The organism is Paenibacillus sp. FSL H8-0259 (assembly GCF_037963255.1).
GTDB lineage: Bacteria > Bacillota > Bacilli > Paenibacillales > Paenibacillaceae > Paenibacillus_AQ > Paenibacillus_AQ phytohabitans.
This window is the reverse complement of record NZ_CP150147.1, coordinates 6,168,712-6,225,222: the sequence shown is the minus strand read 5'-3', so window position 1 is coordinate 6,225,222 and position 56,511 is coordinate 6,168,712. Positions and strand designations below refer to the sequence as shown.

Here is a 56,511-nt window from a genome sequence, read left to right as displayed (position 1 = left end):
CGGCCTGGTGAACTGGCTGCTGTTCTTGAAGGGAATAAACCACTCGGATTGGGAGGTGCTGTTGATGAACGAACCTGCTTTGAGGAAGGCGATGGAAACCCTGGAGTTTCTGAGTCAGGATTCGGAAGCCCGGCGTAAATATGAGGACCGCCAGAAGTTTCTGCTTGACGAAGCCTCGCAGAGAGACGGTGCACAAAGAGAAGGGTTTGCTAAAGGCATAGCAGTAGGCAGAGCAGAAGGTGAGCTCGAGGCAAAACTGGAAATAGCCAGAAATCTCCTGGCTATGGGGCTGGATCTTCCTGCTGTAATGAAGGCAACCGGACTGACTGAAGAAGAATTGAAATCTATCACTTGAATGAATATTCGAACTTGAAGTCAGCCTCAACAGGCTGGCTTTTTCTTTTATCCTCTTAATATCTCTGCTGACCTATAACTCGACAAAAAAAACGTAAGTACGCCCCCCAAGTTTAGACAGACTTTGAATGCGAGAGTTCCTATACTAATCTTATCGTCTAAAAAGAGAGCCTTCACCCTGGCCTCCGGCTAGATATCCGTTACCAGGCAGGTGAAAACACTGGTTGTTTATATTGACTTGATCTTCGCCGCCAATCTGCTGATCGACGGAATTCTATTGTGGCTGACCAGCTGGCTGGTCAAGCTGAAGGTGTCCTGGTGGCGCCTGTCTCTCTCTGCGCTGGTTGGCGCGCTCTATGTCGTGATGATGTTTGTACCGGAGCTGTCCTTCATGTACACCTTCCTCATCAAGTTCGGGTTGTCGGTAGTGATGCTGTGGATCGCGTTCGGATTTAGAAGTCTGCAAAGCTATCTTCGTGCATTAGGGGCATTTTATATCATTAATTTTGCGGCGGCAGGAGGTATAGTAGGGATTCATTATTTGCTGCAAAGCTCAGGCGACATCTGGAACGGCATTATCTTTACTTCTTCAGGCGGCCAAGCTTACCGGTTGAAAATTGGATTCTGGTTCGTGCTTGCGATGCTTCCGCTGGTGCTTCTTCTCTTCAAGCTGATTCAATCCTCGCGCAGGCGCAGGGAGCAGCTGGAGACATATATCGGTGAAGTGACCGTGGAGATTGACGGAGTATCTGTTACCTGTCCAGGGCTGCTGGACACCGGAAACCGGCTCAATGATCCGCTTACGCGAATTCCGGTCATGGTTATGGAATCCTCACTATGGGAAGGCCATCTGCCGGCCTCATGGAAAGGGAGGCTGACACAGACAGGGGCAGATACACTTGTGCTGGAAGCGGACGGGCAGTCGTTTGCCTGGCAGGACAGAATACGGCTGGTGCCGTACAGAGGCGTTAACCGCGGGGCATCCTTCATGCTCGCGTTGAAGCCGGATTCAGTGATGATAAAGCTTGGCGGCGAAACCTTTTACAGCAAGAGGGTTCTCATCGGGCTGGATGGCGGGACACTGTCGGGAGACGGAGCGTACCGGGCGGTCATACATCCTGACCTGACCCACAATGAGAGCGCTGTAGAGGCGCCGGCAGACAAGGCTATGAGTTAAGGAACATATAGGAGGAACAATAAATGGTCAAATTCAAACTTGTGCTGCAACTGCAGTATTACCGCATGCTGTTTCTGCTGGGACTGAAGAGCCAGGAAATTTATTATATCGGGGGCAGTGAAGCGCTGCCTCCTCCGCTTACACGGGAAGAGGAAGAATTCCTGCTGCAGCGGCTCTCAAGCGGTGATGCGGCGGTCCGGGCCATGCTGATTGAACGCAACCTGCGGCTGGTGGTGTATATCGCACGGAAATTCGAGAACACAGGGATCAATATCGAGGATCTTGTTTCCATCGGGGCGATTGGACTGATTAAAGCAGTCAACACCTTCGATCCGGAGAAAAAAATAAAACTGGCCACCTATGCCTCACGCTGTATTGAGAACGAAATTCTGATGTATCTGCGGCGCAACAGCAAAACTAGAAGCGAGGTTTCTTTTGATGAACCGCTGAATATTGACTGGGACGGCAACGAGCTGCTGCTATCGGATGTGCTGGGAACGGAGAATGACACGATTTACCGGAATATCGAAGAACAGGTGGACCGCAAGCTGCTGCAGAAGGCGCTGGAGAAGCTCAGTGAACGGGAAAGATTAATTATGGAGCTGCGGTTCGGACTGCGCGGCGGTGAGGAAAAAACCCAAAAGGATGTTGCTGATTTGCTTGGCATTTCCCAATCCTACATCTCGCGGCTTGAGAAAAGAATTATCAAGCGGCTGCGCAAGGAGTTCAACAAGATGGTGTAAGCTGAAGGAACCGAGGAATAAAATGCCGGACCGGGGAGATAATGTACAGTAATGTTTCTCCTTGGGAGGTAAATCATCATGACCCGAAATAAAGTCGAGATTTGCGGTGTGGACACCGCTAAGCTACCCGTTCTTACGAACGTGGAAATGCGGGCATTGTTCACTTCGCTGCAGCAGCAGGGCGAGCGATCCGCCAGAGAGAAATTGGTAAATGGTAACCTTAGACTTGTTCTTAGCGTAATTCAAAGGTTCAATAATCGTGGGGAGTTCGTGGATGATCTGTTTCAGGTAGGCTGCATCGGACTCATGAAAGCCATCGATAATTTTGACTTATCGCAGAATGTCAAGTTCTCTACCTATGCGGTGCCGATGATCATCGGAGAGATCCGCCGTTACTTGCGTGACAACAACCCGATCCGGGTATCGCGCTCGCTGCGGGATATTGCCTATAAGGCCCTTCAGGTCCGAGACAGCCTGACCAATCAGAATTCGCGGGAACCGACGATCCTCGAGATTTCAGAAGCGCTCGGTGTACCTAAAGAGGATGTCGTCTTTGCCCTTGATGCTATTCAGGACCCGGTATCCCTGTTCGAGCCGATCTATCATGACGGCGGTGATCCGATCTATGTTATGGATCAGATCAGCGACGATAAGAACAAAGATGTATCCTGGATTGAAGAGATTGCTCTTCGTGAAGCCATGCAGCGGCTGGGACAGCGCGAGAAACGTATTTTGTCCATGCGGTTCTTTGAAGGTAAAACCCAGATGGAGGTAGCGGATGAGATTGGGATCTCACAGGCGCAGGTATCGCGGCTTGAGAAGTCGGCTATTCAGCAAATGCAAAAGCATGTGAAGTCTTAAACAGCAGGCTATAGATAAGCGGGGGATATTCCGGAAGGCGCGTGAGCGGCTGCCCGGGGTATCCTTTTGTATGTAACGGCGAAGGCCGGAAATGAATTAAGACATGTTGCCAAGCCTTAAGCACATATACTGGAGCTATAGGTCTGAATGTACAGGGGTGGCAGGATGAATGAAGATTCCGTAGGGTCGGGCAAAAAGATGAAAATCTCTGATTTTCAAACCAAGGATGTTATTAATATTGTGGACGGCAAGCGGCTCGGACAGATTAGTGATCTGGAGCTGGATCTGCGCCGGGGGGTTATTGATGCCATCATCGTACCGGGATATACAAGGTTCATGGGACTGTTCGGAGGCGGTTCGGATCTGATTATCCCGTGGCGGAATATCGTCAAGATCGGTGCCGATGTCGTCCTGGTGAAAATTGAGGAATCCCGGATGCCTCAGGGCCAGGAAGAGCGGGAGATGATGTATCTGGAGCGGCCGGAACGCAGCGAGCGGCGCACTTATTAATCGGGTGCGTCTTTTTTCTGCGTATATGGGTAAAGGCATAGGGTGGGCTCAGGAGTGTGCAGCATAACGTCACTTTGTGGGGATTATTTTGTGTGGCAGGTTTTCGGGGTCCCCGCAAAGTACTTGGATAGGCATCGGAGCATAACATCACTTTGTGGGGTAGAGTTTATGGGGTAGAGTTTATGGGGTAGAGTTTATGGGGTAGAGTTTATGGGGGAGAGTTTGTGGGGCTGAGTTTATGTTACACTTAAGCGGAGGTGAAGATATGGAACCGTTTATGCGGAGTGACGGAACGCCTATGCTGCTTCATCTGGAGCCGTGGCGAGAGAAGTATAATGCAATCACAGCAGGATTCACAGGCAGAGAGGGCGGCAGCGGTACGAAGCCGTATGACAGCTTCAACTGTGCGTTTCATGTCGGTGATGATCCGGCTGTTGTGCTCAGCAACAGAAAGCTGCTGGCCGAAAGTCTTGGTTTCGGGCTCCAGTCCTGGACCTGTGGAGAACAAACCCATGGTAAAGATATAGCGGTAATTACAGAACAGGACCGCGGAAAAGGCAGCCTGGACCGGTCTACAGCTTTTCAGGCTACCGACGGGCTCCTGACTAATGTGCCGGGTGTGCTGCTGACTTCCTTTTATGCGGATTGTGTGCCGCTCTACTTCTATGACCCCGTGCACAGTGTTGTGGGGCTGGCGCATGCAGGCTGGAAGGGGACTGTGGCAGAGATCGCAGCAGCGATGGTGGACAGAATGGAACAGGAGTATGGAAGCCGTCCGGAGGATATCCAGGCTGCCATAGGCCCTTCGATTGGCAAATGCTGCTACGAGGTAGATGATTATGTAATGGACCACGTCCGCCGGCTGGAGGCCGGGCTGAACCCGCTGATGATGGTGGAAGGGGCGCCGGACTTATATAGAAGCTCGGATAAGGACAGCAGCAAAAGTATGCTTAACTTGAAAGAAATGAATCAACGCATTATGATAAAAGCAGGAATATTGCCGACTCATATCGAATGTACAACTTGGTGTACAAGCTGTAACAGTGATCTGTTCTTTTCGTACCGCAAGGAAAATGGGGTTACAGGGAGAATGACGAGCTGGATCGGAATAAAGGAGAGTTGAATTTTGGCCTCATTACAGGAAAGAATCGCCATCACCCTGGAACGTGTCGCACAGGCCTGCGCGGTCAGCGGCCGTGATGTAAGTGACGTCAAGGTTATCGCGGTGACGAAATATGTACCTCTGGATACGGTAGCCGCTGTGCTGGAAGCAGGGCTCACGGAGATTGCGGAGAGCCGCTGGCAGGATGCAGAGCCTAAATGGAATGCGCTTGGACACAAGGGAATCTGGCACTTTATCGGGCATTTGCAGACCAATAAGGTAAAAGACGTTATAGGTAAATTTGAATATATACACTCGCTCGACCGGCTATCGCTGGCACGGGAGCTGCACAAGAAGGCGGACGCCGCCGGACTGGATGTTAAGGTGTTCCTGCAGGTGAATATTTCCGGAGAAGATACGAAGTTCGGTCTGCCGCCCGAAGCGGTGGAGGGTTTCCTGAAGGACATCGCCCCGCTAAGCCGTGTGAAGGTAATCGGACTGATGACCATGGCCCCGCATGAGGAAGATCCGGAGCTTACCCGTCCCGTATTCCGGGGGCTGCGTGAGCTGCGCGATTCGCTTAATCAGCTTGCTTTGACACCTGAGCCTATACAAGAGCTGTCGATGGGAATGTCGAATGATTTTGAAGTGGCGATACAGGAAGGAGCCACCCGGGTGCGCCTGGGTACGGTACTAGTAGGTCATTAGGAGGGAGATTGATGGGCGTGATGAACCGGTTTATGAGTTTCTTGGGTTTGCAGGAGGAAGAGGAAATAGTGGAGCGGGAGCAAATTTCCCGTGATGAGGATGAATACGAACCCGCCCCTGTAGAAACACGCAAAAATCAGCGGGCCAACGTCGTCAGTATCCATTCGCAAAAAAATGTGAAGGTTGTGCTCTACGAGCCGCGTTCGTATGACGAGGCCCAGGAGATTGCCGACCATCTGCGTGCGCACCGCACGGTAGTTATTAATTTGCAGCGGGTGCGTAACGATCAGGCAATGAGGATTATTGATTTTTTAAGCGGAACGGTTTATGCCCTGGGTGGAGGAATATCAAAGATTGGGGGCAATATATTTATGTGCACTCCGGATACAGTGGAAATTCAAGGCTCCATAACAGAAATTCTTGGTGACGATCAAGATTACAACAGAATGAGGTGAGCAGGTTTTGGATCAAATATCTTCAATTATAGACATCCTATTTACAATTTACTATTACATGATTATCGTATACATTCTCATGTCCTGGCTGCCTAATCTGCGTGAGAACTTTATCGGTGAGCTGCTGGGCAAGCTTGTGGAGCCGTATCTTACGCCATTCCGGAAAATCATCCCGCCTCTGTTCGGAACCATCGATATCTCCCCGATTATTGCGATTGTCGTGCTCCGGTTTGCAGTAGGCGGACTTCATTCCATTGTGGCCCTGGTGTTTGGCTAATCACATGAAGAATGAAATTTACGGCCACTTCCACCCGGATGAACGGCAATTTGTGGACAAGGCCTGGGAATGGGTTACGAATGCAGGAGAGTACCATGAGACCAAGCTGACCGAGTTTCTCGATCCCCGTCAGGGATATATACTGCAGAGCCTGGTGAACCGCCACCCCGATGTCATTGTACGCTGGGAGGGCGGTTCTGACGATGCCGAGCGGAAGCGGGCTATGGTTGCGCCGGATTACCGTGATCTCACGGGTGAGGACATGGAGCTGAAGGTGCTGGCCATTACCTCGGGGGAGCAGAAATTTCTTGCGCTGGAGCATGGTGATTATATGGGGGCCATCCTGGGACTGGGCATCAAAAGAGGCAAGATCGGTGATATTCATGTGCTGGAGGACGGCTGTCACGTTGTGGTAGCTGAGGATATCGCCGATTATCTGTCCATGAATCTGACCGGTGTACACCGGATCAACGTTAGTACAGAGATACTGCCGCTATCCGGCTTACGCAGCAGCCAGGTTAAGCTGGAGACGATGGATTTCACCGTGGCTTCCCTGAGACTTGACGGAATTGCAGCGGATGTGACCCGGCTTAGCCGGAGCAAAATTCTGGCTCCCATCAAAGCCGGACGTGTGCGGGTGAACTGGAAGGTGGAGGAGGATCCGTCCTGCAGTCTGAAAGACGGTGATGTAGTTTCTATCCAGGGCTTCGGACGGTTCAAGGTGCTGGAGATCGGCAGCTTGACGAAGAAAGGCCGTTACCGGATTCTGGTAGGCAAATTTGTCTGAGTTCTTTGCAGGATTACAGGCGTGCTTGTCGAAATTGATATTCTCAAGGGAAACACCCCCCTTCACTTTTGGGGATATCCAAGCAAGCAGTCTTTCATCTTTGTCTTCCGGACAGACTATCGTTCAGGGACAATGGATGTCCGAAATTTCTAGGAGGTGCACAGCATGCCATTAACACCGCTCGATATACATAACAAGGAATTCTCTCGGAGAATCCGCGGTTATGACGAAGATGAGGTCAACGAATTTCTGGATCAGGTCATTAAGGATTACGAAAGCGTTATTCGTGAGAACAAAGAGCTGCACAACCAGCTTTTATCCATTCAGGAACGCCTTGATCATTTTGTCAATATTGAAGAAAGCCTGTCCAAGACCATTATCGTGGCTCAGGAGGCTGCAGATGATGTGAAGAACAACTCCAAAAAAGAGTCACAGCTGATCCTTAAGGAAGCGGAAAAAAATGCGGACCGAATCATCAACGAAGCGTTGTCCAAATCCCGCAAGGTAGCGATCGAGACAGAAGAGCTGCGCAAGCAGGCTTCAATCTACCGCACCCGTTTCCGGACCCTGCTGGAGGCCCAGCTGGAGCTGCTGTCGCAGGATGACTGGAATGCGCTTGAGAGCCGCGAGGTTACTGAGAACGCCTTGTGAGCGGGAATCCGGGCCATTCATTTGAATAAAAAACTCCTTAGTAGAAGTTATTGATCTTGTTTGTTTAATAAACAAGACTTCTACAAAGGAGTTTTTTTGTGTTTTATTGCGGCGCGAAAACCTTTGCAGTAATGATAACAGGGCCAGTTACAGTAATGTCTCCCTGAAGATCCTCTTGGTTTGTGGCAAATACCTGAAAAACATGATGTCCTACAGATACATTCCTAAGGATGGTCTGGAACACCTCACTGGTGAAAGATATGTCTGAGAAGGCACTTCAGCTTATGGGAGAGGGCCGGTTCAATGAGGTTATAGACAGGATCATGGGAGGGGACTATGGCAGACATTAATGACTATAAGCTGGAGAACCTGGGTCAAGAACATAAGAGCCTTGTCCTGGAGTGGCGCAACGCCGGCCATATCCGTCCTTTTATGAATCATGCTGAGCCCATTCCCTTAGATGAGCATTACAGATGGCTGAATTCTGCGGAGAAGGATGCAAGCAAGCTTGTGAAATTATGCTTTTATCAAGAACAGCCTATAGGTCTCGTTCAATTCTCACAGATCAACCTCACCAACCAAACCTGTGAATGGGGCATAGAAATCAACAATATACCGATGTGGTATTAATGGCGATCTTTCAGGAGCAATGGGAGAAGCACAGTGAAGTGTTGAAAGAGGAGGCTGCTGGAGCAAATGAAGGAAATCACGATCGGTAACCGGCGTATAGGAAGCGGGGATCCTCCTTTTATCATCGCGGAAATGTCCGGCAATCATAATCAGCCACTTGACCGGGCACTTGAGCTGGTTAAGGCGGTGGCCAAGGCTGGCGCACACGCATTTAAAATTCAAACGTATACACCCGAAACGATGACGCTGAATATCCAGGAGAGAGATTTCATGATTCCTGAATCCAACGGGCTTTGGAAGGGAAAGTCTCTATTTGAGCTCTATAAGGAGGCGTATACCCCCTGGGAATGGCACGGAAGAATATTTGATGCCTGCAGGGAACTAGGGATGATTCCCCTCAGTACACCGTTTGATGAAACCTCAAAGTCGCCTCCAAGGGAAAGCCGATGATTATTTCTACAGGAATGGCTTCTCTCGGCGAAATTGAACATGCGGTAAACACAATAACCGGTGCAGGCTGCAGTGAGTATATTCTATTAAAATGCACAAGCAGTTATCCGGCTTCGCCCGAAAACTCAAATCTGAACACCATTCCGTATTTGAGCGAAGTGTTTCATTGCCAGGTAGACTTATCAGATCATACCCTGGGCGTGGGGGCCGCCGTTGCAAGTGTAGCGCTGGGCAGCACTGTCATTGAAAAGCATTTCACCCTTAACCCTGAGGATGGCGGGGTTGATGCGGCTTTTTCTCTGGAGCCCGGGGAATTTGCTTCCCTCGTGAGAGAGACGGATACGGCCTGGAGGGCACTCGGCAGGGTTTCCATCGGTCCCACGAAGGACGAGGAGAAATCACTTCAATTCAGGCGGTCGATATATGTATCTAAGGATATAAAGGCTGGTGAAGTGCTGACGGGGGATAATATTAAAGTAATTCGTCCAGGATATGGTCTAGATCCGAAATACTACGACCTGCTGTTAGGAAAACAAATGAAAAAGGATCTTCCCCTCGGCACTCCGGTAAGCTGGGAGCTGTTATTATAACCCTGCCTTCCCGGTTCCGGGCCTATGGATCTTGACAATTGGTTCTAAACAGACTATAACTAGAACATATCTGTAATCCATTGAATCGAAATTCGATGACGGGACAAGTACGATAAGGTAACGTTCTCCAGAGAGTCGGTGTTTGCTGCGAGCCGATCGTTCACGCCTTGCCGGAAGATCCTCCCCTAGAAGCTAAGCTGAAGCGTATATGCATACGTGTGTAAGCTATGCCGTCTGCCGGACGTTATCCCGGACCCGTGTGGCATTTCTGCATGCGGAACTGAGATTGTACTGAATACACTCCCCTAAGGATGTGCATGAGGTGCAAATTAGGGTGGTATCGCGAGCGCTGTCTCGCCCCTTTGGGGGCTGGATGACGCTTTTTTTGTGTGGGTCCATCCCCCTAAATCCCCCTTTCCAAGGGGGACCCCAAGGGCTGGCCGCCCTCTGGACACCTGCAACAAGTGCTCCGAGTGGTGAGTGACGATGGCGGAAGGGGAAGGATTACTGCGGCGAATGGCGCGGCCCTTCTTAGGCTGCCCTGACGGGTACGCCTGCGGGGCCTTAACTGCGGAAGACCTAGGGCGAAGATCAAGAGCGAGGCCCCGGCCCAGCGCTGCCCTAACGGGTTCGCGGGCCGGATGCCCGGCAAGAGCGAGGCCCCGGCCCAGCGCTGCCCTTCGGGTTCGCGGGCCGGGTGCCCGGCAAGAGCGAGGCTCCGGCCCAGCGCTGCCCTTCGGGTTCGCGGACCGGGTGCCAGGGCAAGAGCAAGGCCCCGGCCCAGCGCTGCCCTAACGGGTTCGCGGGCCGGGTACCCGGCAAGAGCGAGGCCCCGGCCCAGCGCTGCCCTAACGGGTTCGCGGGCCGGGTGCCCGGCAAGAGCGAGGCCCCGGCCCAGCGCTGCCCTAACGGGTTCGCGGGCCGGGTGCCTGAGGTAGAGCGTGCCGCTTGCGGCGTAAGCGGGCATTACAACAAAATTAACTTACCAAACACCTTTCCCCTGGAGATCGACAAACTTTCCGGGTGTCCAGAGGGCGGAGCCCTTGGGGCCCTCCCTTGGCGAAGGGAGGGTTTGGGAGGGATCGAAAAGGTTTAAAGACTAAACCACGGAAGGATTGACCATCATGCATAAAGTAGATGTAAAAGAAAAAGCACGGGCCAGAGATGTCCGTATCCTGAAAAAATGGAGCGACGAGAATACGTTCCGCAGATCCATGGAGAACCGCGAGGGACGCCCGAACTATGTGTTCTATGAAGGACCTCCGACGGCGAACGGCGTGCCGCATATCGGGCATGTGCTGGGCCGGGTCATCAAGGACTTCGTCGGCCGCTACCAGACGATGAAGGGCTTCCGCGTAATCCGCAAAGCGGGCTGGGATACCCACGGCCTGCCGGTTGAACTCGGCGTGCAGAAGAAGCTTGGCATCTCCGGCAAGCAGGACATCGAAGAATACGGTGTAGAGAAATTCATCAAGGAATGTAAGGAAAGTGTATTCGGCTATGAGAAGCAGTGGCGTGAGTTCACCGAAGCAATCGGCTACTGGACGGATCTGGATAACCCTTACGTTACGCTGGATAACACCTACATCGAGAGCGTGTGGAATATCCTCGCTACCGTGCATGACAAAGGCTTAATGTACCGCGGACACCGCGTTAGCCCGTACTGCCCGAGCTGTCAGACGACGCTGAGCTCCCATGAAGTGGCGCAGGGCTACAAGACAGTCAAGGACCTGAGTGCTACAGCTAAGTTCAAGCTGGACGGCAGCGGCGATTATGTGCTGGCCTGGACGACCACACCTTGGACCCTTCCGGCGCATATGGCATTGGCAATGAACCCGAATATGGAATATGTGCGTGCCCAACAGGAAGACGGCGTATATGTACTGGCCAAGAATCTAGTGGATGAGGTGCTCAAAGGCGAGTATACGATCCTGTCCACCCATACCGGTGCGGACTTTATCGGCCAGAGCTACACTCCGCCGTTCGATTATATCAAGGCAGAGAAGCATAATGTGATCGTAGGCGCATCGTTTGTTACGGATTCCAGCGGTACCGGGATCGTGCATATGGCTCCGGCACATGGTGAAGATGACTACAAGAGCTGCCGCGAGAATGGCATCAGCTTCGTGAATGTGGTGGATACCTCCGGTAAATACACCAGTGTGGTGAGCGATTTTGCCGGACGGTTCGTCAAAGACGTCGACCTCGATATCGTGAAGGTATTGTCCGAACGGGGACTGCTCTACAGTAAAGAGAAGTACGAGCACAGCTATCCGTTCTGCTGGCGCTGCGATACTCCGCTGCTCTATTATGCAACAGACAGCTGGTTCATCCAGACAACAGCGATCAAGGATCAGCTGATCGCCAACAATAACAGTGTGAACTGGTATCCGGACCATGTGCGTGAAGGCCGCTTCGGCAAGTTCCTGGAGGAGCTGGTGGACTGGAATATCAGCCGTAACCGTTACTGGGGCACGCCGCTGAATGTCTGGGTCTGCCAGGACACCGGCAAGGAGTTCGCTCCGCATAGTATTGCTGAACTGAGATCGATGGCGATCGGCGAAGTAGCAGAGGATATCGAGCTGCATAAGCCGTATGTAGACAACATCAAGCTGCGGAGTCCGTTCAGTGAAGGCGGCGTAATGGTGCGCACACCGGAAGTCATCGACGTATGGTTCGACAGCGGCTCGATGCCGTTCGCCCAGAGTCACTATCCGTTTGAGAATGAGGACAGATTCGCAGACCAGTATCCGGCGGATATGATCTGCGAAGGGATCGACCAGACACGCGGCTGGTTCTACAGCCTGCTTGCCGTATCGACGCTGTTCACGGGCAAAGCGCCTTACAAGGCGGTAATCGCCCATGGTCATATTTTCGATGAGAACGGCCAGAAGATGTCCAAGTCCAAGGGCAATGTCATCGACCCTTGGGAGATCATGAACGAATACGGCACCGACGCGTTCCGCTGGGCCATTCTGTCTGACAGTGCGCCATGGAACAACAAACGGTTCTCGCGCGGTCTGGTGGGAGAGACGAAGTCCAAGGTTGTGGATACCCTGGTTAACACGCATGCGTTCCTGACGCTGTATGCCGGTATCGACGGCTACGATCCTGCGGATCACCCGTTCAAGCTGTCAGAGCATAAGCTCGACCGCTGGATTCTGTCCCGATTGAACAGTCTGATCCTGCTGGTGGATAAAGGTCTTGCCGTTAACGATTTCGTGAATACGTCCAAAGCAATTGAGAATTTCGTAGATGAGCTGAGCAACTGGTACATCCGCCGTTCCCGTGACCGGTTCTGGGGCAGCGGGCTGGGCGAAGAGAAGCTGGACGCATACCGCACACTTACGCATGTCCTGCTGACCACAGCTACGCTGATGGCACCGTTCACACCAATGCTGTCCGAGGATATCTTTACGAACCTGGGCGGCGGCGAAAGCGTGCATCTCGCGGATTACCCGGTAGCGGATGAGAGCCTGATCGATCTTGCACTGGAAAAAGATATGGAGAGCGCCAGAGGGATCGTGGAACTGGCCCGCAACGTGCGTAACGAGAGCGGCATCAAGACCCGCCAGCCTTTGTCTGAGCTGATCGCCTCGATTGACGATAACTTCAATGTGGCAGATTATGAAGAGCTGATCAAAGACGAAATCAATGTGAAGCATATTGTGATCGAGCACAGCGACAGCGGCTTTGTAGACTTCACCCTGAAGCTGAACCTGAAGGTCGCAGGCAAGAAATACGGCAAGAACGTCGGCTTCCTGCAGGGCTTCCTTAAGGCCATGGACAGTGACGCTACCCGCAAAACCGTACAGGACGGCGGACTCGCCATTGTATCGCCGGACGGGGAAGAGCTGCAGATCACATCCGAGGAGCTGCTGGTTGAGAAGCAGGCCAAACCAGGCTTTGCCTCGGCTTCCGGCTATGGATTGACGGTGGCGCTGAATACCGAAATCACACCGGAGCTGGTGCAGGAAGGCTGGGTACGCGAAGTCGTACGTGCGGTGCAGGATTACCGTAAACGCCTGGATCTGCCGATCGACAAACGGATTGCTCTTACGTTGCATGTCGATGACGAGCTTAAGGCGGCGGTTACCGCATTCGAGCATGTGCTGCGCGAGAATGTACTGGTGACTACGGTTGATTTTGACGGAGATTATACCTATGAAACTGTGGATGCCGGCGGCAAGAGCATCGGAATTCATATCGGCGCTTAAGTAACACACACCCTGCATCACTTGTCCCTATATGGCATATACTAGCCGCAAAGGAAAAGCTTCTATGGGTTAGAATGCAAAATGACGAGCCCCGTGCTTAAAGAGATAAGTCTCTTTAACCGGGCTCGTTTGCTTTGCGGGTCATAGAGATTCGAGGGAGGTGCCGGAGGCATGGGCGGATGGAAAGATGTAGATACGGAGGCCGGGAAGCCGGAGAGGCCGGAAGGGCCGGGCAGAATTTCAATTCAGACCTCGGGAGTAGACAGCAGCAGGGATACCGGTAAAGTACCGGAGGAGAAGCGGCAATTCCTGCATTCCGGGGAGTGTATACAGACACCATTTTCTTCTCAAAAGCCTGCAGCCGCGCTCGCAGCAGCCGGTGATCCGGCGGATCTGCCGCAGGAGGAAAAGCTGAACGCGCTGTACCGGATGACCACCCAGCTGGCCCAGCAGATGGAGAAATCGCGGATTTCGGAATATACGGAGCTGCTGCATTCGCCGTTCCGGCTGATCTGGCTGAATATTTTATCCGGAGTAGCCCGGGGGCTGGGGATTGCGCTCGGGTTTACTTTTTTTGCGGCGACGATTATTTATGTGCTTCAGGTGCTCGGGGCATTGAATCTGCCGATTATCGGGGACTATATTGCGGACATTGTGCGGATCGTGCAGCATCAGCTGGAGCTGAAGACCTTCTGAACCGGGTCCAAATTAAAAAAGAGCAGCACACGGCTACTCCCTTTCTTTTTTGAGCGGGTCCAGCAGGTAGTCACCTTCCCCGTCGTCCATGTAATGGCGGTAACTGTTGCCTTTGATGATGGTTAGATGATTTCCCGTAATGTCGGTAGCGACGAAATTCTCCCATGGCTCCACGAAGCCTTCGGTTTCGTCCGCTTCGATCTCCATATCATTATAGGAGCTGATGTTATTGCCTTCGGCCATGGCAGGGGAATCGGAATTGCCCCAGCTCTCTACAATCTGCCAGGCATCCTCCCCGTCGAAGCCGTTCTGGTCCTCCCGCTCATCCAGGCTGGTCCGTCCAAAAGGCGGAGACAGCAGCTCCTCCTCCACCGGGCGGGTAAACGGAGCGCTCTGGCGGGGAGCATGCTCTTTGGTGTAACGGGTGGATGGAATCGCGGCCAGACGTTCATAAGGAATCGGTTCGCCGCTTGCTATGCAAATGCCATAGGTGCCTTCATCCATCGCCCGCAGCGCCGCTTCGATATCGTCCAGCTCATGCTCGTCCCGCTCCAGCAGGGAAATATCCATGGAACGGTTATACAGCTCGGTGGCGGCATCGCCGGGATGGTTGTCGATCTCGGACAGCTCTCCTGTAGTATCGCGCATAGCTTCCTGCAGTCCGTAATGCTCATTATTTTGCAGCCTGTGCTTGATGTCCTCCTGCTGCTGTAGCAGTAATGCGCGCAGCCCGGAGAGCTGGGTTGATGTCAGATGGCTCATTGCTGTGAGCTCCTTTCGGTGGCTTAATCCTCGCTGAAACGGTACCGTCTTTATAAAGAAGGGCAAAGCCGTTTCCGCTTGTATAGCTTGGCCGCAGGGGCCCTTTTTTAGCGATGGAAAATAGTGCCCGGACTTTGGCGGGTTTAGAGTGCCTTGCAATGGACGGTATCTTGAGGCCTGTGCTACAATATACAAGTCTTTATACAGTATTCGTACCGCGGACCGCGGGAAAAATAAGAACGGAGTGACAACTTCTGTGGTGTACTTTCTGATTGCGCTAATTGTATTTTTGATTGACCAGGGTACCAAATATCTGATTGCTACCCGGCTGGAGATTGCAGAGCAGATTCCGGTTATAAAGGATTTCTTCATTATCACGTCCCACCGCAATCGTGGAGCCGCTTTCGGAATTCTTGAAGGACAACAGTGGTTCTTCATTGTAATTACGGTTATAGTTGTTGCCGGTATCGTCTGGTATCTGAACAAGGCCCGGAAGACCCGCAAATTGCTGCCTACGGCATTGTCGCTGGTGCTTGGAGGAGCCGTCGGAAACTTCCTCGACCGGATTCTGAACGGTGAAGTTGTGGATTTCCTGATGTTCAATTTCGGCAGCTATACCTTCCCGATCTTCAACGTAGCCGATTCCTGCATCGTGGTCGGGGTAGCCCTGATTATTCTCGATACGCTGCTGGATGTGAAAGGCGAGCAGGAAGTCACCGAAGTTAAGGAATCACAGGAAGTCAGAGAAGGGAATGAATGATTTTGAATAAAGACGTCAATGAGCAGGCGGTTTCTGGCGCCCTCGAAGAAGAAAGAGACGTCACCGAATGGATGGTTGCCGCGGAGAATGCCCGGGAACGGATTGATAAGTACATTACGGAGTCTTGGGAAGAAGATGTTTCCCGCTCGCAGGTTCAGCTGTGGATCAGCGGTGGTCATGTGACGGTGAACGGCGCTCCGGTCAAAGCTAACTACAAGCTGTATGAAGGCGACAAGGTGGCTGTTACGGTTCCGGAAGCCGAAGTTACGGATTTAATTGCGGAGAATATCCCGCTTGAGGTTGTATATGAAGACAGCGATGTTATCGTGGTGAATAAGCCGCGTGGTATGGTGGTGCATCCGGCAGTAGGACATCCCTCAGGCACCCTGGTCAATGCGCTGATGTATCATTGCAAGGACCTGTCAGGCATTAACGGCGAGATTCGTCCGGGCATTGTGCACCGCATCGACAAGGATACCTCCGGTCTGATTATGGCTGCCAAGAATGATGCCAGTCATGCTTCGCTGGCCGCGCAGCTGAAGGAGCACAGTGTAACCCGCCGCTACATCGCAGTAGTGCATGGCAATCTGTCTCATGATAAGGGCACAGTAGATGCGCCAATCGGCCGTGATCCGCATGACCGTAAGCTGTATATGGTCACCGAGAAGAACAGCAAACGTTCTGTGACGCATTTTACGGTGCTGGAGCGGTTCGGCGACTGTACACTGCTTGAACTGCAGCTGGAGACCGGACGGACGCATCAGATCCGTGTGCATATGAAGTTCATCGGTCATCCGCTGGTCGGCGATCCAATCTATGGACGCAGCAAAGGCACGACGATGACTGGACAGGCTCTGCATGCCGCTGTACTGGGATTTGTGCATCCTATCACAGGAGAGTATAAGGAGTTCAGCGCGCCGCTTCCGGCAGATATGGAAGAAGTGCTGTACACACTGCGCAGCAGATAAGTACAAATGAATAGATTATAAGTCCATGGCTTCTAAGACAGCTTTGCTTCATATTTAGATCATGGATTCACAACAAAAGCCAGGAGATGAGACGAAGATTATGAGTATTGAACACTATCAGGAAACATTCATTCAGACTAATTTTGCGGACCGCATCGGCGGCGCCGGATATGGCAAGGACACTTCCATCTACAAATTCGAGAAAATCAAACGCGCCAAAGCATCGGCGAAGCAGGATTTTCCTAACATTGAATTGATCGACATGGGCGTCGGCGAGCCGGACGAAATGGCGGATGAAGGCATTGTGGCCAGACTTGCCCTTGAAGCTGCCAAAGAAGAAAACCGCGGATATTCCGACAACGGGATTCCTGAATTCAAAGCGGCGGCTGCTGTTTATCTGAAGGAAGTATTCCAGGTAGACGGCATCGACCCGGTAAATGAAATCGTACATTCCATCGGTTCGAAGCCTGCACTGGCTATGCTGCCATCGGTCTTCATTAATCCGGGTGACATCACCATCATGACCGTTCCGGGTTATCCGGTGCTGGGCACTCACACCAAATATCTGGGTGGACAAGTCTACTCCGTTGAGCTTAAGAAGGAGAACAACTTCCTGCCTGACCTGAACTCTATTCCCGAAGACGTAGCCCACAAGGCGAAGCTGCTCTACCTGAACTATCCGAACAATCCTACAGGCGCAAGCGCAACTCCTGAATTTTTCAGCGAAGTAGTAGCCTGGGCGAAGAAATATGATGTAGTCGTTATCCATGACGCTCCTTATGCAGCGCTGACGTATGATGGCGTGAAGCCGCTGAGCTTCCTGTCCGTACCTGGTGCCAAGGATGTCGGCGTGGAGCTGCACTCCCTGTCCAAGTCCTACAACATGACTGGCTGGAGAATCGGTTTCGTTGCCGGCAACCCGCTGATCGTTAAGGCGTTCAGTGATGTGAAGGACAACAATGACTCCGGTCAATTCATCGCGATTCAAAAAGCTGCCGCATACGGTCTGTCTCATCCTGAGATTACCGAAGCGATTGCCGCCAAGTACTCCCGCCGCCACAACATGCTGGTGGATGCACTGAACAGCCTGGGCTTCAAGGCAGAGAAACCGAAGGGTTCATTCTTCCTGTATGTAGCTGCTCCAAAAGGGGTTAAAGGCGGACGCCGCTTCGAATCCGGCGAGGACTTCTCACAGTTCCTGATCCGCGAGAAGCTGATCTCCACCGTGCCTTGGGATGATGCCGGCGCGTTCGTCCGTTTCTCCGTGACTTTCGTTGCCAAAGGCGAGGAAGATGAGAAGCGTGTAATTTCCGAAATTCAAAGACGCCTGAGCGACGTTGAATTCGAATTTTAAGTATGGTTGATGGGGCTGCTGCAGAGAAATCTGCGGCGGTTTTTTGTTATGGCAGCCGATCGCTCCCGAGCCTCACTATCCGCTCCGGTCTGGTCAAATGTTGTACAAACTGCAACTTTACTCAGACGAAACAGGCCCTGAAAGCGCAAATCCTGCACTCTTTACAACAATCTGCTTCAGAAAAGTAAATATTCATCCTAAATGCTGGAAAAAATACAACATTTAGCCCATTGATGCATTTGCGGAGCAAAAATCCTGTAAAATGTGCAACATTACTTGGACAGGCAGGCCGGTAACAGGGGGGGGACAGCATGCATGTGACGGTGTGAGAGTGAGGTGGCGTTAGCAGCCTCTGATATAAAGATAAGCCAGCCGGGAACTCCCGGCTGACCTAATGAACAATAGCCTAACCTTTCCGGTAGGCCTTGCTGTGAAAGGCATTAATATGACGGAACAGTGCTTCGCCGTCATCCGGTACATTTCCGCTACCATCCAGCGGCAGCAGCATCGCCTGATACGGCTCCGGCACCCAGATATACTGGTGGACGTAGGAGGTCAGGACGAATCCGTTCCGCTCCCAGAAATGAATGCGCTCCTTGTGTGTATCTGAGGTTCCGGATTCAGCTTCGATAATAATCCCTCGGATGCCGTGACCTCGGACAGCCCAGTCCCTGATCTGTCCGAGGAACCGGGTTCCCGTACCCGCCCCGCGCAGCTTCTTATCGACAGCCAAGTAATCTATGATCAGTACCTTATCTTCAGTCTTTTCCACGACCCCAGTAACGGCCATAGCGGCAACTTGCCCTTGCTGATCCAGTCCCGCATGTAGATAAGCAATTCGCCGCTCCAGCATACCGCGCAGAATCCCTTCCGGTTTGGCTCCGCTGGGAAAAGCCTCCCGGTACACCGGCTCCATCTGCGTCCAGAGCTGTTCATCCCATTTATCTACTGTAATAAACTCCAGGTCCATGATTTGTTCGCCTCCATTTTTAATCATAGCAGAGGCGGGGCGGGAACGAAAATAAGCCTTTTTATAAGCTGGATAATTTTATAAATTACGCAATGATTATTTTTTGAAGGTATGATTAAATTGAAGCAAGCGAGATCATCAAAGTTGTCTCTCAAAATGTTGATGATTCCTTATTAAGCAGATACCATAATCATTACTGTTTTTAAGAAATTACTTAAAAGAAACGCACGATAAGGAGGAAAATGAACGAAATGAAGTTCGACCCCCGAGAATTAGCGTTGTTTGCAGAGCAGGCTGTAACAAAAGCGGGTGACAGAATTTCCGAATTGCGCAGCCGGGAAAAAATTGAAGTGAATTACAAGGATTATGGTGAACTTGTGACATCCGCTGATTTGTTATCGGAAAGAATCATTCAAGAAGCCATTATGGGTAAATTTCAAGGTCATCGAATTCTTTCGGAGGAAAATGGAGTACATAACTGGGATAATTTCAAGTTTGACGGTCCGGTTTGGGTAATTGATCCCTTAGATGGAACAGTTAATTTTGCCCGCAACTTGCCGCATTACGGCGTTTCATTGGCTTTTGCCCTCGATGGTGTAGTGCTTGCAGGAGCAGTATATGCGCCGGATTTGCACTGTACTTATGTTGGGATTAAAGGGGAAGGCTCCTATTGCAATGGTGAGCGTTTACGAATTCGTACATGTACTTCGCTGCAAGATGCTGTCATAGGCACAGGTTTTCCGCATGATCCAGCAAAAGTGGAACCAGCAATCGAAAGAGTGAACCGACTCAGAAGAAGCTGTCGTGACATTAGGCGTTTTGCCGCACCGACAGTAGACATTTGTTATGTGGCGTCCGGTAAATTAGATGCGCATACGGAAAGTCTTTCACCGTGGGACGTAGCCGCCGCAGGCTTGATTGCACGGGAGGCGGGAGCATTAAGTTGCAATGTACATGTGGTGCCCGAACACATTCCTAATGAACTCTATGGTGAAGAGGCCGTATTCACGACACCCGGAATCTTTGATGATCTTTTGACATTATTGCGGAAGGAATCTGAATAAAAGGTTCATTCTCTTTTCAGCATTGTTGTATGTAAGAAAATGTTAGCTTAGAAAGACATGTTTAATGAAAAGGCCATGCTTTTCAGGATAGCTTTAGTTCCAAATATGCACTATCAGCGCAGTGCTATAGTGCACCTTGCCTGCCCCACCCCTCCCCGGGTGGTGGCAATCGGTAATGGTTTACCCCGTTTAGGTGGAAGCGGCGGAGGGGTTTTTGGAACTGTAGGAGCGTTAGCGTCCGCCTTTGTCTCCGGATTTAATCCGCTTAGCGGTTAATCAAATAAATCTGGAGACAACAGCGGCCGGAAGTCCAAAATCACCGCAGCCGCGCAATTCACCTAAACTCCCCCTCATAGAATTTTTCATTCCCATTTGACACCACCCCTTTCATCTGTCATAATTCCCTATAGTTGAATATGCGCCTTTAATTCAGTCCCGTGAGGCTGGCAAGGTAACGTGAATCGAGGTTCGCGAACATGGAAGCAGGAATCCGTATGAGTACGGAGAGCCTTTTTATGCGCGCGGACACGCCATCTTTTTGAATCTGCGGATTTCACTCCTTGCCTGTTTCGGGCAAGGAGTTTTTTGTTTATCCGGGAACTTGAACAGGCGATCAAGCAGGAGGATGGCACGATGATGGTTACTGAAAAAAATGTCATTATGGACGAAACGGCGATTCGCCGGGCACTGTCACGCATTGCACATGAGATTTTGGAGAAGAACAAGGGTATTGAGAATTGTCTGCTGGTCGGCATCCGTACAAGAGGGATTTATCTGGCCCAGCGGATTGCGGAGCGCATCAAGGAGATTGAAGGCGTGGATATACCTTACGGTGAGCTGGATATCACGCATTACCGCGATGACCGCGAAGGCGGCGGTGACAACAGGGAGTCGATGGACAAGGCTGTGGTCAACAGCAATCTGACCCTGCCCCCGGGCAGCAACGGCATCCAGGACAAGAAAGTGATTCTGTTCGACGATGTGCTGTACACCGGCAGAACCATCCGGGCGGCGATGGATGCGCTGATGGATTGCGGACGGCCGCGGATGATCCAGCTGGCGGTACTGGCTGACCGCGGACACCGGGAACTGCCCATCCGCCCCGACTATATCGGCAAGAACGTACCTACCTCCAGGCATGAGCAGATTGAAGTGTCACTGACCGAATACGACGGCAAGGACGAAGTGTACATTATTTCAAACCGGGAGGAACGATAACAATGATGACGGCAACCAAAGTGAAGGAACGCAGTCTGCTGGGGATTAAGGAGCTGGACGCTTCGGAAATCAGCCAGCTTTTGAACAGAACGGCTTACTGGGACAATCAGAGCGAGAAGCTCACGCCGGTACTGAGAGCGCATTTTGTTGCCAACATGTTTTTTGAGAATAGCACACGGACCCGCTTCTCCTTCGAAATGGCCGAGAAACGGCTGGGCGTTCAGGTCCTGAACTTCACGGCGGCAGCTTCCAGTGTAGAAAAAGGCGAGTCGATCTACGATACCGTACGCACCTTAGAATCGATGGGGATCGATGCCGGAGTTGTGCGTTTGAAGCCTGCAGGCGTGCTGCAGCAGTTGGCCGAGAAGGTAAGCATCCCGCTGATTAATGCCGGAGACGGCAACAATGAGCACCCTACACAGGCGCTGCTGGATCTGTACACGATGCGCAAGCATTTTGGAGAACTGAAGGGCCTGAAAGTGTCGATTATCGGAGATATTATGCATAGCCGGGTGGCACGCTCCAACCTGTGGGCACTGACGAAGATGGGTGCAAGCGTTCAGTTTTGCGCACCGGCGAATATGCAGGCTCCTGAGCTTGCCGCCTACGCCCCATACGTTTCAATGGAAGAAGCGCTGAAAGCGGATGTGGTTATGATGCTGAGAGTGCAGCTGGAACGGCATTCCTCCGGTATTATTTTATCGGCAGCAGAGTACCGGGAGCACTTCGGACTTACGGAAGAACGCGCTGCGAAGCTGGACAAGGGGACGATCATCATGCACCCGGCGCCGGTCAACCGCAATGTCGAGATCGATGATGCAGTGGTGGAGAGCAGCCAGTCACGGATTTTCCCGCAGATGGCGAATGGAGTCCCGGTACGGATGGCAGTGATGGAGAGAGCACTTCAATAGCAAGATTCCGCAAAAAAACCTCACATAACTTTATTAATAAATATACACAAAGATGAATTTTTATTATATAATAACTTAAGAGCTTACGGCTGCGGCCTGAGGCACAAAGGAGAATCATAACCGTGATCATTAAAAACGCCAGTGTACTGGGCCAAGAAGGCGTGCTGGAGCGTAAGCATATTGTAGTGTTGGACGGGGTAATCTCTAAGATTCTGGATGCCGCGGAAGCGGTTGAAGAAGCCGGGGAGATTATTGAAGCGGAAGGCAAGCTGCTGATTCCGGGACTGATCGATATGCATGTGCATTTACGTGAACCGGGGTTTGAGCATAAGGAAACGATTGAGACCGGCGCACGTTCGGCGGCCAAGGGCGGATTCACGACCATCGCCTGCATGCCGAATACACGCCCGGTAACAGACAGTGCAGAGATCGTTCAATTGGTAAAAGACAAGGCGCGTGAAGCCGGACTCGTGAAGGTGCTGCCTTATGCGGCCATTACGAAGAATGAGCTCGGACTTGAGCTGACTGATTTTGAGGCACTGAAAGCGGCTGGAGCGATCGGCTTCACCGACGACGGTGTAGGCGTACAGAGCGCACAAATGATGAAGGATGCCATGAAGCTGGCGGCAGGAATGGATATGCCGGTCATCGCGCACTGCGAGGACAACTCGCTGGTTGAGGGCTGCGCGGTAGCGGAAGGTACGTTTGCCGACAAGCATGGGCTTAAGGGAATTCCGAATGAGTCGGAAGCCATCCATGTAGGCCGCGACATACTGCTGTCTGAGGCTACTGGCGTTCACTACCATGTGTGCCACGTCAGCACCGAGCAATCGGTACGGCTGATCCGTCAGGCTAAGCAGATCGGCATCAAGGTGACCGCTGAGGTGTGCCCGCATCATCTGCTGCTCTCGGAGGAAGACATTCCGGGAATGGACGCGAACTGGAAAATGAACCCGCCGCTGCGCTCGCGCCGCGATGTGGAGGCCTGCATCGAAGGACTGCTGGACGGCACACTAGATATCATCGTTACCGATCACGCACCGCACAGTGCGGAAGAGAAAGCAAAAGGCATGCAGCTTGCACCGTTTGGCATTGTCGGTTTTGAGACAGCTTTCCCGCTGCTGTATACCGCTTTTGTGGCCACTGGCAAATGGGATCTGTCCCTGCTGGTCCAGCGGATGACCGCTGATCCGGCCCGGGTGTTCAGATTGAACACTGGCAGCCTTGCAGTAGGGGCGCCTGCCGATCTGACACTGATTGATTTGAATGAAGAGAAGGAAGTGGACCCGGCAACGTTTGCCAGCAAAGGGCGGAATACTCCTTTTGGCGGATGGAAGCTTAAGGGCTGGCCGGTGAAGACTTGGGTAGACGGCAGAGCCGTATGGAGTGAAGTATAACTGACGGTTATGGCAGCCAGGCTGCCGGCCGTGACATAAGCATCAGACTACAGAAACAAGAAGGAGTGGAAGGGAATGCAGGCGAGATTGCTGCTTCAGGACGGAACGCTGTTTACAGGCACCGCATTTGGCGCGGAAGGCGAAAAGACGGGCGAGGTTGTATTTAACACAGGAATTACGGGATATCAGGAGGTGCTGTCGGACCCTTCGTACTGCGGCCAGATCGTCACAATGACGTATCCGCTGATCGGAAATTACGGCATTACCCGTGATGATTTCGAATCTGTGCGCCCTTTTGTGCACGGCTTTGTGGTGCGTCGTCACGAGACTGTGCCCAGCAACTGGCGTGCTGAATACAGTGTAGACGATCTGCTGAAGGAATACGGCATTCCCGGAATCAGCGAGATTGATACCCGGATGCTGACCCGCATTATCCGCCATCACGGCACGATGAAGGCGATCCTCACCACTTCGAATAAACGTGTGGAAGAACTGATGGAAATGATGGGCGATACTACAATTGAAGAATTGCGCAATCAGGTAGCCCGTACCTCCACAACCAAGACATATAGCAGCCCGGGGAATAAGGAACGTATCGTGCTGGTAGATTACGGCGCGAAGACAGGCATTCTGCGCGAGCTGAATAGCCGCGGCTGTGATGTGGTTGTCGTGCCTCACGATGTGACTGCAGATGAGATCCGCCGCCTGAATCCGGACGGAATCCAGCTGTCGAACGGCCCTGGGGACCCTAAGGATGTGCCTTATGCGGTTAAAACCATATCCGAGCTGCTCGGCGAATATCCGATCTTCGGCATCTGTCTGGGTCATCAGCTGTTCGCGCTGGCATGCGGCGCCGATACCGAGAAGCTCAAATTCGGCCATCGCGGCGGTAACCATCCGGTCAAAGAGCTGGAGAGCGGACGCTGCTTCATCACATCGCAGAACCATGGTTACACGGTTAATGAAGAATCCGTAGTGAACACGGATCTGGAAGTAACGCATATTAACAACAATGATAAGACCGTCGAAGGACTGAAGCATACCCGTTACCCCGCTTTTTCGGTGCAATACCATCCGGAAGCGGCGCCGGGACCGCATGACAGCAGCTACTTGTTCGACCGTTTCCTGCAGATGATCGCAGACCACAAGGCGAAACTGCCGGCAGGCTCGCGCCAGGCGCAGCTTGCGGCCAATGCCAGAATCACGGCACCGAAACCTGCAGCACAGCTTGAAGCCGTGAAAGGAGCACTATAACATGCCTAAGAACGATAAACTCAAAAAAATTCTGGTTATCGGCTCCGGTCCGATTGTCATCGGCCAAGCCGCCGAGTTTGACTATGCGGGCACACAAGCCTGCCAGGCGCTCAAAGAAGAAGGCGTAGAGGTTGTGCTGATTAACAGCAACCCGGCTACGATCATGACCGATACCAATATGGCTGACAAAGTATATATTGAACCGATTACGCTCGAATTCGTGACGGCGATTATCCGCCAGGAGCGTCCGGACGGCCTGCTGCCGACACTGGGCGGACAGACCGGCCTCAACATGGCAGTGGAGCTGGCCCGTGCAGGCGTACTGAAATCCGAGAATGTGAAGCTTCTGGGTACACAGCTGGAATCCATCGAGAAAGCAGAAGACCGCGATTTGTTCCGCGAGCTGATGCGTGAGCTGGATCAGCCTGTTCCTGAGAGTGCCATCATCACAAGTGTGGAAGAAGCTATGGGCTTCGCCGCCGGCATCGGCTATCCGCTGATTGTCCGTCCGGCCTACACGCTAGGCGGAACAGGCGGCGGGATCTGCGACAATGAGGAAGAGCTGCGCGAGACCGTCAAAGCAGGTATCCGTTACAGCCCGATCGGCCAGTGTCTGGTGGAGAAGAGCATCGCCGGCATGAAGGAAGTCGAATATGAAGTGATGCGTGATAAGAACGACAACTGTATTGTAGTCTGCAACATGGAGAACTTTGATCCGGTTGGCGTACATACTGGCGACAGTATCGTAGTGGCTCCAAGCCAGACGTTGTCTGACCGTGAGTACCAGATGCTGCGCAGCGCTTCCCTGAAGATTATCCGCGCCCTGAATATCGAAGGCGGCTGTAACGTACAGTTCGCACTTGATCCGCAGAGCTATCAGTACTATGTCATTGAAGTGAATCCGCGCGTAAGCCGCTCGTCGGCGCTGGCGTCGAAGGCGACCGGGTATCCGATTGCCAAGATGGCCGCCAAAATCGCCCTCGGCTACACGCTCGATGAAATCGTCAATCCGGTTACCGGACAGACATATGCCTGCTTCGAGCCGACACTGGATTATATCGTCAGCAAAATCCCGCGCTGGCCGTTCGACAAGTTCATCTCTGCGAACCGTAAGCTCGGTACCCAGATGAAGGCAACCGGAGAAGTAATGGCCATCGGCCGTACCTTCGAAGAGTCGATTCACAAGGCGATCCGGTCGCTGGAGATCGGTGTGCACCGTTTCCGTCTGCCTGGCGCAGAGCTGCTTGAAGACAGTGTACTGCGTAATAGACTCGCCAAAGCGGATGATGAGCGCCTGTTCCTGATCGCAGAAGCGTTCCGCCGCGGCTACGGGCTGCAGGATATTCAGGATACGACGAATATTGACTGGTGGTTCCTGTCCAAGATCGAAGGCCTCGTGAACTTCGAGGACGAGATCCGCGCGGAAGAAACCTTGTCCGCAGAAATTCTCTATCAGGCTAAACGCAAGGGCTTCACCGACCGGGCGATTGCCGAGATCCGTGCCGAAGGGCGTCCGGGCGGGGCATTCACCAAGGAATCCGAAGTACGCGTGCTGCGTCTGCAGCAGGGTCTGGTTCCGGTATTCAAAATGGTCGATACCTGCGCCGCCGAATTCGAAGCTTCAACGCCATACTACTACTCGACCTATGAGACCGAGAATGAAGTGATTCATTCCGATAAACAGAAGGTTATCGTGCTCGGCTCCGGTCCAATCCGGATCGGCCAGGGTATTGAGTTCGACTACTCTACCGTGCATGCAGTATGGGCCATCCAGAAAGCCGGCTATGAAGCCGTAATTATCAATAATAATCCTGAGACGGTGTCAACGGATTTCAATACATCAGACCGCCTGTACTTTGAACCGCTGTTCTTCGAGGATGTCATGAACGTTATCGCCCAGGAGAATCCGATCGGGGTTATCGTACAGTTCGGCGGACAGACAGCAATCAATCTGGCTGCACCGCTCGCAGCAGCAGGTGTGAACATTCTGGGCACGAGCCTGGAGAGCATCGATGAAGCGGAGAACCGCAAGAAATTCGAAGCACTTCTGGCCCGTCTGGATATCGCACAGCCAAAAGGCAAGACGGTTATCAACATTGACGAAGCCGTTGAAACAGCGCAAGCGCTGGGGTATCCGGTGTTGGTTCGTCCATCATATGTCCTCGGCGGCCGTGCAATGGAGATTGTCTACAACGATACAGAGCTGCTGAGCTATATGGTTGAAGCGGTGAAGGTTAATCCGGAGCATCCGGTGCTGATCGACCGTTACATGCTGGGCAAAGAGGTTGAAGTCGACGCGATCTGCGATGGCGAGACCGTAGTGATTCCGGGAATTATGGAGCATGTAGAACGCGCAGGGGTTCACTCCGGTGACTCCATCGCCGTCTATCCGCCGCAATATCTGGATGAAGGCCTGAAGCAGAAGATCTCCGAGATCACGATTAAGATCGCTAAGGAGCTGAAGACGATCGGACTGGTTAACATCCAGTTTGTCATCTATCAGAACGAAGTGTATGTGATCGAGGTTAACCCGCGCTCCTCGCGTACGGTTCCTTTCCTGAGCAAGGTGACAGGCATTCCAATGGCTAATCTGGCAACCAAGATCATCCTCGGCGGCAAGCTGAAGGAAGACGGGTACACAGAAGGGCTGTGGCCGGAAAGTGACTACGTTTCGGTAAAAGTGCCAGTGTTCTCCTTTGCCAAGCTGCGCAGAGTAGAACCGACGCTTGGACCGGAAATGAAATCGACCGGCGAAGTTATGGGCCGCGACAAGCTGTATGCCAAAGCGCTCTACAAAGGGCTGATCGGTGCGGGAATGAAGATTCCGGCCACCGGAGCAATCATCGTTACCGTAGCAGATAAAGACAAAGCTGAAGCGGTTGAGCTGATGAAGGGCTTCCATGCCATGGGCTACAAAATCATCGCTACCGGCGGTACCGCGCTTGCGCTTGAGCAGGCCGGGCTGAACGTGATGAACGTCAACAAGCTGGATGAAGGTGAGCCGACCATTCTGGATCTGATCCGCGGCGGTCAGGCGAACTTCGTCTTCAATACACTGACCAAAGGCAAGACGCCTGAGCGTGACGGGTTCCGTATCCGCCGGGAAGCGGTTGAGAACGGCGTTGTATGTATGACTTCGCTGGATACTGTAACCGCGCTGCTGAGAATGCTGCAGACGATCAACTTCTCGTCACAGTCGATGCCTGCTTTTGTCGGACAATAATAAATAGGGTGAGGGCAGCCGCTACAGGCTGCTACAAGGACGGTTTGCGTTAGCGCAGACCGTTCACCTATGCCCGGGACCTTGAAGAGCTTATTACCACTTGATTACAGAAAGAAGGCTGGCAAATGGACGGGACCGCAGCACAGCAGCACCACGAACATGAGAACATCGGGCAAGTAGAAAAGCGTAATGAAATGGCCGGACGGCTGATGGTTGCCCTGGACTATCCGGATGCGGCACAGGCGAGGCTATTACTCGACCAGCTGGAAGGTATCCCTTGCTATATGAAGGTCGGCATGCAGCTGTTCTATGCTGCCGGGCCGGACTTCATCCGGGAGCTGAAGGAACGCGGCTATTCGGTCTTCCTGGACGTCAAAATGCATGATATCCCGAACACCGTCCGGGGCGGGGCGGAGAGCCTGACCATGCTGGGCGTTGATATGTTCAACGTGCATGCCGCCGGAGGAGCTGCCATGATGGCTGCTGCTCTGGAAGGCGCAGCGAAGGCCGTCAGCCTGCATCCGTCGCTGCATATTCCGCTCATTATCGCGGTGACCCAGCTGACCAGCACCAGCCAGGAGGTTATGAACAGCGAAATCGGCATCGCCGGAACGGTGACGGACACGGTTGTACGGTACGCCAAGCTTGCGGCGGAAGCCGGCCTGCATGGTGTGGTAGCATCGCCGCAGGAATCAGCGGTGATCGCAGCAGCCTGCGGACCGGATTTCCGCACGGTGACCCCGGGTATCCGGCCTGCCGGTGCCTCCCTTGACGATCAGTCCCGGGTTATGACACCCGGACAAGCTATACGGCAGGGCAGCCACTACCTGGTAGTGGGCCGGCCGATTACAGCGGCGGCAGATCCGCGCGCCGCAGCACTTACCATTATTGAGGAGATGAGCGAAGTATGAGCCCATTAGAGAATAAAAGTGAACAAGTTGCACGTTACCTGCTGGAGATTGGAGCGGTAGCCCTGCGCCCGCAGGAGCCGTTCACCTGGACCTCCGGCATCAAATCGCCGATCTATTGCGATAACCGTCTGACCTTGTCTTTTCCGGTTGTCCGGGGCTACATTGCTGAGGCCTTCGCAGAGCTGATCAGAGCCAGCTATCCGGACGCTGAGGTCATTGCCGGGACTGCAACCGCCGGGATTCCGCATGCGGCCTGGGTGGCCGATAAGCTCGGTCTGCCGATGGCTTATATCCGCGACAAGGCCAAAGGCCACGGCAAGCAGAACCAGATCGAAGGCCTGATCGCTCCCGGCCAGAAGGTGATCGTGATTGAGGATCTGATCTCCACTGGCGGCAGCTCGATCAAGGCCGCGCAGGCTGTGCAGGAAGCGGGCGGCGTACCGCTGGCCGTACTGGCTATCTTCAGCTATGAGCTGGACCGCGCCGTAGATGCCTTCGCCGCTGCGGAAATCCCGCTGCAGAGCCTGTCCAATTACAGCACACTCATTGATGTGGCGCTGGCTCAAGGCACGATCGCTGACTCGGATGTAGCGCTGCTGCAATCGTGGCGTAAAGACCCGGCAGCGTTCGGCGTATAAGCTGGATTGCAGATACATCAATACCTCACACTTGATTTGTTACCGGCTCATTTGAAACTTCTTATGAAACTTCTTAGTGAGCGGTGTGGACATTAATGTTGTACGTTTTACAACTTTGTCTCATGCATAGCCAGGTGTTTAGGAGGATTGTTGTATGAAATACAAGAATATTCCTGCTAAGCCGCTTGGTGAAGAGGAAATGCTGCATTTTCTACAACAATCTTCGATTTTGGCCGATAGGATGAGGAAAATGTTGTATTCTGTGCAGGATTTTGTGTAAAGCTGACGGATCCCTACAATAAAAGGCGGATGAATCGGGAAATTCATGCGACAACAGCCGCCGCCCGGAAGCAGGCCAGAAATACAGCAAGAAGCCCCGTGCCTTCACAGGTACAGCAGGGCTTCTTTTTTTGCGTTAGACAAAAGCAGTCTGTGCCAAGGTGAACAAACTGTCTTTTTAGTTTAAACGGGATGTCACTTCCGATATTCGAATAGGCTATATAATGCTAAATAAAGGCATGCTCAGCCACTTGTCCAGGCTTATGATATTTCATTAGGAGGCTATAAATATGGCTAAATCAACGATTCCTCTTCTGCTCAGGCGCGGTCTTCAGCTGGCACTCTGTGCGGCGGTACTGTTGCCTGTTATTTCGGCTGAAGCGGCGGCAGCCCCTGTCAGCTCTGCCACTTCGGCCAAACCCCTGACGGCATCCGTGGTGACGCAGCCATCGGGAGGACAGCGGGTCCTGCGGATCGGCAGTCTGTGGAGTAACAGCGATGATACCTATCTGCGCCAGAATCTGACTGACCTCTATGAGTTCACGCATCCGGACGTGAAGCTGGAGTTTGTTCCGGCGGTGGATCAGGAGCAGTTCCGCTTCACCAACACGTACATGGTGGAAGGACCGGAAGCATTGGGGCATATGCGTGACATCATGGTTGGCAGTGATCCGGTAGATGTGGTCATAGGAGACAGCAGCCTGATCAGGAGTCTGGCAGCCCAGAACATGCTTGAGCCTCTGCAGCCGCTGATTGACCGTGACGGCTATGATATCAGCAATATGGCACCAACGATGCTGAATGGTGTCCGTGAGCTCGGAAGGGGCCATCTATTTGCGCTGGCACCTACTTTCAACGCCAGTGTAGTTTTCTATAACAAAGGGATATTCGATGCTGCCGGAGTGAATTATCCAACGGACGGGATGACCTGGGATGAATTCTTCAAGCTTGCAGGTATGGTGACGAAGACCTCCAAGCAGATGGATGAGCGGATATATGGCTTCTCAAGGAGCCGTTATGTCGGCGATCCGTTCGGGGATATGCAGGCGTATCTTTCTCCTCTGCAAGCTGCTATGTACGATAACCAAGGCGGGGCAATGACAGTGAACAATGCGCTGTGGAGTAAAGGCTGGACTAACTTCAGCAATCTGATTCAGAAGAAGATTATCCCCGGCCCGGATGATATTGAAGCCGCAGCCGCAGCTGTTGCCGAACCTGCAGAGACCGGATTTAACCCGTTTCTGGGAGACTGGTTTCTGACGGGCAAAGCGGCAATGGTCATCGGGGAATATGGTTATATCAACGAGTTGGCTTCCGCGGACCGCAATGCGCTCCTGATTAAGAACATTAATTTCAGACATGTGGATTGGGGAATCGCCGCCGTACCTACGTTTGCCGAGAAGCCGGGCGTGGTCGTCGGCGCGGGACTGGATCAGATGCTGGCCATCAGCAGTACCGCGCAGAATGAATAGGATGCCTGGGAGCTGATCAAATTTGTGAACAGCAACGAAGTAGCCAGAATCAAGGCGGCCAATCCTTATCAGCTTACCTCCCGGATGGATTTCAACCGTTCACAGAAGGCTGGAGTAAGCCTTGAACCCTTTTACAATGTGAAGCCTGTGCCGGTGACGGACGCTAATGTGGAGAGTCTAGCGTACAAGATGCCTAATATTTATCAGATTAATCTGGCCGGACAAATGCTGTTCAGCGAAGTCATTCAAGGCAAACGGACGGTAGCGAATGCCCTCAAGGCCTGGGAGCAGCAGGGCAACCATATGCTTAACGCGATGCGCAAAGATCCCGCGGTCTTGTTCAATCTGGACAACGGCTGGCTGGAGCGAAGTGCGAAGGGCAAGTAGTATAGCGTCAAATTTAAACTAGTGAGAACCACTTTGGAAAATCATTTGCCAATGGTTTGTAGTGACCCCATTATGGTATATCCGATCCGGTATGCTTAAGTGCACTTTGTACAACTAAATCGTCTGATTTATAACTAAATAATCGTTTAGTTGTATTTCGTGCAATTAAACTTCGAGTTGCAGACGGTTTTCCCCGATTCGGGCAGATTTAGTTGTACAGACTACAGTTATAAGAGGCAAGCATCCCTTTTTGCTGTTTTTAATTGTACATTATACAACTATCCTCTGAATTCTTGAATGGAAAATAATTTCAGACAAGCGGTGCAGAAATTGCCAGCCGTTCCGCAGGGCTTTTTTCCTGTTATTAATGAAAAACTGGGCATGATAATGATCAGAGCAGCAGCAAACATTAATACGAAAAAGGAGAAGGGCATCATGAATTGGATATACTTCGCGAAATTGTTCAGGACAAGATTTCAAGCGGGTTGTCTGGCTAAAAGACTTGAACAGGACGGCTGGATCTACGGCTATCATGATCCGCGTTTTGTGGAAATTTACCGTTCGCGCAAGGGCCGCTACGGTGTGCGTTTTCTGCCATAAACAAATTAACCAAATTCATCCTTGACTTTATCTATGCTTATATTGTATATTATCTATTGTCGCTGTTTGAATATGATTACTGACGCGGGGTGGAGCAGCCCGGTAGCTCGTCGGGCTCATAACCCGAAGGCCGCAGGTTCAAATCCTGCCCCCGCAACCAATTTTATTTCATCAGACAGCACTTGTATAATACGGATATCCTAGTCCGGGCCCTTAGCTCAGTTGGTTAGAGCGGTCGGCTCATAACCGATTGGTCACAGGTTCGAGTCCTGTAGGGCCCACTTCACTAAAACCCTTACCCTGTAAGGGTTTTTTGCTATGTTGGGGAGTGCAAATGATTGGAAGAGGACGAGCTATGAAATTGTGAAAATAAGAATTGGTCACATTTTGGTCACGGTGTCGATTCATTTAATAGGTTTTTGGCTCATTTGCATTTTTGAATCAATCAAGTCAGCAGCATCTCGCTGCATATCGGGGAGTAAATGAGAATATCTATCAAGATAAATTTGTACGCTACTGTGACCAAGACGTTCAGCGCCGATTTTTGCATTTATCCCATTATTCAATAGCATGGATGCATGTGAATGTCTAAGGTCATGGAACCGGATTTTGGGTAGCTCTGACTTTCCGGTTAAGAATGCGAACGTTTCTGTAACACGTCGAGGCTTAATCGGTTCACCATTAGCATAGCAGCATACTAGATCATGATCTTTATAGTTCTCTATCCCAATGTTTTGCTTATTATCTTCAATAATTTGTAGACGATGCTTTAGGTCAGTGATAAGCATATTACCAATAGGAATTCTGCGGGCTGAGCTTGATGTCTTGGTATCTTGGATGATAATGCCTTTGGATGGAGTCCAATTGACTGTTTGCTGGATCATCAAACTCTTCGCTTCAAAATCTATGTCACTCCATCTCAAACCCAGTACTTCACCTTTGCGCATTCCCGTGTGAATGGCTAGAGAAAAAACAATATAATGAACATGTCCTTCGGCGGTTTCAAGAAAATGCAAGCATTGTTCCATAGTCCAAGTTTTCATTTCTTTCCTACGCAGTTTTGGTGCTTCCACTTTATCAATAGGGTTAGAGACAAGCATTTCCCACTTCACGGCCTGACCAAAAGCTTTACGCAATATAGCATGGACGTGACGAACGTAATCCGAAGAATATTTCTCTAATAATCCATTGTAAAATCTGTTTATGGTCAAGGGCTTGATTTGCTGCAATTTTTGCCGACCAATAACGGGCACAATGCGACTTCTAATAATGGATTCTTCGACATCGTAAACCGTGGATTTATACTTCTGAAGGGCATAATCTTTTAACCATATATCAAAAAAATCAGCAATGGTAAGATTGATTTCAGAAACATAGTCCCCTTTGTCAACACTGGCAAGAAGAGCTATCAATGCACGATCTGCTTCTTTTTGTGTTGCAAAGCCTCCTTTCTTTTTTTGAATTCTCTTTCCAGTCCCCTGATCCGGTGGTAGATCAACAACATAAGTCCAGGTCTTCCCTCGTTTGAATACTTTCCCTTTCATAATTACCTCCTAGAATTAACGAAAATTTCAGATACTTCCTATATTCATCACTCCCTTCAAAATTTTAAAAATTCAAAGCGTCGTCTATTGCCTCCATCGTTAAATACAACCGTGTTGACAGTTTGCCATATCGCCATGCTACACGCGATAGGTTAATGGCAATAAAGCCTTTGCGATCTGGCAGGATAGAGAGATCTCCAGAAAGTATAGTTGCTGAATCATGAGACATGTATGAGGGCATATCGCAGCTTTCATAATTGCCATCAACCTCGATTTCTAACTGGTTGTCCCAGTCAAAGCCATAGGGCTGTTCGATGATCAGCGTATCCGGCCGGGAGCAATCGCCATCCCAATTGTAATAAGCACGAATAAGTAGGTTGGTGCGATTAGCGGTGTAGCTTTCTGGGGAGTCACGAATGATTTCATGAGTCGCAGCAGCTGATTCAATAGCGGATAAAAATTCTCCTTGCCTAATTCGATCTTCAATTTGTTCATAGCGTTTTTTTGCAAAATTTAACGGGACATTGAATTCCCGGGATATGTACCCTATCGCTTCACTTCTCACGGATGACAAACTTAACCTTTCTAGCATAAAGAAAGGGATTGCGGCGTAAAAAACAAAACGATCCGCTTCACTTTCCTGCGCTTTAGTAAATAGCTCGGGCATTATTGTCTGATTTCCAGCATGGCGGAGCATATGACATAGCTCATGAAGGAATTCAAGACGCTGTTGATCTTCTGCAAGACGGTTATCTAGGAATATGGTGTACACGCCAGGGGAAACTTCAATTCCTTTGCTTTTTTTATTATGGTAATGGACCCACACATTGAATTTTGCTGCCAATGATTCAACAGATAAATGCGCAGGTTTGGTAATCCTATGCATTTTGTACAATTCGTTTATCTTTTGTTCGAGTGGGGGGGTCTTGTAATTCATAATCATGTTGTTCACCTCTAAATGGGATCGTATGTTCTTATTAAGACTAAAAAGAAAAGCCATTTCTGGCTAGTAGTATCCAATCAGCTCTCGCCTTGGATATCACCAGGCTTTCGGCCTTTTTCCTTTTCCTGCAGTATTCTAAAAATTTCTCGCATTTCTTCCCGGCGTTCTTCGGGTGCAGATAGATAGTCACGGAAAAATATTCCATGTTCGGGATTGTTAATAAATTCTTCGTAAGTAAGTGATTTTTCTTCATTATCCTCACTTGAAGTATTGCCCTCTGGTGCGAAACCGGCCAACAGTAACAGTTCATTGATATTAGAACCTTCAAGTGCGTTAGCGATGTTGATAATTTTGTCTCTTGAGGCTTGATATCTATTATTTTCTATTGAACTGATGAAAGAATAACTGACCTTTGATTTCTTTTCGAGATCTCTTAAAGATAAATCGTTTTTTAAGCGAAGCTCTTTAATTTTCTTCCCAAGCAGAAGAGTGTTTTTCATTTATCATCACCTAATCAGATATTAAACGTTTTGTAATACAAAACACAACACATAACCAAAAGATGTTCTTAATTTCAAAACATGTGTTGACAAACAAAACACTTAGGATTATTATTTGTTTAGAAATACAAAACAGATGGCGAGGTGATGCACATGAGTAAGGTATTAGGCAACAATATCGCGCTAATCCGTAAGGAATCGAAGATAACACAACAAGAACTGGCCGATTCTATAGGAATGGAGCGTACATCTTTGTCACAAATAGAGACTGGAGCATATAACCCTAGTGCTGAAACTATGAAAAAAATATCCGATGCTCTAAAGCGTCCGTTAGGAGATATTTTTTTTAATCCTGATGTGTTGAAATTCGAAACAAAATTACTTCCTCTAAGAATTGAACAATCATTAGCTAATGAGGTGGTCTGATCATGGCAAAGGCATTAAAAACACCTTTAACATTCGCAGAAGCCCTTCGCTTGGCTGCTGATTTGGCAGAACAGAATGAAAAGCTAGAACGTCAACTCGCAGAACTTCGGCTGAATGGGGAATATCCTGAAGTGCTTCGACCAGCACATATTCAGAAACTCCTTAGGCTCAGCCCTCCGAAGGTAAATGAGCTTACCAATCATCCGACATTCCCACACTTAAATCGCAACCGCCGAAAGGGCGAGGCCGTTACCGTCCTTAAATCTGATCTTTACCAATGGCTTAAGACCGAGAGATATGAGTAAGAAAAAGCCGCCGTACAATGCGGCGGCCGGGAATGGTGGGCAAGGGGAGTTGCTTGAATTAATCATACATCACGCCTCTGTCCAAAAGCATTCCCTATATTTGGACAAATACAGGAGGAATTGATATGGCAATTGGACAATTTCCTGGAGCGCTAAAGGAAGTTATGCAGCGCAAGGGTGTGACGTTGGCTAAAGCTGGTCAAGCCGCACATGTAGACGGGTCACAGATCGGCAAGATTGTTAATGGTAGCCGTAAAGCATCCAAACAGGTGATGCAGGCAGCAGCGACTTATTATGATGATGCTCAATTATTATTGGCTGCGGCAGCTGAGGTAACCGGGGGCGCTTCGGTCCCCTGGCTCAATAACGCTGATCTTCATCCAAGTTCTACACATATCAAAACTATTGAAGAGATTCAGGAAGCATTGCAGGCGCTGCTTACCCTGCCGATCACAAAGAGCCTTGAACAATTAAAGGCTGGTGACAGGGATGTTATCAAAAACGGCATCATGGAGCAGCTTGAGGCAATAACGGCACTTACTCATAATGCCGCCGCCCTGTGCCGCAAGTATGAATTTTCGTACATAGCGCTTTGGTCAGAGCATCGCGCCGAATTAAAGCTTAAAAATTACATGAAATGAGGTAGTGGGATGGAAAGAGCAGTAATGATTGCTGAAGCCATTGAGGCCGGGAAAATTGCTAAGCACAATTTAAAGGTAATTCGGGAAAATCCAGAGGCAGTAAAGCACGGAGAATTCCGTTCCATTGAAGACTATCTAATGATGCTCATTCGCGTAGCAGAAAATGAAAAAGCCCGCCTGGCAGGGCGGACTCCGTTGAGAACCCATCTAAAGAGCCTCGTTGTGTCCATTTTAACCGTAGATCGTGCCGAGCGCAAGAGGGCCGCTCAGCCAGAGGAGGGATATCATGCCACTTCATTTTACTCCAGATGAACTGATTGCGATTCAACTTGCTCTCGTAGATAAGCTAACAACATTAGAAGAGCGTCTTAAAACCTACGAATTGAAGAAACGCCCAGGTTATCACACTAAAGCATTGATCGGAAGCACCATGAGGGCTTTAGACAAAATCAACCGTTTGCCGCCTGATGAGGCCTGAGGGATACAGGCCGAAACCCCGCAAGGGGTCGCGGATATCCGCCGCAGCTGCATCGCGCAGCGTCGAACCTTAGAAGTAACCTTCCTCCGGTTTGGCGTTGCACGATGCAGCTGACGCAATAATCTTATGAAAGGGGAATGGCATTATGATACCTGAACATTTATTTCAGGATCGTTACTGGCGGGGGCTGCTTCATATTTTCACGAATCATAACAAGCTTAAGCAATTCTTATCGAATCCAGATTTTTTTGATTTTGAAGAACTGTCTTTACATGTGGAAGCTTTGCTGAAAGCATCTAAGGGTTGGAGTCCATGCGAAAAATTCATGTTGGAAGTTGCCCTACATCTTTTTAACGGTATCAACAAAATTGATCTTTCACAGGCTGACCGCTTAGACAACAAGAGCACTGAAATCCTGCGTGAAGCCTTGCTGCTTCGCCTCGATAGGTAAAGGGGCGCAATATGCTTGTATTCAAAGGTGACACGGTGCGGACAAGCTGCGGCCTGTATGGTGAGGTACTGGATACATGGGGCATCGCCCGCCCCTGGGCAAAGCTCCGAAAGGAAGACGGCGAATTAGCGTTCTTTCTCCGCACGAATGTAACGGAGATTGTGAAACGCCCGCCAGTTAAGAAGGGCAAACGATGATGATACAGCAGAGGTGAGCTTATGCCAGCAGATAGCTTTCCTTTTCCGATCTTCTCCGGGCTGTTTTCACCGCAGCATTACGACAATATAGGCAGCGCGATATGGCTATTTGCTTGGTGCATCAGCTCCACGACTAAGGAAGTCGAAGAGGACGGAACTGTCTGGGGGCTTGTCCTTGGCGGCAAGCCGATGAAGCTTTCTGAAATCGGTGGAATCTTCGGGGTTGCCGACAAGAGCATCAGCAGATGGATAAGTGACCTGCAGGAGCACGGTTACCTCCATATCACCAGAGCGCCCCGGGGTTTGATCATAAGGGTTAGAAAGTCAAAGAAAGGCCTGCTGAAGCGATCAGACAAAAATGTCCCTTCATCTAACAATGATCAGACAATATTGTCCGATCAGTGCGGCAGTGATCAGACACAATTGTCTGATCAGGATGATAGAGATCAGACATATTTGTCCGTTCACATGGATGGTGATCAGACATTTTTGTCCGTTCAGAATGATAGTGATCAGACACATATGTCCGATCACAGCCCGGATTTGGGTAGTGATCAGACAAAAATGTCCGATGCAAAAGATATTATTATTACTACTACTATTATTAACTTAGAAAAAGAGTGGTGGGAAGAAGAGCCAAACCAAACCCCGCCAGAAAATGACATGTTCGTCCTGATGAAAGCTTACTGCGTTTTACACGGCCGATCAGATATACATGTTTCCCCGAAAGAACGCGATGCCATGGGTAAGATGGTCACCGGAGGGATTCCAGTCCCTTTTACCATCCGAACTATGGAAACCATGTACAGGGAGAAACAGGAGCGTGAGGGCGAAGACTTTGAACCGGCTAACAGCTTCGCTTATTACACAGGCGGCATTAAGAAAGCCTGGAAGAATACCCAAACTGTCAGCAAGACTGACGGCAAGCCTGGAAGTAAGCCAGGAGCTAAGGCAGCTCCATCAGAGCCGCCGCGCAAAACGAAGCAGCAGCAGGAAATGGAAGACCTGCAACGTCGCATGAAGGAGGCCGAAGACCTTGAAAAGAGCGCAAGTGATACAACTCCTGATAGAACTCAAACGGGAGTATACGCACCAGATAGACACCAGCGACCAGGAAGTTACCCGGCTTTACGAAGCGCTGAAAGACTTCCCGTTTGATAAAGCCATCGAAAACGTCCGGCATCATATTTTAACAAATTCATGGGCACCCAAAATCGCCCAGATACGTGCTGGGCACGGTGATATGACTGAGGATATGCGAAGCAAAATAGAGGCCGCGCATGTACTGGCTGAGAGACAAAATAATCGCGCAGAAGTGGCGCTGCCGCCTGCGGGCTGGAAGGAGGCACTATATGCAAAGCTTGGAAGAGATTCGAGAATTACCGAATAGCCCGGCTGCGGAAGCTGCGGTTCTGGGGGCGGTCCTCATGGACAAAACGGGGGATGCGGTAGAGTTGGCGTCCGCTCTTCAGCCTGAATCATTCTTAAACCCTGTGCATCAGGAGATATTCCGGTCCATCGTCACTTTACATCGGGGCGGTGATCCTATTGAATTTCCGGCGATGGCGAATGAGTTGCAGAGCCGAAAGCAATTGGACAAGATTGGCGGGACAAGCTATTTACTCAAACTGGCTCATTCGGTGCCGTCGGCGGCAGAGATTGGGTATTACATCGGTATCCTGGAGGACAAGCACACGCTGCGCAAGGCGATCTATGCCGCCGAACGCCAGATGCGGCAGGCGTATGAAAGCGACGACGCCGGACTTGTGGTTAGTACCATGCTCAACGAAGCGTCGGCCTTATCAGATCAGGCTTCATCCGACGATGATTTCCAGCCCATCAATAAGGTGATGATGCAGGTCATTGATACGACGGAGGAACGTTGTACAAACGTCAAAAATGGCATTACAACGGGACTTTATTCCGGGTACACCGATTTAGATGCTATGCTTGCAGGCTTCCAAAACGGCGATTTCATTGTTGTTGCAGCCCGTCCTTCTGTTGGGAAAACAGCATTCGCCCTGAACATCGCGCAGAATGTCGCAGTCCGAACGAAGAAGACGGTTGCTATCTTCAGCTTGGAAATGTCCGCGCCTCAACTAGTGCAGCGCATGATAAGCGCTGAGGGTAATCTGGATTCCAATGCCATGCGGACCGGGGAAATGAAAGGGCATGACTGGGACAAAATGGCCGGGGCTGTTTCCATTCTAGGTGGGGCAAACATCTTCATCGCTGATCCGGCTGTAATCACTGTTCAGGAGATACGCGCGCGCTGCCGTCGCCTAAAGAAGAGTCAGGGCCTGGGTATGATAGTGATTGATTATCTGCAATTGATTCAAGGCCGGGGCAAGTCGGGGGAGAACCGTCAACAAGAGGTTTCCGAAATATCCCGTACCCTGAAGCAGATTGCTCGGGAACTTGACGTTCCTGTCATTGCCTTGTCCCAGCTCAGCCGGGGCGTTGAGCAGCGCCAGGACAAACGACCGATGATGAGCGATCTTCGGGAATCGGGAGCCATAGAACAGGATGCGGATGTTGTGGCCTTCCTTTACCGGGACGATTATTACAACCAGGATTCCGAGAAAAAGAACATTATCGAAATCATCATTGCCAAACAGCGAAACGGCCCGGTGGGCACGGTGGAACTGGTATTCCTGAAGCAATTCAATAAATTTGTTAATTATGAGAGGGCGCACAGCGCATGATGCTGCGTCGTGACGATAGAGTCAGGTCTTAATGAACAATTAACTTTTAAGGGGATGAAATGTATGGATTCCGCAATTAGAAAAATTCAAAAAGCTCTTAAGTTGGCAGACGATAATTCAAATGCAGAGGAAGCACAGAATGCAATCTTACTTGCTCAGCGTTTAATGGCTAAACATGGTTTGACGGCTTCGGATATTGGGTCTCCTGAACAAAAACAACCGGAAGCGCTAGAAGGTAAAATTCGCAAAAGCAGAATTGAGTGGTGGCATCGCAAACTTCTGGGAGTTGTGGCTGATAATTTTCGATGCTACTCATTTTTTGCAAAGGGTTCATACATTGGGTTTCTTGGGCTACCCGAAGATGTTGAAATTGCCAAAGAAGTATATGTCTTTGCTGAAGATGCTATCCGGCATCATTCAAGTGAATACCTGAAGACGCGCAACTATTACTTTGGTTCACGGCGACAGACCAATATGTTGAAGAATGATTATATCACCGGATTTATTCAGGGATTGCGTGAAAAGTTCAAGGAACAGGTAGAGGTGGAATGCTTATCTTTGGTGCTGGTGAAGCATGATGCAGTAGTTGAGTACTACGACAAAGCGAAATGGAAAACTGGTAAACCAACTAACATGTCCACATTGGGTGACGGTGCTGCTCGGGCGCAAGGGTACAAGGATGGGAAAAATTTTAATAATCCTGTTGGGAAGATGATCGGATAGCAGTGGACGAATACGGTTCACCAGGGAGGAGACGGGGCAGAAGTGATAAATCAAATTATTCATGGAGATTGCTTAGAGGTAATGAAATCAATTCCTGAAAAGTCGATAGATATGATTCTCTGTGATTTACCCTACGGGACCACACAAAACCAGTGGGACAGCATCATTCCTTTAAATGAGCTTTGGGAGCATTACCGGCGAATTATCAAGGATAACGGTGCTATAGTGCTGACCGCACAAACACCATTTGATAAAGTGCTGGGATATAGCAATCTCAAATGGTTGCGCTATGAATGGATCTGGGAAAAATCAGCAGCTACGGGCCATCTGAATGCTAAGAAAATGCCGATGAAGGCACATGAGAACGTACTGGTATTTTACAAAAATCTACCTACGTACAATCCTCAAAAGACCGGAGGTCATAGGCCCGTCAATAGCTACACAAAACATCAGCATGATGGCAGCAATTACGGCGCAACATCTATCGGCATAAGTGGCGGAGGCAGCACTGAGCGATACCCGAGAAGTGTGCAGCCCTTTGCGACTGACAAGCAAAAAGAGTCGCTTCATCCTACTCAGAAGCCTATTGGGCTGTTTGAATATCTTATCCGGACCTACACGAATGAAGGCGATCTTGTCCTGGATAACTGCATCGGAAGTGGTACAACAGCTGCGGCTGCAATTTCACTAAATCGTAATTTTATTGGTATCGAGAAAGAAATAGAGTACGTCAACATTGCAAGGGAAAGAATCGACCGCGTTCAGGCGCAACTCTGCTGAACAGTCCGAAGAAACAGTTCAACGGAAAGGGGCTATGTGATATGGAAGGACTGGTCATTAAACCGAAATGGGCGGAGTTGATTCTCTCCGGTTCCAAGACCTGGGAGATAAGAGGGAGCCGGACGAATAAGCGCGGAACAATCGGGATTATCAAGAGTGGCAGTGGGCTTATATATGGAACCGTGAATCTCGTGGGGTATCTGCCGCTAACTATGCATGCTTGGGATTCAAATAAGGACAAGCATCTTGTGCCATTCGCAGATATTAATTACAAGACCCCGTATGCGTGGGTATTGCAAAATCCAATTGTATACCCTGAACCGATTCCCTACAACCACCCACAGGGAGCAGTGATTTGGGTAAAGTTGCCGGAGGGAGGTAGCTATGAGCACCTTATCCCCAATTCATCCACAGGCCATGAACATGATTAACAAGGCTCTTGGTCAGGTAGTCCGAAGAGGCAGGAAAGCCGAACGCATGCAGCTTTATGTATGCCCTCGATCCGAACTGGCTCAGCATCAATTAATCAACACGGCATTTGGAAATTTGCGGATCTGTACAAGTGAGTACCTGTCAAAAGGCTATTCTTATATAAGAGAAGATTTGATCGCCGAAGAGATAGGTTTTGCCTGGGTCTCCTATCCAAAAACGGCGAATATTACAGAGAATCGAAGAAAGGAGGCATGAGGGTGATCATCAAGACAGTGAAAAACGTCAATTCACCGGCTGGGTGCATCGTATCCGGAGTTTCATTCCGGGCGCAGCGCGATCACAACGGCTTTAAAATCACTTTCGGTGAATTCAAAGACCAATATATTACGAATGATGCAGCAATCATAATTAGCGATTTAGTGTTAGACCAAGGCGGAAAGATTCCGAGGGGCCAAAAATATGCCTAATGAACATGAAAAGACTCCCTAATCCTTGGCGGGGGCTGGGAGTCAATAAACGGTAAATTATACCTCAAACCCATTATATCATAAAGGGGCGAGGGGAATGGCAATGGTATTGGAACAAGGGGAATTGTTTCCAAGTGCGACCGAATTTGATATCGAAATTACAAAAGTTTTGCTTCGCAAATATCCCAAAATGGCAATCACCGTCAATGGATTAAAGTTAAGAGGTTCGCTTTCCCCTAAAGAGAAATCTACACTTAAAAAGTGGGACCCCATAATTGAAAATATTGAGTTGGCGATTAATGCCATTTTGGACTTAGAAATTAAAGAGATCATGGAATACCGGTTCATTGACCGAAACCCACGAAAAGCAGCATTAATAAAATGGTCCATTTTCTCGGAGAGGTCATTTGATAGGAAGATCCAGGAAGGGACAGAATCAGTAGCCGGTACCCTTAAAATGCTCGGCATTATCTAAAACGTGTCTGTAATCTGTCTGTAAAGCGTCTGTTTTAGGTCAGTTTAACGTCAGCAAAGCGTCTGTATTTTGGATTTACAGTAGGGACATAGGACGGAAACATCGTCCGGGTGTCCCTGCTACCCCTTATCCCAGCAGGACTCGGCCATGCTGAATCAGTGATGAAGCCATTTGCGGAACAGAGCGCAAGGGTGGAACTGTAGCACAAGTAGCAAGTAGGTGTTCGCGGCGGTATGGTGCGGGGGAATGAGGGTTCATTATCACTCTCAAAGGCGCTCCACCCGGGCGCGATAGGCGCATAGGGGATATGTTACGGCATTGCCGTCCGTCACCATGCAAATACGGGATTATGTGCAATGTGAACATTCGAAGTCGCCCTATCACAGGGCGGCTTTTTATATTGGGGGAAAAGCAATGAAAGAGATAAGGAGGCTTAGAGAACCGCCAGAACCGAAGCAGCCGGTTAATTGCAAGGGTTGTATCTGGGGGAAGTGGGAAGCAGCTGCTCAGTTCTGTTCCAAACCGTCAGGCTGTATTAAGGTGGACGGTGAGAGCAAATGAACTTTGTTCAGCCGATTCGCGATCAAGAGACGATTGATAATATCAAGGGATTCTTTCGGAAGGAATTTGGCAAACAGGGTGAACGAAATTGCATGATGTTTGTTTTGGGCATTAACACGGGGTTACGGATTCAGGATATTTTGAAGTTCCGCAAACGGGATGTTATCGGGGAACAGATCGTTATGAACGAAATGAAGACCGGAAAAAGGAAGATTATTCAGATCAACCCAACCCTTAAGCGTGAACTTAAAAAGTATACGGCTGACATGGACATGGATGATTACTTGTTCCCTTCTCGGCAAGGTGGGAAGAATAGACCCATCAAGCGCGATATGGCGTACAAGATCATGCGAAAGGCAGCGGATGAATTTGACCTTGTGGACATCGGTACTCACACCTTGCGGAAGACGTTCGGCTATCATATGTATCAAAAGACGAAGGACATTACGCTTGTGAAACGTCTTCTGAACCATTCGAATGAGAGTATCACCATGGGTTACATTGGTATGGATCAAGATATGATGAACACGGCTATGAATCGTTTTGGCCTATAAGTTATTCATATTTAGCGAGTGTATAACTGATGCTGGAGAGGTGTTCAGAAACCCTTATGTATCAAGGGATAGCAGCCGCCCATCGAGTTATGCAGAATAATAAGATATGAGGAACTGACTTTCTATGCAATTCATGCAGTTTGGGCATTGTTTTTATGTATTTATTGATTTAATAGCAGCAGAAAGAAGCCTTTATTTATAAGGGCTTTTTTTCTTTGTTGGTGTAAAATCATCGTTGAATATTTATACAATGGGTGTCTGGGAGGTCGAATTTGGTGTCGTTGTGGATTTATTGGCTTTTGTTAAACGCTGCATTTGTGCTGATGATGTACCAATCAGACAGGAAGAGGTGATTACAATGGTAGAGCTCAAGGGAACTATTCAGGTGGATGTATTGAACATGCAGCCAGTTCAAAATGTAATCGAGATTATGCAGGAAGTCGTGAACGATGATCACATCCCTGTTGATATCCGCAAGGAGTATCAAGAACGTTTTGATGCGATTAAGTGGGAAATTCCTTCGCTGGACGATATTGAACAAGACTTTAAATCCACTGCCGCCCGGATGCAAAAGGATAGGGAACAAATGTACAACAGAAATTGGCGGCTTATAGGCAGGATAGGAACGAGTAATGCCGAGCAAGCCTAAGCGACCGTGCGGAAAGACAGGCTGCAGAGAGCTAACGGACAAGGGATACTGTGACAATCACCGCAAGGAGAAAGACAGGCGACGAGGGACTTCAGCCAGCCGAGGTTATGGTCACAAGTGGAGAAAAGAACGGTTGGAGTACCTGGAGAATAACCCTGTCTGCGTCATGTGCTTGGCTGCCGGAACGGTAGAAGCAGCTACTGTCGTCGATCATATCATTCCGCACAAGGGTGACGACAAGCTGTTCTGGCGCCGGAGTAACTGGCAGCCGTTGTGTGCTTCCTGTCATGGAGAGAAGACAGTTAAAGAAGACGGCGGATTTGGAAGGCAGTAAAAGAAGAACAGCCCCCAACGTTCGGGAGCTGTTCTTTGGTCCCATTACAGGAACCATTGCGCGACCAGTATCAGGATAGTCCTAATGACGGCCGGGGAGATTTTAATATGGATCTCCATAACCAACCTCCCTTAGGTTCGGCAGGAGTACGGCACTGCGCCGCGCCGACCAGCTGTATGTGGCTTACTTATTATACCAGATTGAATAGAGAATGAATCTATTTTTTTATCAGACCCCGGGGGGGCCTGGAAAACTTTTAAAAATGAAATGGAATAGACCGCATCGGACTCTCGTATTAATTTTTTTCGTTTTTTGAAACTTTTTAGAAATTGGAGGTGCGCCCTCATGGCAGGGAGAAACGCCAAGCCGGTTGCTCTGCACATTGCAGAGGGCAACCCTAATCGTTTGACCAAGGAGGAAATTAAACAGCGGACAGAGTCTGAATTGAAGCTTGGAAAAAATGATTTGAAAAAATTAAAAAAGCCAAAGTACATTTCTCAAGATAAAGTTGCGAATAAACTTTGGGGCGAATTGATTAAAGAGTACCAAGAGTCCGCTAATCAGGGAGTTTCATTATTAAGCAGTACGGATGTGGGGACATTTGCTCTTTACTGTAAGACCTACAGCGAATATGAGAACCTTTTGGACCAATATCAAAAGCTGGAGAACATCGTCATTGACGAGCACATCTTGGATGAATATATCGGAGAAGCGGAAAAGGCGTTGGACGTCAATTTAAAGGCGCTTCAATATCTTTCGCAATTAGCCAGCCTGGAAGGGATTCTAAAGGTGGAAACGGCCATCAATAAAAAGGTGGATATGCTGCTGAAATTGCAAGACCGATTATTCCTTAATCCGCTGGCTAAAGTGAAGAACGTAACCATTCCCAAAAAAGAGGACAAGAAGTCCGCGATGGCCCAATTCATGAACCGGAGAGCTGGCGGCAGCCATGGCACATGATAAACAGCGGGCGCTTGAACCCATTGAGTTCATTCAGATGCTGCATGCGGTTGATGATTTTTATGGACAGCCGTTTATCCTGCTGGACTGGCAGCATGAAATTCTTTGGAATGTGTATGGGACTGTAACGGAGCGGGGATATCGACAATACAAATATGCTTATCTGGAAGTCCCAAAGAAGAACGGGAAAACCAGCCTGATTGCTGCCGTAGGTTTGTATCATTTGGTCTGCGATCCACCGGGTGGGCAAATATACTGCTGCGCGGCAGATAAGGAACAGGCGAAGCTCGTTTATAAAGCCGCCGCCGCCATGATTGAACAGGAGCCGGAATTTGAAGGCATCCTAAAGGTGCTGGACAGCTCCAAGGAAATAAAAAATCTGCTTACTGGCACAGTCATGAAAGTGTTGTCGGCGGAAGCGTACACGAAGCACGGCATTAACCCAACGGTTGTTATCTTCGATGAGCTGCACGCTCAGCCAAACCGCGATTTGTGGGATGTTATGACCTTTGGTTCAGGAGCTGCGCGTAAAGAACCATTGTGGTGGGTGATTACCACGGCCGGGGATGATCCAGATCGGGGCTCTATCGGCTGGGAACAGCATGAATATGCCAAGCAGATCCGCGACGGGGTGAAGATTGACCCATCATGGTACGTCAAAATATATGGCATTCCAGAAGATGGAGAAGACGAAAACGGCCAGGAGATTGATATTTACGATGAAGATCTATGGTACCAGGTGAATCCAAGCCTTGGGCATACCATAGACATAGATGCTGTAAGGCAGGAGGCGCTAACCGCTCGGAACAAGGAGTCGGCGGAGCGCCTTTTTCGTTGGCTGCGACTTAATCAATGGATCAGCCTGAAGCGGACCGGCTGGCAGCCCCTGACCTTGTGGGACAAGACGGTGGGCAAGTGGGGATTATCGGAGCTGGTGGGCAAACGCTGCTATCCGGGCGTTGACTTATCCAGCACCACGGATATTACGGCAGCCTGCTACCTGTTTCCACCACAGGAAGGAATTCCAGACTGGCGGGTGATTTTTGATGCTTGGATTCCGGAAGATAACATGCGGGAGCGGGTCAAGCGGGATAAGGTTCCATATGATCGCTGGGTTGATCAGAAATTTATGCTCACTACGCCCGGGGATGTGGTGGATTATGACTTTGTGGAAGCCCGGTTACTGGCATCCAACAAGCAATATGACATCCACACGCTCGGAACGGACCCATGGAATAGCCGAATGCTCACTCAGCACTTAATGCGGGAAGGCATGGAGGTTGTAGAAATCGCCCAGGACATGAAGAATATGAGCCCTGCCATGAAGATGATTGAGCAGCTGATGAAGCGCGGCCTGATGAGTCATGAAATCAATCCTGTAGCCCGCTGGTGCTGGGGGAATATCGTCGTTGCTGTGGACGGTAACGAGAACGTGAAGCCCATGAAAAATAAGTCGAAGGAACGCATTGATTTAATTGTCGCCATGATTAACGCCATGGCTACAGCCATGATGTTTGAAGAGATCAATCCTAACGTGGATGAGTTTGCCGAAGATGATTTCTTGAAAAAATTATGGGGCTGACATTCTGAAGGGAGGGGGTGCATGTGTGAGACAGAATTTGTTAACCCGAATGTTTGGCTTTGGCCGGGATGAAGTGGAAACACGCAGTCATGAGGTGGGTCTGAATGACCGTAAGTTTCTGGAATGGTTGGGGCTGGATATCGGGCCCGGTGAAGTCAACATCAAGGGGTGGAATGCCCTGAAGGTAGACACGGTGTATGCCTGTATCAAGGTTCTATCGGATGCGATATCTAAGCTGCCGCTAAAGGTGTACCAGGAGGATGAATCCGGGATTACCAGGGCAGCTAAACATTACTTGTACCGGCTGCTCAAGCTGAGGCCGAACCCGTATATGTCTGCCGCCGATTTTTGGAAGGCGATAGAAGCCAGCCGAGCCATGGGGAATGCGTATGCGTCCATCGAATTTGATAAGCGCACCGGTAGAGTAATTGGGCTGTGGCCGATGGATTCCAGCAAAGTCCGGGTGATTGTGGATGATGCCGGGATCTTACCGGACCCCACACTGCGCATTGTTTCCAGCCAGACGCGATTATGGTACGAGGTGGACATAGGCAACGGGCAAAAGCGCAAGCTGCTGCCGGAAGAGGTGCTGCATTTTAAAGGGAGTATTACTCTGGACGGCTTAATCGGCGTGCATACCATGGATTACTTGCGGACGTCTGCCGAGAATGCGGCTTCTGCAGGTAAATTCATCAACAACTTTTATAAGCAGGGGCTTCAGGTCAAGGGTTTGGTTCAATATACCGGTACGCTGGATGATGGAGCCAAAAAGGTATTCAAGGATAATTTTGAAAGCATGACATCCGGACTTAAGAACAGTCACCGGGTCGCTATGATGCCTTACGGCTATCAATTTACGCCGATAGCCATCAGCATGGCCGATGCGCAGTTCCTCCAGAATACGGAACTGACCTTTCGGCAGATAGCCAATGCCTTCGGCGTCAAAATGCACCAGCTGAACGACTTAGCGAAGGCCACGTACAGCAACGTGGAGCAGCAGCAGCTTGCGTTCTACAGTGATACCCAGCAATCCATTCTTACCACCTATGAACAGGAGCTTTCTTACAAACTGTTCATCGATTCGGAGCTGGACGACGGGTATTATTGCAAATTCAATGTGGATTCTATTTTGCGTGCTGACCTGAAAACCCGGTATGAAGCCCATGCCAAAGGGATTTCGGGCGGATTTCTCACGCCCAATGAGGCGCGGGCAGCGGAAGACAAGCCGCCAATGCCGGGCGGGGATCAGCTGGTGTTCAATGGAAATGTCATACCGCTGACCATGGCAGGCCAGCAATACGTGAAGGGGGGTGAAGAAACTGAGCCAGAAGAAGACGAACCCGACTCCGACGAAGGAGAAGAGGGCAATGCCGGTAACACTGGAGATCCGGGAGACGGAAGCGACGGAAGGGGAAAAGAGTAAGCGAACCATCACCGGCGCGATTAAGTATGACACTGACAGTGAGGAAATGCGGGATTGGTATGGTGATACTTTTGTCGAGCAGATTGCATCCGGTGCGTTCGATGAAAGCCTAGCTGCGCGTGGGGTAGTTAGCCTATGGTCGCATGATACATCTCAGGTGCTCGGTAATACCAAGAGCGGTACGTTGCGGCTGATAAGCGACACTAAGGAGTTGCGTTTTGAGTGCGACCTGCCGGACACCACATCCGGTAATGATGCTTTTGCCATTATCCAACGTGGGGATGTGGACGGTGTATCCTTTGGGATGCGGGTTACCAAGGAGAAATGGGCATCCGAAACCCGAGAGGATAAAAGCAAGCTCTACAAACGGTCCATCCTGAACGCAGAGCTATACGAGATATCCCCGGTTGCCTTCCCGGCCTATCCGGCAAATGAGGTTTCCGCCCGTAGCCTGGAGGATTACAAAGCCAGTGAACAGCGTGCCGCCGACCAATTGTTAAAACAGAAAATTTCGATTGAACTGGAGCTGATTTGATCGGCTCTTTTTGTTTTGCCAAAAACCATTATACGGAGGGTTACAACCTATGAATAAAGAATTGCGTGAGCTGCTGGCGAAGTTGGAGCAGCGTAAAACGGAAGTGCGCTCTTTCCTGGCGCAGGATAAGACGAAGGAAGCGGAGGATTTAATGAATGAAGTCCGTTCCTTGCAGGCGAAGGTGAAGATGCTGCAGGAGCTAGAGAATGAGGAACGCGATACCTTGGGCGGCGGTGAAGAACTTGGCGGCCGTAATACAGATCTGGAGAAGCGCGAGGATACCGAACTGGAGAAGGAGTATCAAGGTATCTTCTTGCGCGGCCTGCGGCGCCAAGGCGTGACGGCGGACATGCGCAGCGTTGTGAAAGAGTATGAGCGCCGTGCTGTAATGAACGAAGGGGAAACCAACCCTGCAATCCCTGCAGGGGATTCTCATTTGCTGGTTCCAAAGGACATTCAAACCCAAATCTTCACCTTTATGCGTAGCCTGGATGATTTGTCCCAATACGTAGATGTCATTAATGTAACTACCCTGTCCGGTACTCGTGTAATGGAGAAGATCCAAACGATGATTCCGTTCCCGGTCATTGACGAATACGCACCAATCTTGGAAACCGATAATCCAAGTTTTCAGGATATTTCCTATAAAGTTCGTAAACGCGGTGGCGTTCTCCCTTTGACTAATGAACTGTTAGCCGACAGCGATCAAAATTTGATCGCCTATATTACGGATTGGATCGGTAGAAAGGCGGTAGTTACTCGCAATACGTTAATAACTACCTTGGTAAATACATTGCCAAAAGTGGAATTGGCTTCCTTCGGGGACGTTAAACGCGTGCTTAATGTAGATTTAGATCCTGCAATCAGTCAAACATCAGTGATTATGACCAACCAGGACGGCTACAACTGGTTGGATCAATTGGTAGATAGCCAAGGGCGCCCACTATTGCAACCTGACATTACATCCCCTACGGGAATGGTTTATAAAGGACGACGGATTGTCGTGGTTGCGAATCGCTATTTACCAAGCGACGCCGTAAATGGAAAAGCGCCTATCATCATCGGGAACCTTAAACAACTGATTAAGCTCTTCTCTCGCAAATTCTTCGAGTTGGCTAGCACTAAAGAGGGTGGCGACGCCTGGAGACGGGACACTACGGAGTTCCGGACGATCATGCGGGATGATATCAAGATTTGGGACCCGGGCGCGGCTGTTTTCGGCCAATTGGATATTTCGGACGAAGTATAGGGGCAACTCGCCCCTTTTTTAAACCCATGGCCGGATGATCCGGCAGAAGGAGGCCATTCATGGCTAAAACAGTAGAAATGTATGAGGTTTTGAAGGTGTTCCGGGATAAGGAGACCCAAAAACGCTACATTGTGGGCGCTTCGTACCCCGGAAAGGACCCGGAACGTATCACGGAGCTGCAGGAAGCGGGCTATTTGGCAGCTGAACCGCAGGCACAGGATGCCCCGAAATCCGGCGAAAAGAAGGAGAAAGAGCCAGATGTGCAGACGCCAGACAAGGGAAAAGCGGACGAGGTGACGCCGGATGCTGACGACGCTGGCAAAAGCTAGGCTGCTGGGCATTGATCCGACGGGCGACCTGCAAGATGTAGAGCTGACGGCGCTGCTTACCGTGGCTTCCGCCGCGATTGAAGAGAAATGCCGCCGGGCCTTCAAGCTCCAGGAGTACACCGGGCGGGTGAACGGGATGAGCGGGCAGTATTTGTATCTGCCTAACTATCCGGTTCATTCTATATCCGTGTATCACAAGCCGGAGCACCCGTTCACGGATGTGGAGACACTTGATAACGGTGTGTTCTTCCGGCGCTGCGGCTGGCCGGGTGGGGAGCGCGGGCTGTCGGTGACCTACACCGCCGGTTACGTCCTGCCGGAAGATGCCACGGAAGAAAACCCGTCCACCCTTCCGGAAACGCTGGAATATGCTTGCGTACTGATGGCAAAACATCTGCAGCGGGAGCCGGGCATTGCTTCGGAGCGGGTTGGGGATATATCGGTTGCGTATGCGGCAGCAGAAGCGGACATGCCTCTGGCGGTCAAGTCTCTGATAGCCCCGCATATCCGGCCAGAACTGTGAGGTGAACCTATGGCAAGTTCAAGAGCACGGGCGCGGCGGGTCGGTGTCCAGGTCAGCGGCGAAGATAACTTGCAGCAGCTGGCCGAAATGCTGCGGCCACTTGCGGGACAGAAGGTCCGCATTGGTATGCAAGGGGACGCAGAGCTGGCTATGATTGCAGGCGTCCACGAATATGGCAGCATCAAAATGAACATTCCAGCCCGGTCTTTCATCGGCACGGGCAAGAAGAAGGGGCAAGCCGCCATCGGCAAGCTGGTCCGCGCCGGAGTGACAGAAATCGCCCACGGGCGCAAGTCGGTGGATTCCCTGTTCACTGAGATAGGCGAGACGGGTCTTGACCGGATGAAGAAGAACTTTGAACGGATCAAGCAGCCGCCATTGTCTGCCCGGTATGCAGCCCATAAGACTGGCCCCCGGAAACTGCTGCAGCGCGAAGAAGAATTGCACGACTCCCTGACCTATGACATTGTACCGAAGGGGGAATAGGGATGCGGAGCTTTAGGTTTGGTGGTGTGGTCCGCAAATACTTCGTGCCTTATGTGCTGGTTCGTGCGGGCGGCGGTGATTATGACGAGGATGGCGTATGGAGAGACGTTCCGGCGGAGCGGGTTCCCCTTCGCGGTAGCGTACAGCCTCTCAGCGCCCGCCTAAAGGCAGCGGAGGGCGGGAACTACACAGAGTCAGACCGGATGTTATACACGCTCAGTACCCACAGTACAGTCGATGTCATTGAGCACCAAGGCATTCAATACCGCGTGGCCGAGGAAACCGAGCGGGAATACAGCGACATTAATCAGTATTTGCTCAGGAAGGTGGTCGCCAATGCTCCCGTTTAAAGCGATTCGGTCAGCAATAGCCCGCGGCCTTAAAGGGGCTCTGAATATTCCGGTTATTGAAATGAATGGCGGCGGCAAGATTCCTGCCGGGAGTTTCTTTACCTATGATTTTCCGGACGGTTTCGGCGGGGCAACGGGGCAACCGGTGATTACACAGCAAAATAGCGAAGAGCACAGGCGGGAGACGGTGACATTTACCGTCTCTTTTAATTCGTATGCGGATCTGTCAGAAGACAGCATAGAAAACGCTATGCGCGCCCGTGACTGGTTCAAGGTGACGGGCCGGGAACTGCTGAAAGACACGCTGGACGTTATTGTGATCGAGATCGGGGAAATCCAGAACCGGGATATTAACATCGGTGAAGAGTGGGAGCGGCGGCAGGGTTTTGACGTTGAATTCAGAGCAACGGATCTTGTGATTACCAACCTGTCCGGCTGGATCGAGACAGCACCAATACAAAGGAGTGATTATGTTGAGCATTAGTGACGTTACAGTAACCATTGCCGTGCTTAAGCCGACGCCTATCCTGGGCGGATTCGGTAAGCCCTTGATTCTCGGGGCCAGCGTGGCAGGTAAGGATTATAAGAATTATGCGGATATCGACGCGGTGAAGGTAGACTATGCCGCCAACACGGAGGAATACAAGGCAGCTGCCGCATTATTCGCTCAGAAAAATCCGCCAGCAGAGATTGCGATTATTTCCCGCAAGACTGGAGCAAGCCCCGTGACGCTGGCGGATCTGCTGCCGACACTATTTCTCAAGGATTGGCACTTCCTTGTTACGACCACAACCACGGTAGAAGACTTGATTTTGATTGCTGATGCGGTGGAAGCGGACAAGTCCCGGTACTTTTTGTTCCGGACCAGCAGCAAAGCCGACTTAGCAACGATCAAGGCTAAAAATTATGACCGCACGGCACCGATGTATCACACGACCGTCACGAACTATCCTGATGCGGCATGGGTGGGCGCTGTCGGCAGCCTGCCGGTGGGATCGGTGGATTGGAAGGGCTGGACGCTGGTTGGCATTGCGCCGTTAGACATTGACGCCACGGAGCTGAATGCCATTCACGCGCTGGGTGCTAATACCTACGTCACCAAAGCGGGGACGAATGTCACCAGTGACGGGCGGTCCGTCAGCGGGGAGTTCATCGACTTTATCCACTCTCAGGACTACATTGTGTACTCCATTCAATATGCGGTGCAGGACCTGTTCAATCAGGCGCAGGCTGCCTTGAGTAAAATCCCGTATGATAACCGGGGGATTGCACAGATCGAGAGCGCGGTGCGGACGGTGCTGCAGCGAGCTTTCCTGCAGGGGATGATTGCCGCGAATGAGGATAACGTGCCGTTGTACAATACGACGTTCCCGCCAAGATCCCAGGTGGACCCGGCGCAGGTCGCCGCCCGTAACTATCCGGATGGGCAATTTGATTTTGTTATTGCTGGATCGATTCAGCAAGCCGCCATTCGCGGCACGATTAAATTCGTATAGGAGGGGTTAAGAGTGGCTGAACCAAAAACATATGATCCGATGGACGTCACCACCATTGTGGGTGGCGTCTTTTTGACGGGGTACGGCGAGGATTTGGTATCTGTCGTCAAGGATGAAGAACAGTTTACAGTGGCTGTAGGTGCTCAGGGGGATGTAACCCGCAGCAAGGTGAACAATCCTTTGGGAACGATCACCGTCACACTGCAGCGCACCAGTCCACAAGTACCATACCTGGACGGTTTGGCGAATAGCGGGAAATTGGTTCCCGTTTCCGTCGTCTATGCTGGAACACCGAAGGAAACCAATACATCCACACAGGCGTATCTCAAAAAGCCTGCGGACCGGGAGTATGGGGCTGAAGCTGGCGACAAAACGTATGAGTTCCAATGCCTTGATTTGTCTATGAACTAATCATCCAAAATTCGAGAGGGGTAATTCAATTGTCAAATTTCAAACAGAAAACTGTAACCACAAAATCGGGAAAGACGTATACCTTGCAATTCCCGGGAGTGCGCGCGGTCACCAAAATTACGGATCGCATTAAAAACAAACACGGAATTCCGTCCGATGAACGGTTAGCCGAAGAGATGCTTGCGCATGTTGTGGTAGAGCCGAAGCTGAAGCTTGATGATTTCGAATCATTTGCTGAATTGACTGAGATCATTGGGAAATCGTATGCCTTCATCACTGGGCAAGACGATGCCGACGAGCTAGAAGACGATGCCGAGGATCAGTAAGAGCGAAGCCAAACGCCGCGCGATTGAAAATTGGAGCCAGTGGCGTTTGCTGCTATCGGACATGGGGATTACGTATTCCGATTTGCTGATCATGGATGATGAGGATCTTGCAGAGGCAAACGCGGCTTTGGATATCCATATCAAGCAGCAAAAGGATTTGAATAAGAGCAAGTAACGGGCGTCCCTTTGGGGCGTCTATTTTTGTTGCTGGAAAGGAGTGAGCGAATGGCAGGCGGCATTATAGGATCACTTATGTACGCGGTGGGGTTTAAATTCAACTCCAGCGGATTGGATGAGGCAGATTCTAAAGTTGGCCTTTTGACCAAAAGCGTGATTGGACTCGGGGCAGCTGGCGGCACGGCATTAATTGGACTTGGAGCGGCCGCTCTGTCGGCGGCAAGTAATTTTGAAAACGCAATGTCCAATGTGCAAATGACGACCGGAGAAACGACCGAACAAATGGAAGCTACTCGGGAAATCGCTAAGAATCTGTACAATCAGAATTTTGGTGAGGATTGGGACGACCTGGGCGGCTCTATCGCGGCAGTAGCCAAGGCAACAGGGCTTACAGGCGATGCGCTAGAGTCGGCATCCCGCGAAGCGATGCTGTACTCGGGGCAATTTGACGGGGACGTTACGGAGTCTATTGCTGGGGTATCTGTTGCCATGAAAAACTTTGGAGTGACCAGTACCGAAGCGTTTAACCTGCTGACCCAAGGCCAGGAGAACGGCACAAACACACAGGGCGACATGCTTGACTCCATCAACGAGTATTCTCAGGCGTTTGCAAGTATGGGCTTCACAATGGAAGACACCATGGGATACCTTACAAATGGCTTAGCAGCCGGAGCGAGAAATACAGACCTTCTCGGGGACGCCATGAATGAATTTTCCATCCTGTCCATTGAGGCGGGAGGGACGGCGGAAGCATCCTTCCAAGCATTGGGCTTAGATGCCAATAAGATGATGAAGACCTTTTCCAGCGGTGGGCCAGCGGCAAAGGCTGCATTTAAAGATATCGTATCCATGATTTCAGACATCGAGGACCCGGTGCAACAAAATACTGTCGGTATCGGACTGTTTGGGACAATGTTCGAGGAGCTTGGCGTGAAAGCCTTCAGTGCCTTGGACGATGTGAATACTAGCTTTGATCAAAGCAAGGACTCAGCGGCTAATCTCAACAATGGTTTTACGAGCATCGGTGAATCGTTGCAATACTTCAAGCGGCATGTGGAGACAGGGATATTGATCCCGATTGGGCAAAAGCTGCTGCCGTATCTGAGCATGTTGGGGGCGTGGA

At 50.5% G+C, this 56,511-nt stretch carries 67 protein-coding genes, 2 tRNA genes, 1 pseudogene and 1 other annotated feature (2 of these 71 cut by a window edge); of the genes and pseudogenes, 65 read left to right on the top strand and 5 right to left on the bottom strand.

The features are described from left to right. The 15 genes and pseudogenes from NSU01_RS26790 to NSU01_RS26720 form a co-directional block, all read left to right on the top strand. Positions 1-355: the 3' end of an Rpn family recombination-promoting nuclease/putative transposase gene (locus tag NSU01_RS26790; RefSeq protein WP_076244031.1), read on the top strand. 506 nt of this gene lie to the left of the window's left edge; the window shows 355 of its 861 coding nt (coding positions 507-861); its start codon lies beyond the left edge, outside the window; its stop codon occupies positions 353-355. 210 nt (positions 356-565) lie between these two features. Then, positions 566-1,531 (top strand): sigma-E processing peptidase SpoIIGA, encoded by a 966-nt coding sequence (gene spoIIGA, locus NSU01_RS26785; RefSeq protein ID WP_171721024.1) that lies wholly within the window; start codon positions 566-568, stop codon positions 1,529-1,531. A 23-nt stretch (positions 1,532-1,554) separates the two neighbouring features. After that, positions 1,555-2,274 (top strand): RNA polymerase sporulation sigma factor SigE, encoded by a 720-nt coding sequence (sigE, locus tag NSU01_RS26780; RefSeq protein WP_039304286.1) that lies wholly within the window; start codon positions 1,555-1,557, stop codon positions 2,272-2,274. Between the two features lie 78 nt (positions 2,275-2,352). Then, positions 2,353-3,135, top strand: a complete 783-nt coding sequence (gene sigG / locus NSU01_RS26775; protein WP_039304289.1) for an RNA polymerase sporulation sigma factor SigG — start codon at positions 2,353-2,355, stop codon at positions 3,133-3,135. A 165-nt stretch (positions 3,136-3,300) separates the two neighbouring features. After that, positions 3,301-3,645 carry a YlmC/YmxH family sporulation protein gene (locus NSU01_RS26770; protein WP_076244028.1) on the top strand — a complete coding sequence of 115 codons (345 nt, stop codon included), beginning with the start codon at positions 3,301-3,303 and terminating at the stop codon, positions 3,643-3,645. 265 nt (positions 3,646-3,910) lie between these two features. Next, positions 3,911-4,768, top strand: a complete 858-nt coding sequence (gene pgeF, locus NSU01_RS26765) for a peptidoglycan editing factor PgeF (protein ID WP_076244025.1) — start codon at positions 3,911-3,913, stop codon at positions 4,766-4,768. A 3-nt stretch (positions 4,769-4,771) separates the two neighbouring features. Then, positions 4,772-5,455, top strand: coding sequence for a YggS family pyridoxal phosphate-dependent enzyme (locus NSU01_RS26760; protein WP_039304298.1), 684 nt, complete (start codon positions 4,772-4,774; stop codon positions 5,453-5,455). A gap of 11 nt (positions 5,456-5,466) precedes the next feature. After that, entirely contained in the window at positions 5,467-5,910 is a 444-nt protein-coding gene (sepF, locus tag NSU01_RS26755) for a cell division protein SepF (RefSeq protein WP_039304302.1), read from the top strand. A 7-nt stretch (positions 5,911-5,917) separates the two neighbouring features. Then, positions 5,918-6,187 carry a YggT family protein gene (locus NSU01_RS26750; protein WP_039304304.1) on the top strand — a complete coding sequence of 90 codons (270 nt, stop codon included), beginning with the start codon at positions 5,918-5,920 and terminating at the stop codon, positions 6,185-6,187. A 4-nt stretch (positions 6,188-6,191) separates the two neighbouring features. Further along, the gene (locus NSU01_RS26745; RefSeq protein ID WP_076244023.1) at positions 6,192-6,974 is read left to right on the top strand and encodes a YlmH/Sll1252 family protein; all 783 of its coding nucleotides are present in this window, start codon (positions 6,192-6,194) and stop codon (positions 6,972-6,974) included. Between the two features lie 165 nt (positions 6,975-7,139). Next, entirely contained in the window at positions 7,140-7,625 is a 486-nt protein-coding gene (locus NSU01_RS26740) for a DivIVA domain-containing protein (RefSeq protein WP_042139375.1), read from the top strand. Positions 7,626-7,961: 336 nt separating this feature from the next. Next, complete coding sequence (locus NSU01_RS26735; RefSeq protein WP_076244022.1) at positions 7,962-8,255, top strand: hypothetical protein; 294 nt, start codon at positions 7,962-7,964, stop codon at positions 8,253-8,255. Between the two features lie 66 nt (positions 8,256-8,321). Further along, positions 8,322-9,295 (top strand): annotated as a pseudogene (locus tag NSU01_RS26730) (N-acetylneuraminate synthase family protein). A gap of 86 nt (positions 9,296-9,381) precedes the next feature. Next, positions 9,382-9,660: a binding site (T-box leader), on the top strand. A 759-nt stretch (positions 9,661-10,419) separates the two neighbouring features. After that, the gene (ileS, locus tag NSU01_RS26725) at positions 10,420-13,512 is read left to right on the top strand and encodes an isoleucine--tRNA ligase (protein ID WP_039304346.1); all 3,093 of its coding nucleotides are present in this window, start codon (positions 10,420-10,422) and stop codon (positions 13,510-13,512) included. A gap of 393 nt (positions 13,513-13,905) precedes the next feature. Next, positions 13,906-14,208 carry a DUF5665 domain-containing protein gene (locus NSU01_RS26720; protein WP_144026082.1) on the top strand — a complete coding sequence of 101 codons (303 nt, stop codon included), beginning with the start codon at positions 13,906-13,908 and terminating at the stop codon, positions 14,206-14,208. A gap of 33 nt (positions 14,209-14,241) precedes the next feature. Here the strand turns inward: NSU01_RS26720 and NSU01_RS26715 are convergent, their stop codons facing one another. After that, positions 14,242-14,970 carry a TraR/DksA C4-type zinc finger protein gene (locus NSU01_RS26715; protein ID WP_042238479.1) on the bottom strand — a complete coding sequence of 243 codons (729 nt, stop codon included), beginning with the start codon at positions 14,968-14,970 and terminating at the stop codon, positions 14,242-14,244. A 256-nt stretch (positions 14,971-15,226) separates the two neighbouring features. On the opposite strand from NSU01_RS26715, the gene lspA reads away from it, so the two are divergent. The 3 genes from lspA (at position 15,227) to NSU01_RS26700 (ending at position 18,052) form a co-directional block, all read left to right on the top strand. Beyond that, positions 15,227-15,730, top strand: coding sequence for a signal peptidase II (lspA, locus tag NSU01_RS26710; RefSeq protein WP_076244020.1), 504 nt, complete (start codon positions 15,227-15,229; stop codon positions 15,728-15,730). After that, on the top strand, positions 15,727-16,698 hold the full coding sequence (locus NSU01_RS26705; protein WP_076244019.1) for an RluA family pseudouridine synthase: 972 nt from the start codon (positions 15,727-15,729) through the stop codon (positions 16,696-16,698). The genes lspA and NSU01_RS26705 overlap by 4 nt, the downstream gene beginning before the upstream one ends. A 100-nt stretch (positions 16,699-16,798) precedes the next feature. After that, positions 16,799-18,052: an LL-diaminopimelate aminotransferase gene (locus NSU01_RS26700; RefSeq protein ID WP_039304354.1), complete on the top strand. Its 1,254-nt coding sequence runs from the start codon at positions 16,799-16,801 to the stop codon at positions 18,050-18,052. A gap of 406 nt (positions 18,053-18,458) precedes the next feature. Here NSU01_RS26700 and NSU01_RS26695 read toward each other — a convergent pair whose 3' ends face one another. Then, the gene (locus tag NSU01_RS26695) at positions 18,459-19,022 is read right to left on the bottom strand and encodes a GNAT family N-acetyltransferase (RefSeq protein ID WP_179093514.1); all 564 of its coding nucleotides are present in this window, start codon (positions 19,020-19,022) and stop codon (positions 18,459-18,461) included. 242 nt (positions 19,023-19,264) lie between these two features. Here NSU01_RS26695 and NSU01_RS26690 point away from each other — a divergent pair, with 242 nt between their 5' ends. The 14 genes from NSU01_RS26690 to NSU01_RS26625 all read left to right on the top strand — a co-directional run bounded on the left by NSU01_RS26690 (position 19,265) and on the right by NSU01_RS26625 (position 32,657). Further along, positions 19,265-20,086, top strand: a complete 822-nt coding sequence (locus tag NSU01_RS26690; RefSeq protein WP_083705514.1) for an inositol monophosphatase family protein — start codon at positions 19,265-19,267, stop codon at positions 20,084-20,086. Between the two features lie 636 nt (positions 20,087-20,722). Next, positions 20,723-21,304, top strand: a complete 582-nt coding sequence (gene pyrR, locus NSU01_RS26685; RefSeq protein ID WP_039304472.1) for a bifunctional pyr operon transcriptional regulator/uracil phosphoribosyltransferase PyrR — start codon at positions 20,723-20,725, stop codon at positions 21,302-21,304. A gap of 2 nt (positions 21,305-21,306) precedes the next feature. Beyond that, positions 21,307-22,215 carry an aspartate carbamoyltransferase catalytic subunit gene (locus NSU01_RS26680; RefSeq protein WP_039304360.1) on the top strand — a complete coding sequence of 303 codons (909 nt, stop codon included), beginning with the start codon at positions 21,307-21,309 and terminating at the stop codon, positions 22,213-22,215. 116 nt (positions 22,216-22,331) lie between these two features. Next, entirely contained in the window at positions 22,332-23,612 is a 1,281-nt protein-coding gene (locus NSU01_RS26675; RefSeq protein ID WP_076244016.1) for a dihydroorotase, read from the top strand. Between the two features lie 75 nt (positions 23,613-23,687). Beyond that, a complete protein-coding gene (gene carA, locus NSU01_RS26670; RefSeq protein ID WP_042139367.1) occupies positions 23,688-24,866 on the top strand; it encodes a glutamine-hydrolyzing carbamoyl-phosphate synthase small subunit in 1,179 nt (392 codons plus the stop codon). A 1-nt stretch (position 24,867) separates the two neighbouring features. Then, entirely contained in the window at positions 24,868-28,089 is a 3,222-nt protein-coding gene (carB, locus tag NSU01_RS26665) for a carbamoyl-phosphate synthase large subunit (RefSeq protein ID WP_042139366.1), read from the top strand. Between the two features lie 194 nt (positions 28,090-28,283). Then, entirely contained in the window at positions 28,284-29,000 is a 717-nt protein-coding gene (pyrF, locus tag NSU01_RS26660) for an orotidine-5'-phosphate decarboxylase (RefSeq protein WP_042141534.1), read from the top strand. Continuing rightward, on the top strand, positions 28,997-29,638 hold the full coding sequence (pyrE, locus tag NSU01_RS26655; protein ID WP_076244013.1) for an orotate phosphoribosyltransferase: 642 nt from the start codon (positions 28,997-28,999) through the stop codon (positions 29,636-29,638). The genes pyrF and pyrE overlap by 4 nt, the downstream gene beginning before the upstream one ends. A 154-nt stretch (positions 29,639-29,792) precedes the next feature. Beyond that, complete coding sequence (locus NSU01_RS26650; RefSeq protein WP_256703856.1) at positions 29,793-29,918, top strand: hypothetical protein; 126 nt, start codon at positions 29,793-29,795, stop codon at positions 29,916-29,918. A 289-nt stretch (positions 29,919-30,207) separates the two neighbouring features. Then, on the top strand, positions 30,208-31,389 hold the full coding sequence (locus NSU01_RS26645; protein ID WP_076244011.1) for an extracellular solute-binding protein: 1,182 nt from the start codon (positions 30,208-30,210) through the stop codon (positions 31,387-31,389). Between the two features lie 24 nt (positions 31,390-31,413). Next, positions 31,414-31,776, top strand: coding sequence for a hypothetical protein (locus NSU01_RS26640; RefSeq protein ID WP_076244008.1), 363 nt, complete (start codon positions 31,414-31,416; stop codon positions 31,774-31,776). Between the two features lie 435 nt (positions 31,777-32,211). Continuing rightward, the gene (locus NSU01_RS26635) at positions 32,212-32,376 is read left to right on the top strand and encodes a hypothetical protein (RefSeq protein WP_019909365.1); all 165 of its coding nucleotides are present in this window, start codon (positions 32,212-32,214) and stop codon (positions 32,374-32,376) included. An 83-nt stretch (positions 32,377-32,459) separates the two neighbouring features. Continuing rightward, positions 32,460-32,536, top strand: a tRNA-Met gene (locus NSU01_RS26630). A gap of 47 nt (positions 32,537-32,583) precedes the next feature. Next, a tRNA-Ile gene (locus NSU01_RS26625) sits at positions 32,584-32,657 on the top strand. Positions 32,658-32,780: 123 nt separating this feature from the next. Here NSU01_RS26625 and NSU01_RS26620 read toward each other — a convergent pair. From NSU01_RS26620 to NSU01_RS26610, 3 genes are all read right to left on the bottom strand, one after another. Further along, positions 32,781-33,920, bottom strand: a complete 1,140-nt coding sequence (locus tag NSU01_RS26620) for a site-specific integrase (protein WP_076244002.1) — start codon at positions 33,918-33,920, stop codon at positions 32,781-32,783. A 64-nt stretch (positions 33,921-33,984) separates the two neighbouring features. Continuing rightward, complete coding sequence (locus NSU01_RS26615) at positions 33,985-34,863, bottom strand: ImmA/IrrE family metallo-endopeptidase (RefSeq protein ID WP_076243999.1); 879 nt, start codon at positions 34,861-34,863, stop codon at positions 33,985-33,987. Between the two features lie 77 nt (positions 34,864-34,940). After that, positions 34,941-35,363 carry a helix-turn-helix transcriptional regulator gene (locus tag NSU01_RS26610; protein ID WP_076243996.1) on the bottom strand — a complete coding sequence of 141 codons (423 nt, stop codon included), beginning with the start codon at positions 35,361-35,363 and terminating at the stop codon, positions 34,941-34,943. A 153-nt stretch (positions 35,364-35,516) separates the two neighbouring features. Between NSU01_RS26610 and NSU01_RS26605 the strand changes: the two genes are divergently transcribed. The 33 genes from NSU01_RS26605 to NSU01_RS26445 form a co-directional block, all read left to right on the top strand. After that, positions 35,517-35,789: a helix-turn-helix transcriptional regulator gene (locus NSU01_RS26605; RefSeq protein WP_144026080.1), complete on the top strand. Its 273-nt coding sequence runs from the start codon at positions 35,517-35,519 to the stop codon at positions 35,787-35,789. A 2-nt stretch (positions 35,790-35,791) separates the two neighbouring features. Next, complete coding sequence (locus tag NSU01_RS26600; RefSeq protein ID WP_042139361.1) at positions 35,792-36,094, top strand: hypothetical protein; 303 nt, start codon at positions 35,792-35,794, stop codon at positions 36,092-36,094. A gap of 125 nt (positions 36,095-36,219) precedes the next feature. After that, positions 36,220-36,735, top strand: coding sequence for a helix-turn-helix transcriptional regulator (locus tag NSU01_RS26595; protein ID WP_076243994.1), 516 nt, complete (start codon positions 36,220-36,222; stop codon positions 36,733-36,735). Positions 36,736-36,744: 9 nt separating this feature from the next. Then, a complete protein-coding gene (locus NSU01_RS26590; RefSeq protein WP_076243992.1) occupies positions 36,745-37,047 on the top strand; it encodes a hypothetical protein in 303 nt (100 codons plus the stop codon). Then, the gene (locus NSU01_RS26585) at positions 37,022-37,213 is read left to right on the top strand and encodes a hypothetical protein (RefSeq protein WP_076243990.1); all 192 of its coding nucleotides are present in this window, start codon (positions 37,022-37,024) and stop codon (positions 37,211-37,213) included. Before NSU01_RS26590 ends, NSU01_RS26585 begins: the two co-directional genes overlap by 26 nt. A gap of 145 nt (positions 37,214-37,358) precedes the next feature. Then, positions 37,359-37,664, top strand: coding sequence for a hypothetical protein (locus tag NSU01_RS26580; RefSeq protein ID WP_042132766.1), 306 nt, complete (start codon positions 37,359-37,361; stop codon positions 37,662-37,664). An 11-nt stretch (positions 37,665-37,675) separates the two neighbouring features. Continuing rightward, positions 37,676-37,861: a hypothetical protein gene (locus NSU01_RS26575; RefSeq protein WP_076243987.1), complete on the top strand. Its 186-nt coding sequence runs from the start codon at positions 37,676-37,678 to the stop codon at positions 37,859-37,861. 21 nt (positions 37,862-37,882) lie between these two features. Beyond that, a complete protein-coding gene (locus tag NSU01_RS26570) occupies positions 37,883-39,019 on the top strand; it encodes a hypothetical protein (protein WP_076243985.1) in 1,137 nt (378 codons plus the stop codon). 194 nt (positions 39,020-39,213) lie between these two features. Then, positions 39,214-40,566 (top strand): replicative DNA helicase, encoded by a 1,353-nt coding sequence (gene dnaB / locus NSU01_RS26565; protein ID WP_076243982.1) that lies wholly within the window; start codon positions 39,214-39,216, stop codon positions 40,564-40,566. 63 nt (positions 40,567-40,629) lie between these two features. Beyond that, on the top strand, positions 40,630-41,289 hold the full coding sequence (locus tag NSU01_RS26560; protein WP_179093513.1) for a DUF2786 domain-containing protein: 660 nt from the start codon (positions 40,630-40,632) through the stop codon (positions 41,287-41,289). Between the two features lie 42 nt (positions 41,290-41,331). After that, positions 41,332-42,069, top strand: a complete 738-nt coding sequence (locus tag NSU01_RS26555) for a site-specific DNA-methyltransferase (RefSeq protein WP_256703855.1) — start codon at positions 41,332-41,334, stop codon at positions 42,067-42,069. Between the two features lie 41 nt (positions 42,070-42,110). Then, positions 42,111-42,500: an ASCH domain-containing protein gene (locus NSU01_RS26550; RefSeq protein ID WP_083705511.1), complete on the top strand. Its 390-nt coding sequence runs from the start codon at positions 42,111-42,113 to the stop codon at positions 42,498-42,500. Beyond that, on the top strand, positions 42,454-42,756 hold the full coding sequence (locus tag NSU01_RS26545; RefSeq protein WP_144026079.1) for a hypothetical protein: 303 nt from the start codon (positions 42,454-42,456) through the stop codon (positions 42,754-42,756). Before NSU01_RS26550 ends, NSU01_RS26545 begins: the two co-directional genes overlap by 47 nt. A gap of 2 nt (positions 42,757-42,758) precedes the next feature. Continuing rightward, positions 42,759-42,968 (top strand): hypothetical protein, encoded by a 210-nt coding sequence (locus NSU01_RS26540; protein WP_076243977.1) that lies wholly within the window; start codon positions 42,759-42,761, stop codon positions 42,966-42,968. 97 nt (positions 42,969-43,065) lie between these two features. After that, positions 43,066-43,443, top strand: a complete 378-nt coding sequence (locus tag NSU01_RS26535) for a hypothetical protein (protein WP_076243974.1) — start codon at positions 43,066-43,068, stop codon at positions 43,441-43,443. Between the two features lie 557 nt (positions 43,444-44,000). Further along, positions 44,001-44,558 (top strand): site-specific integrase, encoded by a 558-nt coding sequence (locus tag NSU01_RS26530; protein ID WP_076243972.1) that lies wholly within the window; start codon positions 44,001-44,003, stop codon positions 44,556-44,558. Between the two features lie 235 nt (positions 44,559-44,793). Next, on the top strand, positions 44,794-45,207 hold the full coding sequence (locus NSU01_RS26525; protein ID WP_144026078.1) for a hypothetical protein: 414 nt from the start codon (positions 44,794-44,796) through the stop codon (positions 45,205-45,207). A gap of 133 nt (positions 45,208-45,340) precedes the next feature. After that, entirely contained in the window at positions 45,341-45,541 is a 201-nt protein-coding gene (locus NSU01_RS26520; RefSeq protein WP_305954200.1) for an HNH endonuclease signature motif containing protein, read from the top strand. 345 nt (positions 45,542-45,886) lie between these two features. Next, on the top strand, positions 45,887-46,501 hold the full coding sequence (locus NSU01_RS26515; RefSeq protein WP_076243964.1) for a P27 family phage terminase small subunit: 615 nt from the start codon (positions 45,887-45,889) through the stop codon (positions 46,499-46,501). Further along, positions 46,491-48,083 (top strand): terminase TerL endonuclease subunit, encoded by a 1,593-nt coding sequence (locus NSU01_RS26510; protein ID WP_076243961.1) that lies wholly within the window; start codon positions 46,491-46,493, stop codon positions 48,081-48,083. The genes NSU01_RS26515 and NSU01_RS26510 overlap by 11 nt, the downstream gene beginning before the upstream one ends. Before the next feature lie 49 nt (positions 48,084-48,132). Further along, entirely contained in the window at positions 48,133-49,506 is a 1,374-nt protein-coding gene (locus NSU01_RS26505; protein ID WP_076243958.1) for a phage portal protein, read from the top strand. Beyond that, entirely contained in the window at positions 49,451-50,041 is a 591-nt protein-coding gene (locus NSU01_RS26500; RefSeq protein WP_076243955.1) for an HK97 family phage prohead protease, read from the top strand. Before NSU01_RS26505 ends, NSU01_RS26500 begins: the two co-directional genes overlap by 56 nt. A gap of 49 nt (positions 50,042-50,090) precedes the next feature. Then, positions 50,091-51,290, top strand: a complete 1,200-nt coding sequence (locus NSU01_RS26495; RefSeq protein WP_076243952.1) for a phage major capsid protein — start codon at positions 50,091-50,093, stop codon at positions 51,288-51,290. Positions 51,291-51,349: 59 nt separating this feature from the next. Continuing rightward, entirely contained in the window at positions 51,350-51,619 is a 270-nt protein-coding gene (locus tag NSU01_RS26490) for a hypothetical protein (protein WP_076243949.1), read from the top strand. After that, positions 51,594-52,142: a hypothetical protein gene (locus tag NSU01_RS26485; protein WP_076243947.1), complete on the top strand. Its 549-nt coding sequence runs from the start codon at positions 51,594-51,596 to the stop codon at positions 52,140-52,142. The genes NSU01_RS26490 and NSU01_RS26485 overlap by 26 nt, the downstream gene beginning before the upstream one ends. 9 nt (positions 52,143-52,151) lie before the next feature. Then, complete coding sequence (locus tag NSU01_RS26480; RefSeq protein WP_076243944.1) at positions 52,152-52,628, top strand: hypothetical protein; 477 nt, start codon at positions 52,152-52,154, stop codon at positions 52,626-52,628. 2 nt (positions 52,629-52,630) lie between these two features. Further along, positions 52,631-52,978: a hypothetical protein gene (locus NSU01_RS26475; protein WP_076243942.1), complete on the top strand. Its 348-nt coding sequence runs from the start codon at positions 52,631-52,633 to the stop codon at positions 52,976-52,978. Continuing rightward, a complete protein-coding gene (locus NSU01_RS26470; protein ID WP_076243939.1) occupies positions 52,965-53,462 on the top strand; it encodes a hypothetical protein in 498 nt (165 codons plus the stop codon). Before NSU01_RS26475 ends, NSU01_RS26470 begins: the two co-directional genes overlap by 14 nt. Continuing rightward, positions 53,449-54,474 carry a DUF3383 family protein gene (locus tag NSU01_RS26465; RefSeq protein ID WP_076243936.1) on the top strand — a complete coding sequence of 342 codons (1,026 nt, stop codon included), beginning with the start codon at positions 53,449-53,451 and terminating at the stop codon, positions 54,472-54,474. The genes NSU01_RS26470 and NSU01_RS26465 overlap by 14 nt, the downstream gene beginning before the upstream one ends. Before the next feature lie 12 nt (positions 54,475-54,486). Further along, positions 54,487-54,885, top strand: a complete 399-nt coding sequence (locus tag NSU01_RS26460) for a phage protein (RefSeq protein ID WP_083705510.1) — start codon at positions 54,487-54,489, stop codon at positions 54,883-54,885. A gap of 29 nt (positions 54,886-54,914) precedes the next feature. Next, complete coding sequence (locus NSU01_RS26455; RefSeq protein ID WP_076243933.1) at positions 54,915-55,211, top strand: hypothetical protein; 297 nt, start codon at positions 54,915-54,917, stop codon at positions 55,209-55,211. Further along, positions 55,195-55,386 (top strand): hypothetical protein, encoded by a 192-nt coding sequence (locus NSU01_RS26450; protein ID WP_144026077.1) that lies wholly within the window; start codon positions 55,195-55,197, stop codon positions 55,384-55,386. Before NSU01_RS26455 ends, NSU01_RS26450 begins: the two co-directional genes overlap by 17 nt. A gap of 50 nt (positions 55,387-55,436) precedes the next feature. Then, positions 55,437-56,511 carry the beginning of a phage tail tape measure protein gene (locus tag NSU01_RS26445; RefSeq protein WP_076243930.1) on the top strand. Its footprint extends 1,454 nt past the window's final position, so the window shows 1,075 of its 2,529 coding nt (coding positions 1-1,075); the start codon lies at positions 55,437-55,439; its stop codon lies off the right edge, out of view.

Coding starts and splice junctions, on each gene's coding strand:
- NSU01_RS26740 (WP_042139375.1), top strand. CDS start 7,140: ATGCCATTAACACCGCTCGATATACATAACAAGGAATTCTCTCGGAGA.
- NSU01_RS26700 (WP_039304354.1), top strand. CDS start 16,799: ATGAGTATTGAACACTATCAGGAAACATTCATTCAGACTAATTTTGCG.
- NSU01_RS26530 (WP_076243972.1), top strand. CDS start 44,001: ATGAACTTTGTTCAGCCGATTCGCGATCAAGAGACGATTGATAATATC.
- NSU01_RS26545 (WP_144026079.1), top strand. CDS start 42,454: ATGAGCACCTTATCCCCAATTCATCCACAGGCCATGAACATGATTAAC.
- NSU01_RS26590 (WP_076243992.1), top strand. CDS start 36,745: ATGGAAAGAGCAGTAATGATTGCTGAAGCCATTGAGGCCGGGAAAATT.
- NSU01_RS26650 (WP_256703856.1), top strand. CDS start 29,793: ATGAAATACAAGAATATTCCTGCTAAGCCGCTTGGTGAAGAGGAAATG.
- NSU01_RS26580 (WP_042132766.1), top strand. CDS start 37,359: ATGATACCTGAACATTTATTTCAGGATCGTTACTGGCGGGGGCTGCTT.
- NSU01_RS26705 (WP_076244019.1), top strand. CDS start 15,727: ATGATTTTGAATAAAGACGTCAATGAGCAGGCGGTTTCTGGCGCCCTC.
- NSU01_RS26735 (WP_076244022.1), top strand. CDS start 7,962: ATGGCAGACATTAATGACTATAAGCTGGAGAACCTGGGTCAAGAACAT.
- NSU01_RS26615 (WP_076243999.1), bottom strand. CDS start 34,863: ATGATTATGAATTACAAGACCCCCCCACTCGAACAAAAGATAAACGAA.
- NSU01_RS26500 (WP_076243955.1), top strand. CDS start 49,451: ATGCCGGTAACACTGGAGATCCGGGAGACGGAAGCGACGGAAGGGGAA.
- NSU01_RS26585 (WP_076243990.1), top strand. CDS start 37,022: ATGCCACTTCATTTTACTCCAGATGAACTGATTGCGATTCAACTTGCT.
- pyrE (WP_076244013.1), top strand. CDS start 28,997: ATGAGCCCATTAGAGAATAAAAGTGAACAAGTTGCACGTTACCTGCTG.
- NSU01_RS26480 (WP_076243944.1), top strand. CDS start 52,152: ATGGCAAGTTCAAGAGCACGGGCGCGGCGGGTCGGTGTCCAGGTCAGC.
- NSU01_RS26715 (WP_042238479.1), bottom strand. CDS start 14,970: ATGAGCCATCTGACATCAACCCAGCTCTCCGGGCTGCGCGCATTACTG.
- ileS (WP_039304346.1), top strand. CDS start 10,420: ATGCATAAAGTAGATGTAAAAGAAAAAGCACGGGCCAGAGATGTCCGT.
- NSU01_RS26450 (WP_144026077.1), top strand. CDS start 55,195: ATGCCGAGGATCAGTAAGAGCGAAGCCAAACGCCGCGCGATTGAAAAT.
- NSU01_RS26570 (WP_076243985.1), top strand. CDS start 37,883: ATGCCAGCAGATAGCTTTCCTTTTCCGATCTTCTCCGGGCTGTTTTCA.
- carA (WP_042139367.1), top strand. CDS start 23,688: ATGCAGGCGAGATTGCTGCTTCAGGACGGAACGCTGTTTACAGGCACC.
- NSU01_RS26600 (WP_042139361.1), top strand. CDS start 35,792: ATGGCAAAGGCATTAAAAACACCTTTAACATTCGCAGAAGCCCTTCGC.
- NSU01_RS26495 (WP_076243952.1), top strand. CDS start 50,091: ATGAATAAAGAATTGCGTGAGCTGCTGGCGAAGTTGGAGCAGCGTAAA.
- NSU01_RS26550 (WP_083705511.1), top strand. CDS start 42,111: ATGGAAGGACTGGTCATTAAACCGAAATGGGCGGAGTTGATTCTCTCC.
- NSU01_RS26745 (WP_076244023.1), top strand. CDS start 6,192: ATGAAGAATGAAATTTACGGCCACTTCCACCCGGATGAACGGCAATTT.
- pyrR (WP_039304472.1), top strand. CDS start 20,723: ATGGTTACTGAAAAAAATGTCATTATGGACGAAACGGCGATTCGCCGG.
- pgeF (WP_076244025.1), top strand. CDS start 3,911: ATGGAACCGTTTATGCGGAGTGACGGAACGCCTATGCTGCTTCATCTG.
- NSU01_RS26515 (WP_076243964.1), top strand. CDS start 45,887: ATGGCAGGGAGAAACGCCAAGCCGGTTGCTCTGCACATTGCAGAGGGC.
- NSU01_RS26475 (WP_076243942.1), top strand. CDS start 52,631: ATGCGGAGCTTTAGGTTTGGTGGTGTGGTCCGCAAATACTTCGTGCCT.
- NSU01_RS26490 (WP_076243949.1), top strand. CDS start 51,350: ATGGCTAAAACAGTAGAAATGTATGAGGTTTTGAAGGTGTTCCGGGAT.
- NSU01_RS26635 (WP_019909365.1), top strand. CDS start 32,212: ATGAATTGGATATACTTCGCGAAATTGTTCAGGACAAGATTTCAAGCG.
- NSU01_RS26690 (WP_083705514.1), top strand. CDS start 19,265: ATGAACGAAATGAAGTTCGACCCCCGAGAATTAGCGTTGTTTGCAGAG.
- dnaB (WP_076243982.1), top strand. CDS start 39,214: ATGCAAAGCTTGGAAGAGATTCGAGAATTACCGAATAGCCCGGCTGCG.
- carB (WP_042139366.1), top strand. CDS start 24,868: ATGCCTAAGAACGATAAACTCAAAAAAATTCTGGTTATCGGCTCCGGT.
- sigE (WP_039304286.1), top strand. CDS start 1,555: ATGGTCAAATTCAAACTTGTGCTGCAACTGCAGTATTACCGCATGCTG.
- NSU01_RS26510 (WP_076243961.1), top strand. CDS start 46,491: ATGGCACATGATAAACAGCGGGCGCTTGAACCCATTGAGTTCATTCAG.
- NSU01_RS26470 (WP_076243939.1), top strand. CDS start 52,965: ATGCTCCCGTTTAAAGCGATTCGGTCAGCAATAGCCCGCGGCCTTAAA.
- NSU01_RS26535 (WP_076243974.1), top strand. CDS start 43,066: ATGGCAATGGTATTGGAACAAGGGGAATTGTTTCCAAGTGCGACCGAA.
- NSU01_RS26620 (WP_076244002.1), bottom strand. CDS start 33,920: ATGAAAGGGAAAGTATTCAAACGAGGGAAGACCTGGACTTATGTTGTT.
- NSU01_RS26695 (WP_179093514.1), bottom strand. CDS start 19,022: ATGGACCTGGAGTTTATTACAGTAGATAAATGGGATGAACAGCTCTGG.
- NSU01_RS26575 (WP_076243987.1), top strand. CDS start 37,676: ATGCTTGTATTCAAAGGTGACACGGTGCGGACAAGCTGCGGCCTGTAT.
- pyrF (WP_042141534.1), top strand. CDS start 28,284: ATGGCCGGACGGCTGATGGTTGCCCTGGACTATCCGGATGCGGCACAG.
- NSU01_RS26770 (WP_076244028.1), top strand. CDS start 3,301: ATGAATGAAGATTCCGTAGGGTCGGGCAAAAAGATGAAAATCTCTGAT.
- NSU01_RS26605 (WP_144026080.1), top strand. CDS start 35,517: ATGAGTAAGGTATTAGGCAACAATATCGCGCTAATCCGTAAGGAATCG.
- NSU01_RS26505 (WP_076243958.1), top strand. CDS start 48,133: ATGTTTGGCTTTGGCCGGGATGAAGTGGAAACACGCAGTCATGAGGTG.
- NSU01_RS26595 (WP_076243994.1), top strand. CDS start 36,220: ATGGCAATTGGACAATTTCCTGGAGCGCTAAAGGAAGTTATGCAGCGC.
- NSU01_RS26485 (WP_076243947.1), top strand. CDS start 51,594: ATGCTGACGACGCTGGCAAAAGCTAGGCTGCTGGGCATTGATCCGACG.
- NSU01_RS26610 (WP_076243996.1), bottom strand. CDS start 35,363: ATGAAAAACACTCTTCTGCTTGGGAAGAAAATTAAAGAGCTTCGCTTA.
- NSU01_RS26645 (WP_076244011.1), top strand. CDS start 30,208: ATGGCTAAATCAACGATTCCTCTTCTGCTCAGGCGCGGTCTTCAGCTG.
- NSU01_RS26680 (WP_039304360.1), top strand. CDS start 21,307: ATGATGACGGCAACCAAAGTGAAGGAACGCAGTCTGCTGGGGATTAAG.
- sigG (WP_039304289.1), top strand. CDS start 2,353: ATGACCCGAAATAAAGTCGAGATTTGCGGTGTGGACACCGCTAAGCTA.
- sepF (WP_039304302.1), top strand. CDS start 5,467: ATGGGCGTGATGAACCGGTTTATGAGTTTCTTGGGTTTGCAGGAGGAA.
- NSU01_RS26465 (WP_076243936.1), top strand. CDS start 53,449: ATGTTGAGCATTAGTGACGTTACAGTAACCATTGCCGTGCTTAAGCCG.
- NSU01_RS26560 (WP_179093513.1), top strand. CDS start 40,630: ATGGATTCCGCAATTAGAAAAATTCAAAAAGCTCTTAAGTTGGCAGAC.